General features: G+C 65.5%; 44 protein-coding genes and 1 pseudogene. 20 read left to right on the top strand and 25 right to left on the bottom strand.

Annotated elements, in window-relative coordinates:
* The 6 genes from ABIA30_RS25355 to rpmF all read right to left on the bottom strand — a co-directional run.
* Positions 1 to 480, bottom strand: a 480-nt coding sequence (locus ABIA30_RS25355) for an MspA family porin (RefSeq protein ID WP_370070577.1), incomplete at its 3' end; no start/stop codon positions are given.
* Positions 481 to 1,026: 546 nt separating this feature from the next.
* Complete coding sequence (locus ABIA30_RS25350) at positions 1,027 to 1,521, bottom strand: molybdenum cofactor biosynthesis protein B (RefSeq protein WP_370070575.1); 495 nt, start codon at positions 1,519 to 1,521, stop codon at positions 1,027 to 1,029.
* Between the two features lie 52 nt (positions 1,522 to 1,573).
* Complete coding sequence (locus tag ABIA30_RS25345; RefSeq protein ID WP_370070573.1) at positions 1,574 to 3,052, bottom strand: trypsin-like peptidase domain-containing protein; 1,479 nt, start codon at positions 3,050 to 3,052, stop codon at positions 1,574 to 1,576.
* Between the two features lie 134 nt (positions 3,053 to 3,186).
* Positions 3,187 to 4,677: an ATP-binding protein gene (locus ABIA30_RS25340; RefSeq protein ID WP_370070571.1), complete on the bottom strand. Its 1,491-nt coding sequence runs from the start codon at positions 4,675 to 4,677 to the stop codon at positions 3,187 to 3,189.
* Between the two features lie 2 nt (positions 4,678 to 4,679).
* The gene (locus ABIA30_RS25335) at positions 4,680 to 5,366 is read right to left on the bottom strand and encodes a response regulator transcription factor (RefSeq protein ID WP_370070569.1); all 687 of its coding nucleotides are present in this window, start codon (positions 5,364 to 5,366) and stop codon (positions 4,680 to 4,682) included.
* A gap of 78 nt (positions 5,367 to 5,444) precedes the next feature.
* The gene (rpmF, locus tag ABIA30_RS25330) at positions 5,445 to 5,621 is read right to left on the bottom strand and encodes a 50S ribosomal protein L32 (protein ID WP_370070567.1); all 177 of its coding nucleotides are present in this window, start codon (positions 5,619 to 5,621) and stop codon (positions 5,445 to 5,447) included.
* Positions 5,622 to 5,852: 231 nt separating this feature from the next.
* Here rpmF and ABIA30_RS25325 point away from each other — a divergent pair, with 231 nt between their 5' ends.
* The 9 genes from ABIA30_RS25325 to ABIA30_RS25285 all read left to right on the top strand — a co-directional run bounded on the left by ABIA30_RS25325 (position 5,853) and on the right by ABIA30_RS25285 (position 17,565).
* Positions 5,853 to 7,565 carry an acyclic terpene utilization AtuA family protein gene (locus ABIA30_RS25325; protein WP_370070565.1) on the top strand — a complete coding sequence of 571 codons (1,713 nt, stop codon included), beginning with the start codon at positions 5,853 to 5,855 and terminating at the stop codon, positions 7,563 to 7,565.
* Entirely contained in the window at positions 7,562 to 8,710 is a 1,149-nt protein-coding gene (locus tag ABIA30_RS25320; protein ID WP_370070563.1) for an acyl-CoA dehydrogenase family protein, read from the top strand. Before ABIA30_RS25325 ends, ABIA30_RS25320 begins: the two co-directional genes overlap by 4 nt.
* A complete protein-coding gene (locus ABIA30_RS25315; RefSeq protein WP_370070561.1) occupies positions 8,707 to 10,302 on the top strand; it encodes an acyl-CoA carboxylase subunit beta in 1,596 nt (531 codons plus the stop codon). The genes ABIA30_RS25320 and ABIA30_RS25315 overlap by 4 nt, the downstream gene beginning before the upstream one ends.
* Before the next feature lie 91 nt (positions 10,303 to 10,393).
* On the top strand, positions 10,394 to 12,352 hold the full coding sequence (locus ABIA30_RS25310; RefSeq protein WP_370070559.1) for a biotin carboxylase N-terminal domain-containing protein: 1,959 nt from the start codon (positions 10,394 to 10,396) through the stop codon (positions 12,350 to 12,352).
* 2 nt (positions 12,353 to 12,354) lie between these two features.
* A complete protein-coding gene (locus ABIA30_RS25305; protein WP_370070557.1) occupies positions 12,355 to 13,512 on the top strand; it encodes an acyl-CoA dehydrogenase family protein in 1,158 nt (385 codons plus the stop codon).
* Positions 13,512 to 14,279, top strand: coding sequence for an enoyl-CoA hydratase family protein (locus ABIA30_RS25300; protein ID WP_370070555.1), 768 nt, complete (start codon positions 13,512 to 13,514; stop codon positions 14,277 to 14,279). The genes ABIA30_RS25305 and ABIA30_RS25300 overlap by 1 nt, the downstream gene beginning before the upstream one ends.
* Positions 14,280 to 14,368: 89 nt before the next feature.
* Entirely contained in the window at positions 14,369 to 14,962 is a 594-nt protein-coding gene (locus ABIA30_RS25295) for a DUF1707 domain-containing protein (protein WP_370070553.1), read from the top strand.
* Between the two features lie 62 nt (positions 14,963 to 15,024).
* A complete protein-coding gene (locus ABIA30_RS25290; protein WP_370070551.1) occupies positions 15,025 to 16,335 on the top strand; it encodes a DUF1800 domain-containing protein in 1,311 nt (436 codons plus the stop codon).
* A gap of 9 nt (positions 16,336 to 16,344) precedes the next feature.
* Positions 16,345 to 17,565, top strand: coding sequence for a DUF1501 domain-containing protein (locus tag ABIA30_RS25285; protein ID WP_370070549.1), 1,221 nt, complete (start codon positions 16,345 to 16,347; stop codon positions 17,563 to 17,565).
* A 45-nt stretch (positions 17,566 to 17,610) separates the two neighbouring features.
* Here ABIA30_RS25285 and ABIA30_RS25280 read toward each other — a convergent pair whose 3' ends face one another.
* Together ABIA30_RS25280 and ABIA30_RS25275 are read right to left on the bottom strand one after the other, a co-directional pair.
* A complete protein-coding gene (locus ABIA30_RS25280) occupies positions 17,611 to 19,578 on the bottom strand; it encodes a VWA domain-containing protein (protein ID WP_370070547.1) in 1,968 nt (655 codons plus the stop codon).
* Positions 19,578 to 20,960 carry a sigma 54-interacting transcriptional regulator gene (locus ABIA30_RS25275; RefSeq protein ID WP_370070545.1) on the bottom strand — a complete coding sequence of 461 codons (1,383 nt, stop codon included), beginning with the start codon at positions 20,958 to 20,960 and terminating at the stop codon, positions 19,578 to 19,580. The genes ABIA30_RS25280 and ABIA30_RS25275 overlap by 1 nt, the downstream gene beginning before the upstream one ends.
* Positions 20,961 to 21,036: 76 nt before the next feature.
* Here ABIA30_RS25275 and ABIA30_RS25270 point away from each other — a divergent pair, with 76 nt between their 5' ends.
* Positions 21,037 to 22,050 carry an alpha/beta hydrolase gene (locus ABIA30_RS25270; protein WP_370070543.1) on the top strand — a complete coding sequence of 338 codons (1,014 nt, stop codon included), beginning with the start codon at positions 21,037 to 21,039 and terminating at the stop codon, positions 22,048 to 22,050.
* 1 nt (position 22,051) lies between these two features.
* On the opposite strand, the gene ABIA30_RS25265 is transcribed toward ABIA30_RS25270, so the two are convergent.
* A complete protein-coding gene (locus ABIA30_RS25265) occupies positions 22,052 to 22,936 on the bottom strand; it encodes a LysR family transcriptional regulator (protein ID WP_370070541.1) in 885 nt (294 codons plus the stop codon).
* 84 nt (positions 22,937 to 23,020) lie between these two features.
* Between ABIA30_RS25265 and ABIA30_RS25260 the strand changes: the two genes are divergently transcribed.
* Positions 23,021 to 24,484, top strand: coding sequence for a malate:quinone oxidoreductase (locus tag ABIA30_RS25260; protein ID WP_370070539.1), 1,464 nt, complete (start codon positions 23,021 to 23,023; stop codon positions 24,482 to 24,484).
* Between the two features lie 118 nt (positions 24,485 to 24,602).
* Here ABIA30_RS25260 and purH read toward each other — a convergent pair whose 3' ends face one another.
* From purH to sfnG, 5 genes are all read right to left on the bottom strand, one after another.
* Positions 24,603 to 26,168, bottom strand: a complete 1,566-nt coding sequence (gene purH / locus ABIA30_RS25255) for a bifunctional phosphoribosylaminoimidazolecarboxamide formyltransferase/IMP cyclohydrolase (protein WP_370070537.1) — start codon at positions 26,166 to 26,168, stop codon at positions 24,603 to 24,605.
* Between the two features lie 24 nt (positions 26,169 to 26,192).
* Positions 26,193 to 26,843 carry a phosphoribosylglycinamide formyltransferase gene (gene purN, locus ABIA30_RS25250; RefSeq protein ID WP_370070535.1) on the bottom strand — a complete coding sequence of 217 codons (651 nt, stop codon included), beginning with the start codon at positions 26,841 to 26,843 and terminating at the stop codon, positions 26,193 to 26,195.
* Positions 26,844 to 26,853: 10 nt separating this feature from the next.
* The gene (locus ABIA30_RS25245; protein WP_370070533.1) at positions 26,854 to 28,503 is read right to left on the bottom strand and encodes a DUF6350 family protein; all 1,650 of its coding nucleotides are present in this window, start codon (positions 28,501 to 28,503) and stop codon (positions 26,854 to 26,856) included.
* 61 nt (positions 28,504 to 28,564) lie between these two features.
* Positions 28,565 to 29,503 carry a DUF5336 domain-containing protein gene (locus tag ABIA30_RS25240; protein WP_370070531.1) on the bottom strand — a complete coding sequence of 313 codons (939 nt, stop codon included), beginning with the start codon at positions 29,501 to 29,503 and terminating at the stop codon, positions 28,565 to 28,567.
* Between the two features lie 127 nt (positions 29,504 to 29,630).
* Positions 29,631 to 30,764, bottom strand: coding sequence for a dimethylsulfone monooxygenase SfnG (gene sfnG, locus ABIA30_RS25235; RefSeq protein WP_370070529.1), 1,134 nt, complete (start codon positions 30,762 to 30,764; stop codon positions 29,631 to 29,633).
* Positions 30,765 to 30,952: 188 nt separating this feature from the next.
* On the opposite strand from sfnG, the gene ABIA30_RS25230 reads away from it, so the two are divergent.
* A complete protein-coding gene (locus ABIA30_RS25230) occupies positions 30,953 to 31,804 on the top strand; it encodes an LLM class F420-dependent oxidoreductase (protein ID WP_370070527.1) in 852 nt (283 codons plus the stop codon).
* Positions 31,805 to 32,336: 532 nt separating this feature from the next.
* On the opposite strand, the gene ABIA30_RS25225 is transcribed toward ABIA30_RS25230, so the two are convergent.
* The 3 genes from ABIA30_RS25225 to sucC all read right to left on the bottom strand — a co-directional run bounded on the left by ABIA30_RS25225 (position 32,337) and on the right by sucC (position 36,087).
* Positions 32,337 to 33,866 carry an acetyl-CoA acetyltransferase gene (locus ABIA30_RS25225; protein WP_370070525.1) on the bottom strand — a complete coding sequence of 510 codons (1,530 nt, stop codon included), beginning with the start codon at positions 33,864 to 33,866 and terminating at the stop codon, positions 32,337 to 32,339.
* A 139-nt stretch (positions 33,867 to 34,005) separates the two neighbouring features.
* On the bottom strand, positions 34,006 to 34,908 hold the full coding sequence (gene sucD / locus ABIA30_RS25220; protein ID WP_370070523.1) for a succinate--CoA ligase subunit alpha: 903 nt from the start codon (positions 34,906 to 34,908) through the stop codon (positions 34,006 to 34,008).
* A gap of 15 nt (positions 34,909 to 34,923) precedes the next feature.
* On the bottom strand, positions 34,924 to 36,087 hold the full coding sequence (gene sucC, locus ABIA30_RS25215) for an ADP-forming succinate--CoA ligase subunit beta (protein ID WP_370070521.1): 1,164 nt from the start codon (positions 36,085 to 36,087) through the stop codon (positions 34,924 to 34,926).
* A gap of 258 nt (positions 36,088 to 36,345) precedes the next feature.
* On the opposite strand from sucC, the gene ABIA30_RS25210 reads away from it, so the two are divergent.
* Positions 36,346 to 37,419 (top strand): M23 family metallopeptidase, encoded by a 1,074-nt coding sequence (locus ABIA30_RS25210; protein ID WP_370070519.1) that lies wholly within the window; start codon positions 36,346 to 36,348, stop codon positions 37,417 to 37,419.
* Between the two features lie 156 nt (positions 37,420 to 37,575).
* On the top strand, positions 37,576 to 38,163 hold the full coding sequence (locus ABIA30_RS25205) for a hypothetical protein (RefSeq protein ID WP_370070590.1): 588 nt from the start codon (positions 37,576 to 37,578) through the stop codon (positions 38,161 to 38,163).
* Positions 38,164 to 38,176: 13 nt separating this feature from the next.
* On the opposite strand, the gene pcrA is transcribed toward ABIA30_RS25205, so the two are convergent.
* Positions 38,177 to 40,501 (bottom strand): DNA helicase PcrA, encoded by a 2,325-nt coding sequence (pcrA, locus tag ABIA30_RS25200; RefSeq protein ID WP_370070517.1) that lies wholly within the window; start codon positions 40,499 to 40,501, stop codon positions 38,177 to 38,179.
* 262 nt (positions 40,502 to 40,763) lie between these two features.
* Between pcrA and ABIA30_RS25195 the strand changes: the two genes are divergently transcribed.
* Together ABIA30_RS25195 and pgi are read left to right on the top strand one after the other, a co-directional pair.
* Positions 40,764 to 41,069, top strand: a complete 306-nt coding sequence (locus tag ABIA30_RS25195; RefSeq protein WP_370070515.1) for a chorismate mutase — start codon at positions 40,764 to 40,766, stop codon at positions 41,067 to 41,069.
* A gap of 71 nt (positions 41,070 to 41,140) precedes the next feature.
* Positions 41,141 to 42,808: a glucose-6-phosphate isomerase gene (gene pgi, locus ABIA30_RS25190; RefSeq protein WP_370070513.1), complete on the top strand. Its 1,668-nt coding sequence runs from the start codon at positions 41,141 to 41,143 to the stop codon at positions 42,806 to 42,808.
* Positions 42,809 to 42,888: 80 nt separating this feature from the next.
* Here pgi and ABIA30_RS25185 read toward each other — a convergent pair whose 3' ends face one another.
* Positions 42,889 to 43,638 carry an SDR family oxidoreductase gene (locus ABIA30_RS25185; protein ID WP_370070511.1) on the bottom strand — a complete coding sequence of 250 codons (750 nt, stop codon included), beginning with the start codon at positions 43,636 to 43,638 and terminating at the stop codon, positions 42,889 to 42,891.
* Positions 43,639 to 43,714: 76 nt separating this feature from the next.
* Here ABIA30_RS25185 and ABIA30_RS25180 point away from each other — a divergent pair, with 76 nt between their 5' ends.
* On the top strand, positions 43,715 to 44,281 hold the full coding sequence (locus ABIA30_RS25180) for a chorismate mutase (protein WP_370070509.1): 567 nt from the start codon (positions 43,715 to 43,717) through the stop codon (positions 44,279 to 44,281).
* Here the strand turns inward: ABIA30_RS25180 and ABIA30_RS25175 are convergent, their stop codons facing one another.
* Both ABIA30_RS25175 and ABIA30_RS25170 read right to left on the bottom strand, forming a co-directional pair.
* Positions 44,282 to 44,755 carry a zinc finger domain-containing protein gene (locus ABIA30_RS25175; protein WP_370070588.1) on the bottom strand — a complete coding sequence of 158 codons (474 nt, stop codon included), beginning with the start codon at positions 44,753 to 44,755 and terminating at the stop codon, positions 44,282 to 44,284.
* Positions 44,756 to 44,902: 147 nt separating this feature from the next.
* Positions 44,903 to 45,145, bottom strand: a pseudogene (locus ABIA30_RS25170) (DNA-formamidopyrimidine glycosylase family protein); the annotation flags it as partial.
* Between the two features lie 228 nt (positions 45,146 to 45,373).
* On the opposite strand from ABIA30_RS25170, the gene ABIA30_RS25165 reads away from it, so the two are divergent.
* Positions 45,374 to 46,948 (top strand): FUSC family protein, encoded by a 1,575-nt coding sequence (locus ABIA30_RS25165; protein ID WP_370070507.1) that lies wholly within the window; start codon positions 45,374 to 45,376, stop codon positions 46,946 to 46,948.
* 11 nt (positions 46,949 to 46,959) lie between these two features.
* Here ABIA30_RS25165 and ABIA30_RS25160 read toward each other — a convergent pair whose 3' ends face one another.
* Positions 46,960 to 47,349: a phage holin family protein gene (locus ABIA30_RS25160; protein WP_370070505.1), complete on the bottom strand. Its 390-nt coding sequence runs from the start codon at positions 47,347 to 47,349 to the stop codon at positions 46,960 to 46,962.
* A complete protein-coding gene (gene cobF / locus ABIA30_RS25155) occupies positions 47,346 to 48,128 on the bottom strand; it encodes a precorrin-6A synthase (deacetylating) (protein ID WP_370070503.1) in 783 nt (260 codons plus the stop codon). The genes ABIA30_RS25160 and cobF overlap by 4 nt, the downstream gene beginning before the upstream one ends.
* A gap of 182 nt (positions 48,129 to 48,310) precedes the next feature.
* Between cobF and ABIA30_RS25150 the strand changes: the two genes are divergently transcribed.
* Entirely contained in the window at positions 48,311 to 49,510 is a 1,200-nt protein-coding gene (locus ABIA30_RS25150) for a diiron oxygenase (RefSeq protein WP_370070501.1), read from the top strand.
* Positions 49,511 to 49,588: 78 nt separating this feature from the next.
* Positions 49,589 to 50,464, top strand: a complete 876-nt coding sequence (locus tag ABIA30_RS25145; RefSeq protein WP_370070499.1) for an LLM class flavin-dependent oxidoreductase — start codon at positions 49,589 to 49,591, stop codon at positions 50,462 to 50,464.
* 58 nt (positions 50,465 to 50,522) lie between these two features.
* On the opposite strand, the gene ABIA30_RS25140 is transcribed toward ABIA30_RS25145, so the two are convergent.
* Together ABIA30_RS25140 and ABIA30_RS25135 are read right to left on the bottom strand one after the other, a co-directional pair.
* Positions 50,523 to 50,882 (bottom strand): DUF5709 domain-containing protein, encoded by a 360-nt coding sequence (locus tag ABIA30_RS25140; RefSeq protein WP_370070497.1) that lies wholly within the window; start codon positions 50,880 to 50,882, stop codon positions 50,523 to 50,525.
* Positions 50,883 to 50,925: 43 nt separating this feature from the next.
* Positions 50,926 to 52,086 carry an acyl-CoA dehydrogenase family protein gene (locus ABIA30_RS25135; protein ID WP_370070495.1) on the bottom strand — a complete coding sequence of 387 codons (1,161 nt, stop codon included), beginning with the start codon at positions 52,084 to 52,086 and terminating at the stop codon, positions 50,926 to 50,928.
* Between the last annotated feature and the right edge of the window lie 25 nt (positions 52,087 to 52,111).

The following is a 52,111-nucleotide window of genomic DNA, read 5'->3' as shown; positions in this document are numbered from 1 at the left end:
CGAGAAGGTGGCCACTTCCTGGATACCCGGACCGTTACCGAGGTCAGCAGAGATCGACACACCCGGGAACAGGTTCGGCGTGATGATGCCACCACTGCCGACGCCCGTGAGCGAACCAGGGTTGAAGTCGTCGAGCAGGATGTTCGGGGTGGTGTAGCTGAAGTTGATACCCACACCCAGCGACCACGGGAAGCCGATCTGGTAACCCAGCTCCAAGGTGCCCGCAAACTCATCACAACCCGGGCCATCGCACTTGTACTTGGCCTTACCCGAATGGAACCACTCACGCGTCAGCCGGTTGCGGTCAAGGGGAAACACACCATTGAGGAACGTGTCCCACTGCTGAACCGTCAACGTCCGATCCTGGCCATCAACCAGACTCAGCTCATTGTCCAGGCCGGCATGCGAGGTCCCCGCCCCGACGAACAACGCCGACACCGCCGCGATCAGTGCCATCAGCACACGACTGAATGCCTTCATGTTCTCCCTAGCGTTTCCTGGATCGCCCGCTCGGGCGATGCGCGACAGATGCGAGACAGCTGGTGTGAGCCGACCATGCCCCACACCATCTCCTCACCGATTCCTCATCGTTGACACGAGGAACATATCGGCACGGCATCCCCCCGGCAACGTGTGCTGCCATCTGTGCCGACATATATTCCCAATCGGTATGTTTGCTGACCTGATTTTGACCTGAGTGTCACCGACGACTCGCCGCGCATCTTCCCCCGGGCGCCTGGGGGTTCCCCAGAGATGGCTGTGACCGGCAGATACACGCCCACTCACAGGTTGGCGCGATCTCCGGTGAAAAAACAGTGCTCAGCCGTGGTGTGGCGGCACGTTATCGCGTAGCCAGCGATCGCGGTCGGCGTCATCCTCGGGTGATCGTTCACCACGTTCGTCGTTGGAGACCGCGGGTAACGCGTCACCGAACACCTTGTTAACCAGGTCACTCGAGGGCTTTGACCGCTCCATCATGCTCAACCTCACGCTGTGAGAAACATCACACTGCTGCTCATAGGGCGGCTAAATGTCGAGACTGGACAACTGGCCGATGATCTGCGCAGCGAGCGGCCCCAGGGTGGCCATACCGTCACGGACTGCGGCCCGCGAACCGGCGATGTTGACCACCAGCGTGCTGCCTGACACTCCAGCCAGACCACGCGACAGGCCGGCATCGGCGATACCAGCGGCCAGCCCCGACGAACGCAGCGCCTCTGCGATGCCCAGCAATTCGCGATCCAGGATGTCGCGCGTCGCCTCGGGTGTCACGTCGCGAGGCGTGACACCGGTACCGCCGACCGAAGTCACCAGGTCCACGCCGCCGATGACGGCGGTGTTCAGCGCATTGCGGATCTCGACCTCGTCGGCCTCGACCACCACCACGCCGTCGACCAAGAAGCCGGCTTCACCGAGCAACTCGGTGACCAACGGCCCGCTGTGATCCTCTTCCCCGTGTGCTGTCCGGTCGTCGACGACCACGACGAGTGCCCGTCCGACCAACGCCCCTGCCTGTTCCATGAGTGTCACCGTATATCCCGGGTCCGACGCGAGGCCGTGGGCCCAAGGTTGATCACTGCTGCGCCTTGCCCAGCGTGACCTGGACGGTCTGCGGCTTACCCGACTGGTCCAGATAGGTCAGTGTCACCTTGTCACCCGGTGCCTTCGAACGCACCGCTGCGACCAGCGCGTCAGCGCTGCCGATCACCCGGTTGTCGACCTTGGTGACCACCACACCGCTGGGCAGACCGGCGACAGAGGCGGCGCCACCGCTGGTGACATCGACGATCTTGGCGCCGTCGATCGTCGCGTCGTTGCCCACCTGGACACCCAGCGATGCGTGCGACGCGGTGCCGTTCTTTATCAGTTCGTCGGCGATGCGCTTGGCCTGGTCGACCGGGATGGCGAAGCCGAGGCCGATGGAACCGCTCTGCGACTGGCCGCTGGAGTCTCCACCCAACGTCGCGATCGCCGAGTTGACCCCGACCAGCTCACCGTTCATGTTCACCAGGGCACCACCGGAGTTGCCCGGGTTGATCGCCGCATCGGTCTGGATGGCGTCCAGCACGGTGTTCTGGTTCTGGGCGTCACCACCGGCCGCAACTGGGCGGTTCAGCGCGCTGATGATGCCGTCTGTCACGGTTCCCTGCAGTCCCAGCGGTGAACCGACTGCCACCACTTTCTGCCCCACCTGGAGGTTGGCCGACGAACCGATGGTGATCGGCGTCAGCTTGGCGGCCCCCTGCGCCCGCACGACGGCGATGTCACTGCTCGGATCGGCGCCCACGACGGTGAACGTGGTGGTGGTGCCGTCCGCGAAGGTCACTTTGGTCTGCACCGGCGCCGGTGGCCCGCCGGGCGCCGGGCCCGGCGCGCCGGCCGGCGGCGGACCGCTCGGCTTGGCAGCCGCAGCGACCACGTGGTTGTTGGTCAGGATCAGGCCATCTGCGGTCAGCACGATGCCCGAGCCCTCCTCGGACTGCCGGCCCATGTCGGTCTCCAGTTTCACCACACTGGGCACCACCTTGGCGGCTACCTGCTCGATCGATCCGGCCGGCGCATTGGATGCCGGTCGGTTCGAATTCGCCCCGATGATCGTGGTGTCGTCGGCGGTGCGGTCGCCATGTCTGACCATCGCGCCACCGAAGACACTGCCCACCACCGCAGAAATCAGCGCCACCGCCGCCACCCCGCCGATCAAAAGACCTGTGCGCGAACGCTTTTCGGGTATGGGCCGAGGAGCGCCGGGCTGCGGGGCACCCCGGTACGGGTCGTAGGGCGCCGACCCGAAATGCCGCGTCGGCGGCTGCTGTTGCGCAGTCGCGTAACGCCAGTCATACGACGGCTGGTAACCGCCGGGACGCTGTTGACCCGGGTACTGCTGCGGCGGCATCTGACCTGCCGGCGGTTGACCCGCGTGCGGCTGCGCACCGGGTTGCTGCCCCGCGGACGACTGCGCAGACCACGGCGCCCCATAACCGGGCGCCGGCTGGTAAGGATTCGCGCGCTGGCCAGGCTGTTGCGGTGGCGAGTACCTGGGGTCATTCGTCATTGCGGGTCGGTACTCTCTCTCCACATAAGTTCCGTTGCCAAAGGCACGGAAGATCGGTCCCAACAATGCCCGGGTGGGCTGAGAAACCACTAAGAGGAGAACCGGATAAATCCGGGCTGCCTCCCGCTTCCGGTCTATCCATTTTCGGCTGCCACGGTCATTCCGTCCACCCCAGCACCCCGGTGTGTTGCAGCGGCACCCGACGGACGTCCCGGCAGCACAACGTGGATGGACGTCCCCGGCGGATTGCCGCCGGGCCAGGTGTCTTCGATACGCAAGGCTCCGCCGTGTTTGAGCACAACCTGTTTGACGATCGCCAGGCCCAGTCCCGACCCGGGCATGGACCGCGCCGTGGTGGATCGGTAGAAGCGCTCGAACACCAGTAGTCGTTCCTGCGGCGGGATACCCGGTCCTTGATCGGCCACCACCAGCTCGGCATGCATCGGGTCGATCCGGCGCAGTCGCACGAACACCACCCCGCCGGGCGGGCTCCACTTCGCGGCGTTGTCGAGCAGGTTGAGCACTGCGCGCGACAGGCTTGCGTTGTCGCCGAACACTTGCCAGCCAGAGACGTCGACGTCGAAGTTGATGTCGTTGCGACGACGACGGACCCGCTCCAGGCTGCGTTCGACCACCTCGACCATCTCGACCGGTTCGTGGATCGCCACACCGGCGTCGTCCCTGGTCAGGTCGACCAGATCGCCGACGAGCGTCGAGAGTTCTTCGATCTGGGCGATGACGTCGGCCTGCAGCCCGGCCATCTCGTCGTCAGGGAACGACGGCGCACCCGGAGCGGTCGACGCCATCAGCAGTTCGACGTTGGTGCGCAGTGAGGTCAGCGGGGTCCGTAATTCATGGCCGGCGTCGCTGACCAACCGGGCCTGCCGATCCCGCGATTCGGCCAGCGCCCGAAGCATCATGTTGAACGCCTCGGTCAGCCGGGCCAGCTCGTCGTTGCCGTACACCGGGATAGGTCGCAGGTCATCGGTCCGCGCCACCCGCTCAGCGGCTTCGGTCAGGCGGGCCACGGGTCTCAGCCCGGTGCGCGCGACCATGCCGCCGGCGATCGCGGCGATGGCCATCCCGATGCCCCCGACAATCAGCAGGATGGTGCCCAGGCGCTTGAGCACCTCGCTGGTGGGCCCTAAATTCTTCGAGATCAATAGGGAGTTGTCCGACGGCAGATGCACGGCGAGCACCCGCTGATAGTTGGTGGTGCGCAGCGACATCAACAATTTGCCCGCGATGACGTCCTTCTCCGGTGTCCCCAGAGGCAGCGTCTCGCCCTGCTGGTTGGCCGTGTAGATGGAGCGTCCCGGAATCACGTACATGGCGTTGACGTCGGAATAGGCCGTGCCCTCGATGGCCTTGCCCGGGTCAGCGGCCAGCGACCCGCTTTCGATCAGCAGCCGGGCCCGGCTGTGCAACTGGTTGTCGATATCGCCGTACAGCGCCCTGGACACCACGACGTAGACCGCCACGGACATCAGCACGACGACCATGGCCACCATCGACATCGCGAGCAACATCACCCGCCACTTCAGCGACACCGAACTCGCGTCGTGCAATACATCGGATTGCGGGATCGGCGGCGGAGGTGGTGGCTGAATCTTGTTGCGCCACATGATCAGGGCGGTGTCTCACGGAGCACGTAGCCGACCCCACGGACGGTGTGGATCAGCCGCGGCTCGCCGTCGGCCTCGGTCTTACGACGCAGATAGCCGACGTAGACCTCGAGCGCGTTCCCCGAGGTCGGGAAATCGAAACCCCACACCTCTTCCAGGATGCGACTGCGGGTCAACACTCGGCGGGGGTTGTTGATCAACATCTCCAGCAGAGAGAACTCGGTCCGGGTGAGGCTGATCTGCCGCTCTCCGCGGAATACCTCCCGGGTCACCGGATCCAGGCTCAGGTCCGAGAATGTCTGCGCCGCCGACTCCGCCCGGTCGTCGGGTCCGGTACGCCGCAACAGGGCACGCATCCGGGCCAACAGCTCTTCCAGCGCGAACGGTTTGGGCAGATAGTCATCGGCCCCGGCGTCGAGGCCGGCCACCCGTTCGGACACCGAATCGCGCGCGGTGAGCACCAGGACGGGAAGGTCATCGCCGGTGCTGCGCAGGCGACGGCAGACCTCCAGGCCGTCGAGTCGCGGCATCATCACATCGAGGACGACAGCGTCAGGACGATCATTGCTGATCCGCTCGAGCGCCTCTACGCCATCCTCGGCCAGTTCGACGGAATATCCGTTGAAGGACAGAGAACGGCGTAGGGATTCGCGCACAGCACGGTCATCGTCAACGACAAGTATTCGCACAGCCACAGTCTCACCCCACCATCTGAGAGTGGACTGAGAAGGCGCGCCACGCGGACGCCCGAAAAACCGCTATGCGGGTCAGGCGCGGCGGTCGAGGTCGATCAGACCCAGACGAGCGGCCTTGAGCAGGCGACGAGGCACCTTGTGCTGCTGGCCAGCGACGTTGACGCCGACCAGGCCGGTGGCCTCGGCCTTCCACTGCGCGCGGCGGCTACGGGTGTTCGCGCGCGACATTCTGCGCTTGGGCACAGCCATGACGCTTCTCCTTGCTCAAAGGGTGTTACTTGCTGATCTGCCGCGCCACAAACAAGTCAAGGCCAGCGGCCTCTGCTCTATTGCTCCTGGCGTGCGCAGCGATTGCACTTCAGGATAGCGGCTGACCTGCGTACGCTCCAAAACGCTGCCTCAACCGGGCAACACGCATCGCTTACGCCCCTTGACTCGAGACCCTCAGTACCGGCAACCTACCGGTTGGTTGGTCGAGCGATGGGAGTGTGCGTGACGTCAGCAGCAGTCCGGATCGGAAACTGCTCGGGGTTCTACGGTGATCGGCTCACGGCGATGCACGAAATGCTGGCCGGCGGCGAGTTGGACTATCTGACCGGCGACTACCTCGCCGAACTCACCATGCTGATCCTGGCCCGCGACCGGGCCCGCAGCGCGGACCTCGGCTACGCCAAGACCTTCGTCAAGCAGTTGGAACAGTCCCTGGGCCTGGCCCTGGACAAGGGCGTCAAGATCGTGGCCAATGCCGGCGGACTGAATCCGGCCGGCCTGGCCGACGCGGTGCGGGCACTGGCTTCGCGCCTCGGACTGTCGGTTCAGGTCGCCCACGTCGAAGGCGACGACCTGGTGTCTCGCTCCGAAGAGCTCGGTTTCGGATCGGTGCTGTCGGCCAATGCCTACCTGGGCGCCTGGGGCATCGTGGACTGTCTCAAGTCCGGCGCCGACGTGGTGGTCACCGGCCGGGTCACCGATGCCTCGGTGATCGTCGGCCCGGCCGCCGCCCACTTCGGTTGGACCCGTACCGACCACGACGCCCTGGCCGGCGCGGTCGCCGCGGGCCATGTCATCGAATGCGGTACCCAGGCCACCGGCGGCAACTTCTCGTTCTTCACCGAGATCGAGGACCTGATGCGCCCGGGCTTCCCGCTGGCCGAGATCCACGCCGACGGCTCGTCGGTGATCACCAAACACCCCGGCACCGGTGGAGCTGTCACCGTCGACACCGTCACGGCCCAGCTGCTCTACGAGATCACCGGGGCCCGCTACGCCAACCCCGATGCCACGCTGCGTGTCGACTCCATGACGCTCTCCGACGACGGTCCGGACCGGGTGCGGATCTCCGGCGTCCGCGGTGAGGCGCCCCCGCCGACCTTGAAGGTGTCGCTGAACAGCATCGGCGGCTTCCGCAACGCCGCTTCGTTCGTCCTCACCGGCCTGGACATCGAGGCGAAAGCCGCCCTGTTGCAGCGGCAATTGGAAGCCAACATGACGGTGCGGCCGGCCGAGTTGCAGTGGACGCTGGCCCGCACCGACCATGCCGACGCCGATACCGAGGAAGGCGCCAGCGCACTGCTGCACTGCACGGTGCGCGACCCCGACCCCGCCAAGGTCGGCCGTCAGTTCTCCGCTGCCGCAGTCGAACTCGCGCTGGCCAGCTACCCGGGGTTCACCACCACTGCACCGCCGGGTGAAGGCCAGGTCTACGGCACGTTCAAGCCCGGGTACGTCGAAGCGACGCTGGTTCCGCACGTCGCGGTACTGGCCGACGGTTCGCGGGCGGACATCGCACCGTCTGCTGAGACGTCGGCGCTGGCGCCGGTCGCGGACCCGACGCTGCCCGAGCCGCTGCCCGCAGGACCGACGCAGCGGGTGCCCTTGGGCACCATCGCCGGTGCCCGTAGCGGTGACAAGGGCGGCTCGGCGAACGTCGGCGTCTGGGTACGCAGCAATGACGAATGGCGGTGGCTGGCAAACACATTGACGGTCAAGAAGCTGCGTGAGCTGCTGCCGGAGGCCGCCGACCTACCGGTGACCCGGCATCTGCTACCCAACCTGCGCGCCGTCAACTTCGTCATCGAGGGCATCCTCGGCGAGGGCGTCGCGTATCAAGCCCGCTTCGACCCACAGGCCAAAGGCCTTGGGGAGTGGCTACGTTCGCGTCACATCGACATTCCGGAGGAACTGCTGTCGTGAGTATCTGGACCACACCCGAACGCGATGCACTGCGAAAGACCGTGCGCGCGTTCGCCGAACGCGAGATCCTGCCGAACGTCGACGAGTGGGAGCGCAGCGGTGACCTGCCGCGCTCGCTGCACCGCGCCGCGGGCGACGCCGGCCTGTTGGGCGCCCAATCGCCGGAATCGGTCGGAGGTGGCGGCGGCGACGGCGCCGATGCGGTGATCGTGTGCGAGGAGCTGCACTATGCCGGGGTGCCCGGTGGCGTGTTCGCCTCGCTGCTCACCTGCGGCATCTCCACCCCGCACATGATCGCGTCGGGCGACCAGCGACTGATCGACACTTACGTGCGACCGACGTTGCAGGGCAACATGATCGGCTCGCTGGCCATCACCGAGCCCGGCGGCGGCTCGGACGTCGGGCATCTGACCACGCGCGCCGCACGGGACGGCGACGACTACATCATCAACGGCGCCAAGACGTACATCACCTCAGGCGTGCGGGCCGACTATGTGGTGACCGCCGCGCGCACCGGCGGAACGGGTGCAGCCGGGGTGTCACTCATCGTGGTGGACAAGGACACACCGGGATTCACCGTCAGTCGCAAGCTGGAAAAGATGGGCTGGCGCTCATCGGACACCGCGGAACTTTCCTACGTCGATGTCCGGGTACCCGCCGCCAATCTGGTGGGGCCGGAGAACACCGGCTTCCTGCAGATCGCCGGGGCGTTCGTCTCCGAGCGCGTGGCCCTGGCCGCCCAGGCTTACGCCAGCGCGCAGCGCTGCCTGGATCTCACGGTCCAGTGGTGCCGGGATCGGGAAACCTTTGGCCGGCCCTTGATCTCGCGGCAGTCGGTACAGAACACCCTGGCGGAGATGGCCCGGCGCATCGATGTGGCCCGGGTCTACACCCGGTATGTCGTGGAGCGTCAGCTGGCCGGTGAGCAGAATCTGATTGCCGAGGTGTGCTTCGCCAAGAACACCGCGGTTGAAGCCGGTGAGTGGGTGGCGAACGCAGCCGTACAGTTGTTCGGCGGCATGGGCTACATGGCCGAGTCCGAGGTCGAACGGCAGTACCGCGATATGCGCATCATCGGGATCGGCGGTGGCACCACCGAAATTCTGACCTCGTTGGCCGCCAAGACGTTGGGATTCCAGTCATGAGCGCATTGAAATCCAAACTCGACCCACGTTCGGCGGCGTACACCGACGCCGCCGATACCATGTCCGCCAAGCTCGCCGAGCTGGATGCCGAGCACGCCAAGGCCGTGGCCGGCGGTGGGCCGAAATACGTTGACCGCCATCATGCTCGGGGCAAGCTGACCGCACGCGAGCGCATCGAGCTGCTGGTCGATGCGGACTCGCCGTTTCTCGAGCTGAGCCCGCTGGCCGCTTGGGGCAGCGACTTCGTGGTCGGCGCCAGTCTGGTCACCGGCATCGGTGTGGTGGAGGGCGTCGAGTGTCTGATCGTCGCCAACGATCCCACCGTCAAGGGCGGCACCAGTAACCCCTGGACTTTGAAAAAGATCCTGCGCGCCAACCAGATTGCGCTGCAGAACCGGCTCCCGGTGATATCGATGGTCGAATCGGGTGGCGCCGATCTGCCCACCCAGAAGGAGATCTTCATTCCGGGTGGCGCGATGTTCCGCGACCTGACCCGCCTGTCCGCGGCGGGCATCCCCACTGTCGCGCTGGTATTCGGCAACTCCACTGCCGGCGGCGCGTACATCCCGGGCATGTCCGATCACGTGGTGATGATCAAGGAACGCTCGAAGGTGTTCCTGGCGGGCCCGCCGCTGGTCAAGATGGCCACCGGCGAGGAGTCCGACGACGAGTCCCTCGGCGGCGCCGAGATGCACTCCCGCACTTCGGGCCTGGGTGACTACTTCGCCCAGGACGAGCTCGACGCCATTCGGATCGGCCGGCGCATCGTGGCGCGGTTGAACTGGCGCAAGCTTGGCCCGGCACCGGCTCCGGTGACAGAGCCGTTGTTCGACCAGAACGAATTGCTCGGCATCGTCGGTGCCGACCTGCGCATCCCCTTCGATCCGCGCGACGTCATCGCGCGGATCGTCGACGGCTCGGATTTCGACGAGTTCAAGCCGCTGTACGGCTCGTCACTGGTGACCGGCTGGGCGAATCTGTGGGGCTACCCGGTCGGCATCCTGGCCAACGCCCGCGGGGTGCTGTTCAGTGAGGAATCTCAGAAGGCCACCCAGTTCATCCAACTGGCCAACCGGTCCAACACGCCACTTCTGTTCCTGCACAACACCACCGGCTACATGGTGGGCAAGGCGTACGAGGAGGGCGGGATGATCAAGCACGGCTCGATGATGATCAACGCCGTATCCAACTCGACGGTGCCACACATCTCGCTGCTGATGGGTGCCTCCTACGGCGCAGGTCACTACGGCATGTGCGGGCGCGCCTTCGACCCGCGATTCCTGTTCGCCTGGCCCAGTTCGAAATCCGCGGTGATGGGCGGTACGCAGCTGGCCGGTGTGCTGTCGATCGTCAGCCGGGCCGCGACCGAGGCCCGCGGTGGGCAGGTCGACGAGGCCGCCGACGCGGCCCTGCGTGCAGCGGTCGAGGCGCAGATCGAGGCCGAGTCACTGCCGGCCTTCCTGTCCGGCCGGCTCTACGACGACGGCATCATCGATCCCCGCGACACCCGCACGGTGCTCGGAATGTGCTTGTCCGCCATAGCCAATGGCCCGATCGAGGGGACGTCGAACTTCGGCGTCTTCCGGATGTGAGCACCATGAACAGCCCTGCCGCCGAACGTGAGCTTGTGCACGAGTTTTCGGTGAAATGTCGAACACAAGCTCACGTTCGGCCGGAGGAAAAATGATCACGAGAGTTCTGGTGGCCAACCGCGGCGAGATCGCCCGCCGGGTGTTCACCACCTGCCGTCGGCTCGGCATCGGCACCGTCGCGGTGTTCACCGACCCCGACGCAGACTCACCGCACGTGTCCGAGGCTGACACCAGCGTCCGGTTGGAGGGCCGCAACGGCTATCTCGACGCTGCGCAAGTGATCGCAGCCGCGCGAGCCTCCGGCGCCGATGCCATCCACCCGGGCTACGGATTCCTTTCCGAGAACCCGGATTTCGCCGCAGCGGTGCAGGACGCCGGCCTGACCTGGATCGGCCCTCCGGTCAAGGCCGTGCAAGCGATGGGTTCCAAGATCGAAGCCAAGAAGCTGATGGCCGCCGCGGGCGTGCCGGTGCTGGCCGAGTTGAATCCAGACACCGTGACCGCTGACCAGCTGCCCGTGCTGATCAAGGCTTCCGCCGGCGGCGGCGGGCGCGGTATGCGCATTGTGCGCGAATTGTCCGCGCTGCCGACCGAAGTCGCAGCCGCGCAGCGTGAAGCGCAATCCGCGTTCGGCGACCCCACCGTATTCTGCGAACGCTATCTGGCCAGTGGACACCACATCGAGGTCCAGGTGATGGCCGATCAGCACGGCACGGTGTGGGCGGTCGGCGAGCGGGAATGCTCGATCCAACGCCGTCATCAGAAGGTCGTCGAAGAGGCACCCTCACCCCTGGTGCAGCGCACCGAGGGCATGCGGGACAAACTGTTCGAGGCCGCACGCCTGGCCGCTTCTGCGATCGGCTACGTCGGCGCAGGCACCGTTGAGTTCATGTCGGACAGCAAGGGTGATTTCTTCTTCCTGGAGATGAACACCCGCCTGCAGGTCGAGCACCCGGTCACCGAGGAGACCACCGGCCTCGATCTGGTCGCACTGCAGCTGGACATGGCCGACGGTCAGTACCTCGACCCCGAACCACCTGCCACCCGTGGTCATTCCATCGAGGCTCGGCTGTACGCCGAGGACCCGGGGAAAAACTGGCAGCCGCAGGCCGGCGCGATCCACCGATTCGAGGTTCCCGGTACCCGAACCGAGTTCGCGCTGCTCGGCGGCGTGGGCACCCGAGTCGACAGCGGCATCGTGGACGGTTCGGTGGTGTCGGTGTTCTACGATCCGATGCTGGCCAAGGTGATCTCGTTCGCACCCACCCGCGAGCGCGCGGCGGCCGTCCTGGCCGACTCGTTGTCTCGCACCAAGATTCACGGTATCCGCACCAACCGTGACCTGTTGGTCAATGTGCTCCGCCATCCAGCGTTCGTGGCCGGTGATACCGATACCGCGTTCTTCGACACCCACGGTCTGGCCGAGCTGGCCTCCCCGACCAGCTCCGACGGCGACCTGGCCGTGGTCGCGGCCGCCCTCGCCGATGCCGCGCACAACCGATGCACCGCAAAGGCTTTCGGTCCCGCGCCCAGCGGCTGGCGTAATCTGGCGGCGCACTATCAAAGCCGGACCTACCAGGACGCGGCCGGACAAGATCAGGTGGTGCGATACCGGTTCACCCGGGCAGGCGTCGAGCTTCCCGACCACGCCGATGTCACCGTCGGGTCTACGTCACCACAGCTGGTGGTGTTGACCATCAGCGGCGTCGACCGGCGGTTCGAGGTAGCCCGGTACGGCGATGACATTTTCGTCGATTCCCCGCTCGGCTCAACACATCTCGTGGCCACACCGCGCTTCCCCGATCCGGACGCCGCTGTCGCCGCGGGTTCGCTGCTGGCCCCGATGCCCGGATCAGTGGTGCGGGTCGGTGCCGCAGTGGGCGATTCCGTCACCGCCGGGCAGCCGCTGATCTGGCTGGAAGCCATGAAGATGGAACACACCATCGCCGCACCGAATGCCGGTGTGCTCACCGAATTGAACGTCCAACCAGGTCAACAGGTCGACGTCGGCGCTGTCCTGGCACTTGTCGAAGCACCAGAAGGAGAATGACCATGTCTTTCGTCGAAACCGAAGAACAGCAGGCGCTGCGCGAGGCGGTGGCCGCAATGGCCGCCAATTACGGCCAGGACTACTTCCTGGAAAAGGCCCGCTCCGGGCAGCACACCGACGAATTGTGGGCCGAGGCAGGCAAGCTCGGCTTCCTCGGGGTGAACATGCCCGAGGAGTACGGCGGTGGCGGGGCAGGCATGTACGAGCTGAGCCTGGTCATGGAAGAGATGGCAGCCGCCGGTTCTCCGCTGCTGATGATGGTGGTCTCATCGGCCATCAACGGCACCATCATCTCCAAATACGGCACCGACGAGCAGAAGCAGCGCTGGGTTCCGGGGCTTGCCGACGGCTCCATCACCATGGCGTTCGCCATCACCGAACCCGACGCCGGCTCCAACAGCCACCGGATCACCACCACCGCTCGCCGCGACGGCAGCGATTGGATCATCTCCGGGCAGAAGGTGTTCATCTCGGGCATCGACCAGGCCGACGCGGTCCTGGTGGTCGGGCGCACCGAGGACCACAAGACCGGCAACCTCAAGCCTGCACTGTTCGTGGTGCCCACCGATGCCAAGGGCTTGACCTGGACCAAGATCGAGATGGAGATCATCAGCCCGGAAAGCCAGTTCCAGGTTTTCCTGGACGAGGTGCGGGTGCCGGGCGATGCTCTGGTCGGTTCCGAAGATGCGGCGATCGCGCAGCTGTTCGCCGGGCTGAACCCCGAGCGGATCATCGGCGCGGCCATGGCGGTCGGTACCGGACGTTTGGCGATCCGCACGGCGGCCGAGTACGTCAAGACCCGCCAGGTCTGGAAGGTGCCGATCGGTTCACACCAAGGTCTGTCGCACCCGCTGGCACAGGTCCACATCGAGGTCGAGCTGGCCAAGCTGATGATGCAGAAGGCCGCGACGCTGTACGACGCCGGCGACGACGGCGGCGCTGCCGAAGCGGCCAACATGGCCAAGTACGCCGCAGGTGAAGCCTCGGTGCGCGCCGTCGATCAGGCCGTGCAATGCCTCGGTGGCAATGGTCTGACCAAGGAGTACGGCATCGCCGCAGCCGTCACCGCGTCCCGGCTGGCCCGCATCGCCCCGGTCAGCCGAGAGATGGTTCTGAACTTCGTGGCGCAGACCTCGCTGGGCCTGCCGCGGTCGTACTGATGACGACGCTGGTTCAGTACTCCGTCGAGTCCGGCGTCGCCCGCCTGACGCTGGACTCGCCACACAACCGCAACGCGATATCGACCGCGTTGGCCGAGCAGCTGAGTCAGCACTTGGCAGACGCCGCAGCAGACCCGGCGGTGCGGTTGGTGGTGCTCGGGCACACCGGCGGCACGTTCTGCGCCGGCGCCGATCTTTCGGAGGCAGCGGGCCGCGATCCGGGTGAGCTCGCGGAGTTCCGGGCGCGGGAGATGACGCAGATACTGCGCTCGATCCTGGAACTGCCGGTCCCGGTGATCGGAGCGGTCGACGGCCACGTGCGGGCCGGCGGTATGGGTCTGATCGGTGCGTGTGACCTGGTGGTTGCCGGCTCGGCCAGCACCTTCGCCCTGACCGAGGCTCGGATCGGCGTGGCCCCGTCGATCATCTCGCTGACCCTGCTGCCGAAGATGACGGCCCGCTCGGCCGGCCGCTACTTCGTCACCGGAGAGAAGTTCGACGCCGCAGAAGCCGAACGCATCGGGCTGGTCACCGTGGCCACCGACGACGTGCCGGCCACCGTGACGGCGCTGGCCGCCGAGATCGCCAAGGGCTCACCCCAAGGATTGCGAATGTCCAAGGCCCTGACCACGGCCGGCATCCTCGATGGACTCGACCGGCACGGCGACGCATTGGCCGCGCAGTCGGCCGCTCTGTTCGTCTCCGGCGAGGCTCGCGAGGGGATGATGGCGTTTCTGCAGAAGCGCCCGCCCAATTGGACTACGTGACGAAGATCCTGCCGGGTGGCTGACATCGGGGCGACCACACTTGTGTCAACTGCCTTGCATGTTGTGACCAGAGTCGTAGGCTCGTCGTGATGAGCACCCCAGGTTCGCGTGGTGATCGGATACGCGCCGCAGACACCGATCGTATTCAGGTCGCACATCTGCTCAGCGATGCCGCAGCTCAGGGGCGGCTCCCGATGGCGGAGTACGAAGACCGGCTGGCCAAGGCCTACTCGGCCGAAACCTACGACGACCTGTCGAGGCTCAGTTCCGACCTGCCGTACACAGCGACCGCGCTGTGCCGCACCGATGGAAAAGAACACCCGGCGCCGTCGACACTGTTGCTGGCCATCATGAGTGGTTTCGAACGCCGTGGCCGGTGGAACATCCCCAAACGGTTGACCGCGTTCGCATTGTTCGGCGGCGGTGTCATCGACCTGCGCTACGCCGATTTCACTTCTCCGGAGGTGGAGATCCATTCGTATTCGATCTTCGGCGGGCAGACCATCCTGCTGCCGCCCGAGGTCAACGTGAATGTCCACGGCGTCGGAGTGATGGGCGCCTTTGATCACCCCGGTGACGAGCTGGGCACGCCGGGCGCACCGCACGTGACCATTCGCGGCTTTTCCCTGTGGGGCAGCGTCGGCATCAAGCGCAAGAAGCGCAAGCGGCCTGACGCGGAATAACTGTTGCCTTCTGCAGAGGCTACGTACAGCGTCTACTTAAGTTCGCCCTCGACCATGACGTCATGGCGACGCAATCACCACAGTGGCAGGCGACTGCACGGTTGTTGCGCCGCACCGGATTTGGCACCACCGGATCAGCCGTCGACGCTGCGGTCGACAAGCCCGATCAACTGACCGCTGCGTTGAATGCCGATCCCGGCTCCGACCCGGGCAGTCAGGCCACCCCGATGCCGGTGTTCGTGGCACCCGTCGCGCCCGGCAAGGGCGCCGCCACCGCTACCCGCAAGGCCTACCAGGCCGAACTGACCAACCAACTGACCGAACTGTCCACCTGGTGGCTCAACCGGATGGTCGCAGTACAGCAGCCGCTCCACGAGAAGTTGACCCTGCTGTGGCACAACCACTTCGCCACTTCGGCGGCGAAGGTTCGTCAGGCCACCTTGATGGGTGAACAGAACCAGAAGTTGCGGGCCGGAGCCCTGGGTGATTTCCGTGCACTGGCCTACGCCATGCTCACCGATCCGGCGACGCTGCGGTGGCTCGACGGCCAGCAGAACACCAAGAAGGCCGCCAACGAGAATCTGTCCCGCGAGTTCATGGAACTGTTCGCACTGGGACATGGCAACGGCTACACCGAAACCGATGTCCGCGAGGGCGCCCGGGCACTGACGGGTTGGGTGATCGCCAAGAACGGTCAGGCCGACATGGTGGCGAAACGTCATGATGTCGGGGACAAGTCGGTACTCGGCGTCACCGGCGACCTCGACGCCGCGTCCTTTTGTGACGCTGTGCTGGCCCGGCCCGAGTCGCGCGCCTATGTCGCGGGGCGCCTATGGCAGCAACTCGCTTCCGACAATCCGCCGTCGACCGACGCGCTGTCCAGACTGGTGGGGGCCTACGGCGACGGTCACGACCTGAAAGCGCTGACGTCGGCGATCCTGACCGATCCGGAATTCGCGTCCCAACCATCCTCTCTCGTGAATACGCCGGTCGAATGGACCGTCGGACTGGTCCGCGCGCTGCGGGTGCCGATGGACACCAAGGCGAACTCATCATTGGTCGTCAAGACTTTGAAAACACTGGGCCAGCAACCCTTTTACCCACCTGATGTGGGCGGCTGGCCACGCGGCCAGGCGTGGCTGTCCACGGCCAGCGCCGGGGTTCGTCTGCGTGCGGCCACTGTGCTCGCCCGCAAAGGCGATGTGTCTACGGTTTCCGAAGCCACACCAACGGACCGCATCGACGCGGCCGGCTATCTACTGGGCATCGGGTCGTGGACCGACCAGAGCGCTGCGGCGTTGCGACCCTTGATCAATCGTCCACCGGAGTTGGTCGCGGCAGCAGCCAACACCCCGGAGAACCTGACGTCTTAGGGGGACGCGATGGCCGAGATGAATCGACGCAGGTTTCTGTTCGCCAGCGCCGGGCTGACCGCCGCCGGACTTCTGGCGGGAGGCGCGTTCACGCTGCCCGAACTCATGGGTACCGCGCGGGAACGGCCGCTGGCCGCCGGATCCGGCATCTTGGTGCTGGTGACGCTGTACGGCGGTAATGACGGGATCAACACGGTGGTCCCCTATGCCGACCCGGCCTACCATCAGGCACGTCCCGAATTGTCTTACGCCGCATCGGATGTACTACATCTGGACGGGCAATTGGGCTTGAACCCGGGTATGTCCGGCCTGGCGGGAATTTGGCATTCCGGTCAGTTGGCCATCGTTCGCGGCGTCGGCTATCCGAAGCCCGACCACAGCCATTTCCGTTCCATGGACATCTGGCAGACGGCCTCCCCCGCCGAACCGGTGTCGACCGGTTGGATCGGCCGCTGGCTCGACGCGACCGGCGACGACCCGTTGCGCGCCGTGAATATCGGCACCGTCCTGCCTCCGCTGGCCATCGGCGAGAAGTGCACAGCCGCAGCCCTTTCGGTGGGAGGTGACAACACCATCAAGTCGTTCGCCAACACCGTCAACGCACTGGGTGTTGCCGATCGGCAGGACACCCCGGCGATGGCGATGGTCCGCGATTCCTACCGAGCAGCACAAACGGCCGACAGGGCCCTGCAACCGGCAACTCAGCACCCGCATACGGTGAAGGCCGCTCACCAGAGCAAGAAGGCCGGCAACGAGCTGGCCGATCAACTCGACGTAGTGGCCCACTGCATCAAAGCCGGTGTGCCGACGCGGGTCTACACAGTGAGCCTCGGCGGCTTCGACACCCACGCCGACGAGCGTGATACCCAGCAGCGATTGCTGGGTAAGTTCGACTCCGCGGTCACCAGCTTCGTGAACCAGATGGCCGACGATCCGTACGGGAAAAATGTTGTGCTGATGGCCTATTCGGAATTCGGCCGGCGGGTGCACGCCAATGCGTCCCAAGGCACCGACCACGGCACGGCCGGGCCGATGTTCATCGCCGGTGCGGCGGTGCGCGGAGGGTTCTACGGTGACGAGCCGTCGCTGACCGATCTGGATAACGGAGATCTCAAGGTCACCAGCGATTTTCGCGACGTCTACCACGAGGTGCTGACCCGGACCCTCGGCACCGATCCCGGCCCTGTCATCGGGACCGGCCAGAAAGACATCGGCTTTCTCTCCGCCTAGCCTCTTGCCGTGAGCGCCCGCGGCGGCGCAGAAAGGTGGGAAGTGCTAGCGCCGGCGCCGGCGGGAGCGCAGGTAGTCGCCGACCACCGCAGCGCCGAGTCCATCCAACTCGGGCACCACCACCCGGCCCTCGACCCGCCGCGCGACCTGGTCGATGAACCGCGCCAAACCCGGATCACTACCCAACCGAAAGATGGTGATCTGTGCGCCCATTCGCGCAACCTCGTCGAAGCCGCGCACCGTGAACGCGATGGTCCGCGGATGCGGCGGGTAATCGAAGAACGTCTCGGCGCCGTCGCGGTACTGCTCCAGATGCGCGGTCGGCTCACCATCGGTGACCACCAGGATCACCGGCTGCGCATTCGGATGGCGACGTAGGTGCCGCGCAGCCAGCAACAACGCGTGATGCAGATTGGTGCCCTGCTCGTAAACGCCTTCCAACCCGGTCAGCTCCGCCGCACTGACGGTTCGGGCATGTCGACCAAAGGCGATGATCTGCAAGGCATCCGAGCGGAATCGGGTGCTGATCAGATGATGCAGGGCCAGCGCGGTGCGCTTCATCGGCAACCAGCGGTTTTCCATCACCATGGAGAACGAGGTGTCCACCAGCAAGGCCACCACGGCCTGGGTCCGGGTCTCGGTCTCGGAGATCTCCACGTCGTCGACGCTGATTCGTAGTGGCCCGTCGACATCCGTACCCGCCTGCCGCAGCACGGTATTGGTCAACGTACGCGTGACGTTCCACGGTTCGGTATCGCCGAACTGCCAGGGCCGCGTGGCGCCGGTCAACTCACCCGCGGCACCCGCCCGACGGGTGTCACGCTCGCCGTGCCGACCGGAGAGTTGTTGTGCCACATCGCGTAGCGCGGCCTGTCCGAGCTGGCGCATGGCCTTGGGCGACAATCGCCATCGACCGTCCGAGCCTCGGTCCATGAAACCCTGGTTCATGAGTGCGCGTTCCAATTCGGCCAGACTGCGTGCATCCACCGCGGCTTCGTCGCCCAACTGCCGGGCCAACATGTCCAGATCGACATCGTCCATCTGGGCGCCGGCGTAACTCTGCGAAAGTTGTTCGGCCAGCTGCTCCAGCTCGGCGACGTCCTCCAGCGCTCGGGCAGCCTCACCCATACCCAGCGGGTTGTTACCCGTGAAATTCTGCTCACCGCCCCAGTCCTCGCCGGGCCTGGCGGCCTGCAGATGCTGATCGAGTCGGCCCAACGCGTTGACCAACGATGGCGATCCGAATGCCTGCTGTGCCAACGCATCCAACTCTGCACGCTGATCGGCGGACAGACTGTTACGGAACCGCTGCGCGGCCGCGGCCCGCTTTGCCAACGAGTCCAACAACTCATCGATGTTCTGCGGATTCTCCGGGAAATACTGGCCGTGCTTGGCCATGAAGTCCTGAAAATCCTGCTGGGTGTCTTCACCTTTGGCGTGCTTGTCCAGCAGGTTGTTCAGGTCGTCGAGCATCTCGTTGACGGCTTGGCGATCTTCGTCGGTGGCGTTCTGCAGCGCCTCCTTCATGCCGGCGAAACGCTGGTCGAGCATCTCCCGTCCGAGCAGATCCTTGATCTGCTCGTACTTCTGCTGGGCCTCCGGTGATCGCCAGTCGTATTCGGACAGCTCCTGCACGGCCTTGGCCGGCGATGGCGACAAAGACTCCAACTGCAGTTCGCCGAACCGGGCATCATCGTCGAGCGCACGGGCGAGCTCCTTGCGCTCGGCCAGCACTGCCTCGTCGAGCAGCTTCTTGATTTCCTGCAAGGTACCGTCAAGATTGTTCTGCTGCAACAGCTCTCGACGTCGCCGGTTGGCTTCGGCGGCCAGCCGGTCGGCGCCGCGCATGTTCTGCGTACCGCGGCGCAACAACTCCGACAATGCTCGCCGCGGCGAGGCCCCCTCCATCACCTCGCGGCCGATCTGCTCCAGAGCGTCGCGCAGATCGATCGGCGGCGCCAGGGGGTCCGGGCCACCGGTGTAACGCGTATACCGCGAGACCTGCTTGCTCATCAGCCGTAAACCGTTTCGCCTTCGCCGGACGTCTTGTCGATCCGCTTGGCCAGATACAGTGCCTCCAAGGCCAATTCGACCGCCGCGGCCCGCTCGCCATCCGTCGTAGCGCCCAACCGATCTACGATTGCTTCGACCACCGGCAGGTCGGGCAGCGCCGCCAGCACGTCTTTGGCCGAAACCCGCTCCCCCGTCGTCACCGGCGAATCCCCTTCCACCGCAGCGACCAACGGCGCGACGTCGATGCCACCGAGCAGCCGCTGCGCGGTGTCGGCGGTGGCGCGGCGCAGCAGATGCTCCAGCACCGCCTGCTCGCGGCCTTCCTCTCCGGATTCGAATTCCAGCTTTCCGCGTAGCACGCCGATGATGGTCTGCAGATCAACGACTCGGGCGACGGGGTCCTGCTCGCCCAGAATGGCCGAGCGGTGCTGAGCGGCCGCGCCCACCGTCTCGGCGGCCGCGATGGCGAAACGCGCCGACACGCCGGACCGTTGGTCGATCGACTGTGACTCGCGCAGGTACCGGGCAAAGCGGGCCAGAATCTGCAACAGGTACTCGGGAACCTCGGCGGCCAGATGGGCCTCCTGCTTGATGACGTCGACCTCGGCGTCCAACTCCAGCGGGTAGTGGGTGCGGATCTCGGCACCGAAGCGGTCTTTCAGCGGTGTGATGATCCGCCCGCGGTTGGTGTAGTCCTCGGGGTTTGCACTGGCCACCACCAGAACGTCCAGTGGCAGTCGCAGGGTGTATCCGCGGACCTGGATGTCGCGCTCCTCCATCACATTGAGCATCGCCACCTGGATGCGCTCGGCGAGGTCGGGCAGCTCGTTGATCGCCACCACGCCGCGGTGTGCCCGCGGGATCAGGCCATAGGCGATGGTCTCCGGGTCGCCCAGGCTGCGGCCTTCGGCCACCTTGATCGGGTCGATGTCGCCGACCAGATCGGCGACGCTGGTGTCCGGGGTGGCCAGCTTTTCGGTGTAGCGCTCGCTGCGGTGCTTCCATGTGACCGGCAGATCCTCACCGGATTCGGCCACTCGCCGGATCGACTCCGGGGTGATCGGGCTGTACGGGTGCTCGCCCAGCTCTGAGCCCTCGATGATGGGCGTCCATTCGTCCAGCAGGCCGGCCAGGCCGCGCAACAGCCGGGTCTTGCCCTGCCCACGCTCACCGAGCAGCACCACGTCGTGCCCAGCGATCAGCGCACGCTCGAGCTGCGGCAGCACCGTGTCCTCGAAGCCGAAGATGCCTGGCCAGACATCACGGCCCTCGGCCAGCGCTGCCAGCAGGTTCTCCCGAATCTCGGTCTTGACGCCCCGCTCGCGGTGGCCGGAGGCCTTCAGTTCGCCGAGGGTGCGTGGGAGATCGTTAGGTGACGTCACGACCTCCACGCTACGACGGTGTGACCTCGCTGGCAGCCCCTTGGGTAAGCGACCACTACCCGGTACCCTCGGTACCGTGAATTCGCTAGATTGGGCGCAACGCCCCACCGACATCGAATTCGGCCCCGCAGCGTGGCAGAGCCGATTGCTCGGCGGACTGACCGCCGTATTCGTGCGCCCGGTGATCGCCCTGCTCACGCTGTTAGGAATCGTGGTGAACCGATTCCGTCCGGAACTGGTCCAACGCGGCCGCTACGACCTCATCGACCGACCGATGCGGGTGTTTCGACCACTGCCCGGGACCGAGATCACTGAGATAGCACTGCCCAACTGTCCGGCTGAGTGGATCGTCGCACCGTCGGCTCGCGATTCCGAGCAAGTGATCGTGTACTTCCACGGTTCGGCGCTCATCACCCTCGGCCTGAACTCGCACCGGCGCTGGGCCAGCAAGCTGTCGGCCGACACGGGCGCGCGGGTTCTGAACGTCGGTTACCGATTGGCCCCGCAGGCCGGCATCGAAGAGGCCGTCGCCGACGGCCTGGACGCGTACCGGCTGGTTCTGAGCTCTGGAGTGGACGCGAAGAACGTTGTGGTCGCCGGGGACTCCGCCGGCGGCCTGATGGCAGCCGACACGGCACTGGCCGCCAGAGACGCGGGTCTTCCGGTGCCCGCCGGGCAGGTGCTGCTCTCCGCTCTGACGTCCTCGGACATGAACCTCAAATACAACGCCATGCTCGAGCACCGCGACGTGCTGTTCCCGTTCATGGCGGTGAAGTACATCTACGACGTGTTCGCCACGGTCAACGGCACTCGTACAGTTCCGGTCATGCCGCCCGAGGCAGAGCTGCACGGCCTGGGCCCGTTCCTGCTTCAGGTCGGCAACAACGAGATGCTGCGGAACGACTCTTTCCGGCTTGCCGACGAGTTGCGCGCCGCCGGCATCCCCGTGTGGGTTCAGGTGTGGGACAAGGCGATGCACATGTTCCAGCTGAGTTTCGACATCAACCCAGACGCCCAGAAGGCGGTCGCGGAGATCGTCTCGTTCATCTCGTACGTGACCACTGCGGCCAGCGACGAGGCCAGCGCCTGAATCAACTGAAGTTCTGCCGAAAGAACTTCAGCAGCCTCCGGCTGGCCGGAGTCACCGCGGTCTGCGCCCACGCCAGCGCAATCTCGCGCCGATAGGTGTTGGGGGTCAAAGGGATCTCCCGAACGCGTCGCGACGTATGTTCATCATGGGGCAGCAGAGCAATGCCCATACCGCGGCCGACGAGTTCGCGGATGGTTGAGAAATCGGTGATCTCCACGGGTACATGGGGCACGAATCCCGAATCACTGCACCAGTTTTCGGTGATCTGGCGCAAGTGATAGCTGGCCGGATTGGCGATGAATGTCTCGCCCCGCAGGTCGTCCAGACGCAAGCGTCGGCGCGCCGCCAGCGGATGGCCAGTGGGCAGGACAGCGCGTATCTGCTGGGTCCCGATGACGGCGTGCTCAACGTCATCGGGTGGTGGGATCACCACCGCCACATCCAGCGTCCCAGCCTTCAAGTCGGCAGCAAGCTCGCTGCCGTGCGCCTGCTTGATCTCCAACCGGATTCCGGGTGTCCGCCGATGGAATTCGGCGATCAGGCCGGGAACCACACCGGCACCCATGGTCAGCGGAAAGCCGAACCGCACGGTGCCATGGTCGGGATCGGCCTCACCGGCCACCGTGTCGATGGCCGCTTCCAGCTCACGAAGTGGTCGCCGGGTCTGCTCGGCCAGTTTGACCGCGGCCGGGGTGAGCCGCACTGCGCGCCCGTCCTGGGTGATCAGTCGCACGCCGAGTGCTTTTTCCAACGCATGGATGCGGCGGCTCATCGACGACTGCGGAATACCCAGGCTGTCCGCGGCACGAGTCATATGCCCACCGTGTGCAGCCAGCTCATCCAGTGCACGCAGCTGCGGTGCGAGCTGACTCATCCACTGATCCATATATGGATGGTAATGGCCAGGACATTCATTGGACGGATTGAATGATCCGGGGCGATGCTGGAGACATCGAGACGAGGAGTCACCATGAATACCCACGAACCGGACATCGCCGACGTCTTGTTGATCGGTGGCGGCATCATGTCGGCCACCCTCGGCGCCATGCTGAGCACGCTGCAGCCACGGTGGCGAATTCTATTGGTCGAGAGAGCATCTGATATTGCAACCGAGAGCAGCGACCCGTGGAACAACGCCGGCACCGGGCACGCCGGCTACTGCGAACTGAACTACATGCCGGACCCCTCGGACGGTTCGCCACCCATGTCGATCTCCCGGCAGTTCCACCTGTCCCGGCAGTGGTGGGCACATCTGGTCGAACTGGGTCTGCTCGACGCATCGACTTTCGTTCACAGCACCCCACACATGGACGTGGTGTTCGGCGACCGGGACGTCGCGTACCTGCGCCGACGCTTCGAAACCCTGAGCGCCGAACCATTGTTCAGTGAACTGGAGTACAGCGACGACCCCGCAACAATCGCCAGATGGGCGCCGCTGGTGATGGCCGGCCGCAACCCGGATGAGCCAGTCGCAGCGACCCGCCACCCCGGCGGTACCGATGTCGACTTCGGCGCGTTGACTCGCGGGCTCACCGAAATCATCACCTCCCAGGGCGGTACGGTGCTGCTCGGTCACGACGTGCGGGCGCTCCGTCAGGAAGTAGACGGCACCTGGGTGGTCCACGGCCGATGCACCCGCTCACACAACAGATTTCAGCTGCGCGCACGGCGGGTCTTCGTCGGCGCGGGCGGCTACGCATTGCGCCTGCTGCAGCGGGCCGGCATTCCGGAGGTGCGGGGCTACGGTGTGCTGCCGGTCGGCGCAGCCTTCCTACGTTGTTCGCGTCCCGACGTCGTGGCCCGACACGGAGCCAAGGTGTACGGCCAAGCACCGATCGGCGCACCGCCGATGTCGGTGCCGCACTTGGACAAACGCATCGTGGACGGCACCGACTACCTGATGTTCGGCCCATATGCGACGTTCAGCACCAAGCTGCTCAAGGGCGGCAGGCTCACCGACTTTTTCACCACGCTGCGGTGGCACAACCTGCACGTACTCGCCGCTGCAGCGGCCCAGAGCCTGCCACTGGTGCGGTATCTGATCACTGAGCTGCTGACCCCGCTGCGCGGCAAAATTGCTGCACTGCAACGCTATTACCCCGACGCCGATCCGCGGGACTGGGAGTTGATCCCGGCCGGACAACGGGCCCAGCTGGTCACCCCGGACGCCGAGCGCATCGGCGCCCTACGGTCCGGCACCGAGCTGGTCACCTCGGCCGACGGCACCATCGCCGGCCTCCTGGGCGCCTCACCTGGCGCGTCGACTGCCGTGCCGATCATGCTGGATCTGTTGCAACGGTGCTACCCCGAAGAGTGGGCGGCAGCCTGGAACGCAGAGTTGGACGCCGCGATTCCGGGACAGGCAGTCCCGCACTGGGACCGCACCACGGTGATCTCCAGTCTCAACCAGACCGCTACCGCGCTGAATCTCTAGCGCCACGCGCCCAAACGTCACTCGGCGGCACCCCAACCAGAGGGCGCCGCCGAGATCGATGTTCGAGCCGTTTTTACTCGCGCCTTGCGACCCAAGTGTCCGTTTGGGCCTCAAAGGTCTAGTGGGCGAAGTGCCGGGCTCCCGTCAGGTACAGGGTGATGCCCGCGGCGGCCGCAGCGGCGGTCACCTCGTCATCACGCACCGAACCACCCGGGTGCACAATGGCTTTCACTCCGGCGTTGGTCAGCGTCTGCAACCCATCCGGGAACGGGAAGAACGCATCCGACGCCGCGACGGCACCCTGGACGCGGTCACCACCGCGCTCAACCGCCAACCGTGCCGCGTCGACCCGGTTCACCTGGCCCATGCCAACACCGACGGTCGCACCGCCGGTGGCGACGACGATGGCATTCGACTTCACCGCGCGGCAGGCTCGCCAGGCGAACACCAGGTCGGCCAAGGTCTCGGGGTCGGCCGGCGATCCGGTGGCCAGGGTCCAGTTGGCCGGGTCGTCGCCGGCGGCATCGAGGGCGTCGCGCTGCTGCACCAGCATGCCGCCACTGATCTGCCGGAACTCGGTGCCGCCGACCTGAGGTTCGGAGGCCACCAGGATGCGAATGTTCTTCTTACGGCTCAAGACTTCCACAGCACCCGGCTCGAAGGCCGGAGCAACGATGACTTCGGTGAAGATGTCGGCGACGGTCTCGGCCATCTCCTCGGTGACCGCGGTGTTGGTTGCGATCACCCCGCCGAACGCGCTGAGCGGATCGGACGCGTGCGCCTTGCGGTGCGCGTCGGCGACGGAAATCGACGACACCGCGATGCCACACGGGTTGGCGTGCTTGATGATCGCCACACAGATGTCCTCGTGGTCGAACGCGGCCCGCCACGCGGCATCGGCATCGGTGAAGTTGTTGTAGGACATCTCTTTTCCGTGCAACTGCTCGGCCTGGGCCAGGCCGGGCCAGCCGGCGTCGTCACGATAGAGCGCGGCTTGCTGGTGCGGGTTCTCGCCGTAGCGCAGCACGTCGGCGCGACGCCACGTGGCACCCATCCACGCCGGGAACGTCACGCCCTCCTCGGGCGCGAGCACCGAACCCATCCAGGACGCCACCGCCACGTCGTACTCGGCGGTGTGCCGGAAAGCCAACGACGCCAGCTTCTTTCGCTCTGCCAAAGTGAAACCGCCGGCGCGTACCGCGGCCAGCACTCCGTCGTAGCCCAGCGGATCCACCACGACGGCGACGCTCGGGTGGTTCTTGGCCGCAGCCCGCACCATCGAGGGGCCGCCGATGTCGATCTGCTCGACGCACTCGTCCTCGGTGGCCCCGGAATCCACCGTCTCGCTGAACGGGTAGAGGTTCACCACGACCAATTCGAAGGCCTCGACCCCCAGCTCAGTCAGCGCGGCCAGGTGCTCGGCCTTGCGGGTGTCGGCCAACAGGCCGGCGTGCACGCGCGGGTGCAGCGTCTTGACCCGGCCGTCGAGCACCTCCGGAAAGCCGGTGACCTCTTCCACCGGCGTGACCGGGATACCCTCTGCAGCAATGGTTTTCGCAGTCGAGCCGGTCGACACCAGGGTCACCCCGGCGTCATGCAGCCCGCGGGCCAGCTCGGTCAGACCGGTCTTGTCGTACACGCTGATCAGCGCGCGACGAATTGGTCGTCGGGTATCTCCGGTCATCTCACTCCTCGCGTCCGCGTCATCCTATTGCTCCTCACGTGCGCGGCACCCTATGGCCGCCTTCTGTCCGGTCCAGGTCACACCGCGGGTGGCTACCTCGGCGATCACGTCCACCAACAGCCGTCGTTCGACGACCTTGATCCGTTCATGCAGCGACTCTTCGTCGTCGCCGTCGAGCACCGGCACCGCCTCCTGCGCGAGGATCGGTCCGGTATCGGTGCCGGCATCCACCAGATGCACAGTGCTGCCGGTCACCCGCACCCCGTAGTCCAGAGCGTCGGGCACCGCATGCGCGCCGGGGAAAGCCGGCAGCAGCGCCGGGTGCGTGTTGAGCACCCGGCCACAGAAGCGGGAAAGAAACTCCGGTCCAAGAATTTTCATGAAGCCCGCGGACACCACCAGATCGGGCTGGTGGGCTGCGGTGGCCGCGGTCAGCGCGGCGTCCCAGGATGCGCGGTCGGCGTGCTCGCGCAACCGGGCGGTGAAGACCGGTAAGCCGGCTGCCGTCGCGATGTCCACGGCGGCGCAGTCCCGATCGGTTCCTACCGCAACCACGCGGGCCGGGTAGTCGCCAGTCGCGGCGCTGAGCACCGACTGCAACAACGAACCCGTCCCCGAGGCCAGAACCACGAGCCGAGCCGGCGCACACGGGGGCACTCGGATCGGTTGCTGCACGCGATGCAGCCTAATCGGCCTCACCGCTGGTCGGCCGCTGCGGGGGCAATCCCGGGTCATCGCCGACCACGAAGTGCCCTTCCCCGTCTCCGTCGGCGACAAAATGCGCTTCCGGATCCTCGTCGGGGTCGAATGCGACGGGTTCGCCGATGTGATCCATCGAGACTGCGTGATAGGCCTCCTCCGGCGCCGGCGCCGGCTCGGGTTCGCGGCGACGCTGCGCAATCGGCTGGGAATCCGGGGGCGGAGCTGACTTGGGCTTACGACGCCACCGGGATTTCGGCTGGCTGCGCGGTTCGGAGTCGGGTTCAACTTCCAACTCCGGCTCCGACTCGGAAGGCGTCACCGACTCGAAGGCCGGTCCACCCGTGAAGTGCGAATCGTCGTCGATGTCCGATGGGTCGTCGAACGGGGACTGCGGTTCCTCGCCCGACAGCACCACCGTGTCGGGCTCGTCATCGAAGTCGTCGACGTCGTCCAGTTCGCCGGCGGCATCGGGTTCCGGAGCTGGGCCGGCGGAAACCGGGCGCACCCGCCGGGCCAACCCGCCTGACATCACCACTGTCAGACCACCGATCGAGATGAACCACAGGAACACCCCGGGTCCGAACGTCTGCTGGTCGACTCCTACGTCGCCGAAGTTGCCCAGCCGGCCGCCGCCGAGATAGCCCAGCAGTGCCATCAGCACTGCCGCCAGGAACGAGGCCACCGCAAGCTTGGCCGCAGCGATCGGTAGCGGAGCGGGCCGCCGCGCGCACTGCTGGCCGACCGCGACGGCCGACGCCGCAGCGATGATCAGCAGCGCGACCCAGACCGGACCGAGCGGCGGGGACGGGACCGCAGCCAGCACCGGGAGCGCGGGGATGTCGCCACCGAGGACTGTGAAGGAGCTGAAGGTCGCCAACCCGATGTGCGCGTTGGAACCGACCGCCACCGCGGCCGTGCCCACCAACACATTGGGGATGTACAGCATCGACAACAGGGCCAGGCTGAGCTGCCCGAACAACGAATCCGTGATGGCGAACAGGTCGTGCATGGTGGCCCAGTGCACGACCATCGAGCAGGCCGCGATCACACCGGACAGGCCCAGTAGCGCCAACACCCCGGCAGCCGCGGCACGGAACGACTCGGGTAGCCAGTAGGGCAGCCGGGCGTCGCGCAACAGCCGGCCGCGGGTCTGCGACGCCACTCCGATCGCCGCACCCAGCGCGTGCACCAGCAGGACATTGCCGAAAGCGTGGAGCGCGTTGGGCGTCTGCAGCTGCGTCAGCACCGACGACGCGTCGTGGACAACCGCCAACGAGATCGCTGCGATCAACAACGGCCCGCCGAGCGCGGACGCCACGATCCATCGCACCACGAACCATGACGTACGCGGTCCGGTTGCCACCGCGGTGACGCGGGCGGTGCCCCAGACCATGGCCAGCAGCGGAACCAGGGGCATCACCCCCAGCTCTGCACCGCTGATGGAAACCGGCACACCGTGCACGCCGAGCCACATGCTGGCCATCGCGCCGAATGCGCCGGTCATATCGCTGCCTGCGATGACAAGCTGCAGCAGTGTCAGGGCCGCGATGACCGCCAACGCGATGATCGACGGCGCAAACGCCACCCTGAGCAGGTCGCGTGCCTGGCGCGTACCGACGGGCCGGTTGTCCACGGGCTAGGTCACTCCTCGCACGGCCTCGCTCCCACGCGGATCGCAGGAGGGCCGAGAAAGATTATGACGAGGCCGAGTCCGATTGCTGCGGAGCTTGCTGCTGATGGAACGACTGCGTGGCGTCGGAAACACCAGAAGCCCCCGGATATCCGGATTCCGGGCCTGCGGACGGCGCGGAATTCGGGGTCTGGCCGAACGCCGAGAATCCAGTCGCCGGAGTAACCGGAGACGACTCGTCGGTCGGCGCCTGCTGCGGCCGTCCGGTTGCGTAACCACCGGAGAGCGAACCGGGCTGGGGGTATCCACCTGGCTGGCCGTACTGCTGGCCGTAGTCCGGCCGGACCTGCGGAGGCTGCTGCGTGTGTAGAGGCGCCTGCTGCGGACCACCGAGCGGCGGCTGACCGTAGTACTGACCAGGTGCACCGTAGGCGTAGGGATCAATCTGCGGCTTGGGCGCCGGCGGCTGGATCACTCCGGCGTCCAACAGCAACGCCGCCACCGCCGCACCGGCCTGCAGCACCGAGAACGCCAGCACGCAGTAAAGGCCCCACTTGATCTCGACGCCGTCTTTCACCTGAGCGATCTCGACGATCGCCAGCAGCAGGCCGAGCACCGACAGGATCGCGGTCCATGCCTTGAGGTTCTTCTGCTTGGGCAGCAGGTCCACACCGGCGAGCAGGGATGCAGCCACCGCCGCAATGGCCGGCAGGAACGTCAAGATCCCCCGCTGGCCCGCCAACTGCGACATGAGCTCACGTGGGACGCCGCCACTGTAGGAATCCGCGAGGCCGAATGGATCGGCAAAACTGAATCCGAAAACCAGCAGACCGAGCACCGACACCGCGGCAGTCAGCAGCTTCGGCAGGTTGCTCGGCGCAGCCGGAGCGGCCGGAGCCGCGGGGATCCGCTCGGGCGCGCGGCCATATTGCGGGCTCGGCGCGTTGTACGGGTTCGGCTGAGGTTGAGGGGGATAGCCGGGGCCACCTGGCGGGTAGGTCATGACCTCTCCTGTTCTGGTTGACTCGACCAACCACGCTAGCGCACCACGCCGTGAGCTTCCGGCACCAAACATGTGGCCACCCACACCCAAGCCCGGCCAGCCTGTCGCCAGCAAACTTGTGTCTCGGTCATGCCGAGATCGACACCGGCCCGTCGGCGGCGACCTGATCCGATTCCTCGATCTCGCGCACCAGCGGCAGCACCTTCGAACCGAAGTATTCGATCTCTTCCTGAAAATGCAGGAAGCCGCCGAGGATCAGGTCGACGCCCCGTTTGCGGTACACCGCAATGCGTTCGGCGATCTGCTCTGGGGTTCCGATCAACTTGGTCCGAAAACCGTCGTTGTACTGCACCAGGTCATCGAAGTTCGAGTCGGCCCACATGCCCTTGTTGTCGGCTGTGGAGTTGCCGGCCTGCTGCACGGCTTGGCGGAAGCCATCGACGGCCGGCCGGTTGGCCTTCGCCACGATCTCGCGCAGCGTCTCCTTCGCTTCCTTCTCCGTATCCCTGGCGATGATGAATCCGTTGAGGCCGAAACTCACCTCACGAGACGCTTGGCGGGCATGGTCGCGAACTTCGACCAGCTGTTCGGTGACTCCGTCGAAATCCTTGCCGTTGGAGAAGTACCAGTCCGAGTAGAGCCCGCCGTTGCGACGGGCCGCGCTGGAGTTGCCGCCTTGGAACAGTTCCGGGTTTGGCCGGTCGGCGGTGTTGAGCGGCTTGGGCTTGAGGGTGAAGTCGTGGATTCGGTAAAAGTCACCGCGGAATTCCAGCGGATCGTCGTTCGTCCAAAGCTCGCGCAAGACCTGGAGGAACTCAGCGCTGCGGCGGTACCTCTCGTCGTGCTCCAGCCAAGGTTCGCCCAGGTGGGTGAACTCGTCCTTGAACCACCCGGAGACGACATTGACCGCGAACCGGCCATTCGACAGGTGGTCCGCCGTGGCGCCGAGTTTGGCCAGCACCGCGGGCTGCCACAAGCCGGGGTGCACGGCCGCGATGACCTTGAGCTTTTGCGTGGCAAGTAACAGCGCAAGGCTGAAACTCGTTGACTCGTGCTGGAATTCGGCGCCATAGCTGGCCTCGTAGCGAACTTGGGTGAGGGCATACTCGAACCCGTTGTTCTCGGCGGTCTGGGCGAGCTTCTTGTTGTATTCGTAGTTCCAGTCGGTGCGCTGCTCGATGTCACTGGTTACCAAGCCGCCGCTGACGTTGGGCACCCAGTAGGCAAACTTGACGTGGTCGGCGATGCGTTCGGTCGTCATGGGTGTGTATGTCAGCAATTGCGGGCAGGGCCGTCGCGGGTAACGTTCGCGATGAACTTATCTCCGACTGTGTTCAGCGAACTTCCGGCAAGGTCGTCGCCCACCAAAATCCCAGGTGGTCGCCCTGTGACAGGTTTTCACCCACCCACCCTTGCGCCCCGATACTGAAACACGTTCTAATTCTGGGTATGGACTATGGGCTCGTACTTTTCACCAGCGACCGAGGGATTGCGCCGGCAGCCGCCGCAAAACTCGCCGACGATCACGGCTTCACCACCTTCTACGTGCCCGAACACACTCATATCCCGATCAAGCGCCAAGCCGCGCACCCGACCACCGGCGACGAGACACTGCCGGACGACCGCTACATGCGGACGCTGGATCCGTGGGTATCGCTCGGGTCGGCGGTGTCGGTGACCTCACGGGTGCGGTTGTCCACCGCGGTGGCGCTGCCGGTCGAGCACGACCCGATCACCCTGGCGAAATCCATTGCCACCCTTGATCATCTGTCCGGCGGCCGAGTATCGCTCGGCGTCGGATTCGGTTGGAACACCGACGAACTGACCGACCACAACGTGCCGCCGGGGCGGCGCCGCACCATGCTGCGCGAGTACATCGAGGCGATGCGTGCGCTGTGGACCGAAGAAGAAGCCGAGTACGACGGTGAGTTCGTGAAGTTCGGTCCGTCATGGGCGTGGCCGAAGCCCGTGCAGTCGCACATCCCGGTGCTGGTCGGCGCGGCCGGTAGCGAGAAGAACTTCAAATGGATCGCCAGGTCGGCCGACGGCTGGATCACCACGCCGCGCGACTTCGACATCGATGAGCCGGTGAAGCTCCTGCAGGACACCTGGGCCGCTGCCGACCGATCTGGTGCGCCGCAGATCGTCGCTCTCGATTTCAAGCCGGACGCCGACAAGCTGGCGCACTGGAAGTCCCTTGGCGTCACCGAGGTGCTGTTCGGATTGCCCGACAAGGACGAGGCCACCGTGTCCGCATACGTCGAGCGACTGGCCGGCAAGCTGCGCGATTTCGCGATCTGAGCCACGAACACTGGGCACCGCCCCTGTGCACGCCGCCAGACTCTCCGCCCGCCGGTGTGTAGGCACCCTTCGAGCCGCGACTGTCAGCATGTGTTGACATTGTCAACACATGCTGACAGCGCCCAGCCCGAACTCCACCCGAGACAGGTCCGACATCCCACCCGTGTCGGCCCTTCATCGCATACTTTCCGCAGTCGCCGACTCCGGAAGGGAACACCACAATGGCCAAGCCTGCCGAGCGTCGGTGGTTCGAGCGCCAAGAACCCCGGCCGACCCGCGACGAGGTCGACGCGGCCGGCACAGCGTTCCGACTGGCCAACGGCTTGGACGACGAAGACGACGATTGGTCGTTCGACGATGAGCCTGCACAGCCCGACCCGATTGTCGCCGATGTATTCGGCGGAATCAGCAGGCGCGCGTTGGCCGAGGCCCGCGACAACTTAGCCAGCGCCACAACGCAATACGAACATGGATATTGGGCGTATCAAGACAGGTGCTGCACAGACGATTCCGTAATCACCCGTCCGATTGATCAGGCCGGCGTAGCCCGGTTTCCCTCGTCGGTCGCCGTGACGACGATCCGCGCACCGAGCGGCTCACCGTCGCGCAGTACCGCCATCAACGCATCGTCGGTGGTGGTCGCCAGGAACCTGCTGCCGTCGGCATCCAGGCGCCCGATGATGATGCCGGTATACGGCGTCCAGTCGTAACGCACGGTATAGGTCTCGATGGTCGCCGGCCCGTCGGCGTACTCGGTGACTGCAATCGTCGGCCACGACGACACTTCTGCGCACAATTCGGCGCTGCGGTCCGGCACCCAGTCGGCGGGCTCGGTCGAGTAGATGCCCACCGAGAACTTGCTGGCGATACCGCCATTCGCGCCGATCAGCGCGAATCTCCCTGGCGTTTCCCGCATTCGAGTGACAACCTCGGCGATGCCATGCAATGAGTAGTTGTTTCCGGGCCCGCCGAAGTACGGCAGGCCGCCGGTCAACGTCAGCCCACGCGCATCGTCAACCGACAGGCCGACACCGTCGCAGATGTTGAACACCGGGAACGGGAAGCAGCTGTACAGATCGAATGCCGCGATGTCCCCGAGGCCAATTCCGGCCACCCGCAACGCTTCCTGCACCGCGAGCACCGATGCCGGGCTGGCGCCGACATCGGGGCGGTCGAGCAGCTTTTGCTCTTTCATGTCTGCGTGGCCACGGAGGTACACCCACTTCGATTCCGGCACACCGAGTTTGCGCGCAGCCTCGACCGACATCACCAGTGCGGCCGCGCCCATGTTGACCTGATCGCGCGCCACCATCAGTCGTGGATACGGGTCGCAGATCATCCGGTTCTTGTCGGTGACGGTCACCAACTCGTCAACACTGCGCTCCACCGGGGCCGACGAATACGGGTTCTTGGCAGCGACTTTCGACATGGGGGCGAACAGCTCTCCCATGGTCTGGCGGTATTGGTCCACCGACAGTCCGACCCGGGCACGGCGCGCGTTCTCGAGCAGGCCGTACTGCACCGGGGCGCCGATCAGCCCGTGCCGAACGGTGTACTCATCGAAAATGCCGTCGTACCCGTAGCCACGGTCTTCCAACTGCCCGTCGATGGTCTCGGCGTGGTCGGGCTTGTCGTCACGACCGTCGAAATACCGCAGGCTCGAAGTGTTTTCAGAGCCGATGACCATCACGACGTCAGCCGTGCCGGCCACGATCTCCCCGGCAAACTCGGTGATCAAGTGCTGGGGGCTTTGTCCACCAATGACTTCCAGCACGGCACGAGCCGGATCGGCGCCGATACGGCGGGCCACCGAGCGGGGATAGTTGTTGGATTTGCCCAGCGGCGCCGGGGTGCGGCCGGAGATCTCGAACTGCCGGGTGCCGGCGACGGTGTCAATCGCCGCCGCCACGGCAGCGACATCGACCCCGGTGTCGCGCAGTGCAGTCTGGGCCGCCTCCGTCGCGAGTTCCACGGACGACATGCCGCGATAGTCCGGGTCTTCCAGGCGCTCGGTGAACTGGCCGACACCGACGATCACCGGTGTACGTGGATCGACACCCATTACAAACCTCCTGACACCTGTTAATTCGACAGGCTAACCGACTGGCCTGGTCAGCTCACAATCACGTCCCACCAGGTCGGCGGAAAAAACAATGCCCCGCGCCATGACAGCGCGGGGCATTGCGGAAACTGCTTGGGGCCTACAGGCTCTCGAGGATCTCGCGGGCCAGCTTGGCGGTCTCGGACGGGGTCTTGCCGACCTTCACACCGGCAGCCTCCAGGGCCTCCTTCTTGCCCTGAGCGGTACCGGCACCGTCGGACACGATGGCGCCGGCGTGGCCCATGGTCTTGCCCTCGGGAGCGGTGAAGCCCGCGACGTAGCCGACGACCGGCTTGGAGACGTTGGCCTTGATGTAGGCGCCGGCCTTCTCCTCGGCGTCGCCGCCGATTTCGCCGATCATCACGATGATCTTGGTCTCCGGGTCCTTCTCGAACGCCTCGATGGCGTCGATGTGGGTGGTGCCGATGACCGGGTCGCCGCCGATGCCGATGGCGGTGGAGAAGCCGAGGTCGCGCAGCTCGTACATCATCTGGTAGGTCAGCGTGCCGGACTTCGACACCAGACCGATCGGACCCTTGCCGGTGATGTTGTTCGGCGTGATGCCGACCAGCGCCTCACCGGGGGTGATGATGCCCGGGCAGTTGGGGCCGATGATCCGGGTCTTCTGCCCCTTCTCAACGTTGTAGGCCCACGCATACGCGCTGTCCTGTACCGGGATGCCCTCGGTGATGACCACCAGCAGCGGGATCTCGGCGTCGATGGCCTCGATGATCGCGTCCTTCGAGAAGGCCGGCGGCACGAAGGCGATCGACACGTCGGCGCCGGTCTCCTTGATGGCCTCGGCAACCGAAGCGAACACCGGCAGCTCGACGGCATTGCCGTCTTTGTCCTCGTGGGAGACGGTGGTGCCGGCCTTGCGGGCGTTCACGCCGCCGACGACCTGGGTGCCGGCCTTGAGCATCAGCTTGGTGTGCTTGGTGCCCTCGCCGCCGGTGATGCCCTGGACGATGACCTTGGAATCCTTGTTCAGGAAGATAGACATTTTCTTCTTGCTCCCTTACTTGTTCGCCAGCTCGGCGGCTTTGTCGGCACCGGAGTCCATGGTCTCGGCCTGGATCACCAGTGGGTGGTTGGCCTCGGCCAGGATGCGGCGGCCCTCTTCGACGTTGTTGCCGTCCAAGCGCACGACCAGCGGCTTGTTCGCCTCGTCGCCCAGCTTCTTCAACGCGCCCACGATGCCGTTGGCCACCGCGTCACAGGCGGTGATGCCGCCGAACACGTTGACGAACACGCTCTTGACCTGGCTGTCGTTCAGGATGACGTCCAGACCCGCGGCCATCACCTCGGCAGAGGCGCCGCCGCCGATGTCCAGGAAGTTGGCGGGCTTGACGCCGCCGTGGTTCTCGCCGGCGTAGGCGACGACGTCCAAGGTCGACATGACCAGACCGGCGCCGTTACCGATGATGCCGACCTCGCCGTCGAGCTTGACGTAGTTGAGGTCGTTCTCCTTGGCCTTGAGCTCCAGGGGATCGGTCGCGTCGCGGTCCTCGAACTCGGCGTGACCGGGCTGCCGGAAGTCGGCGTTGGCGTCCAGGGTGACCTTGCCGTCCAGCGCCAGGATCTGGTCGTCGGGGGTGCGCACCAGCGGGTTGACCTCGACCAGGGTGGCGTCCTCGCCGACGAAGACCTCCCACAACTTCTGGATGGTCACCGCGGCAGCGTCGAGCACCTCGGCGGGCAGGTGGCCCTGCTCGGCGATCGAACGGGCGAAGGCCAGGTCGACACCCTTGACGGCGTCCACGGGGACCTTGGCGAGGCGCTCGGGCTTGGTCGCGGCGACCTCTTCGATCTCCATGCCACCTTCGACCGAGCACATGGCCAGGTAGGTGCGGTTGGAGCGGTCCAGCAAGAAGGAGATGTAGTACTCCTCGGCGATGTCGCTGGCCTCGGCAACGAGCAGCTTCTTGACGATGTGGCCCTTGATGTCCAGGCCGAGGATGTTCTGCGCGTGGGTGAGGGCGTCCTCCGGGGTGGCGGCGTACTTCACGCCACCGGCCTTGCCGCGGCCGCCGACCTTGACCTGCGCCTTGATCATTACGGGCTTGCCGATCTCCTCGGCGATGGCCTTAGCATCCTCGGCAGAGTCGGTCACCCGGCCCGGCGTAGTAGGTACGTTGTGCTTGGCGAACAGCTCTTTCGCCTGGTATTCGAAGAGATCCATGAGCTCACTGTCTGTCTGCGTTGACGGTCGAATTCACTTCAGCGTTGGGCCGCACTGGCTCGCTCGGCACTCTAACCATGTACTTATGAGTAGCTTGCACCGCCTACTGACCATGTGGCACATCTCACCTGGTCCCAATAGGTGAGACGGGTCACATTCGCGCGGGAATACTTCGATAGGTTGCCACTATCATCGGATTTTCGTTACCGTCTTTGAGGTCTTCATCACGGTAAGATAACGGCACCTAAGGATCATTCGTTGGCTGAGCAGACTTCGTCTTCCACTCCTGAAAGGGAGTCGACGATTGGACGCAGCGCCGCCAAACCTCTGACGAACATCCCGGTCAACGCCGCCGAGGTCACCGACATCATCCCGTTCAACGAGTTCGGCAAGCTGACTGACCTGCATTTTTCTGACAACGCCGCGTTCGATCGCGATGCGCTGGTCAACTCCGCTCCCGAACTCGACGACCTCCATGACGCTGATGACCAGGAACCGGTCAAGCTGACCGTCCCCGCCGAGTTCGAGCTGCCCTCGGGCTCGGAGCGGATGTCTGCCCGCGCATATCGCGACAGCCATACCGACACCAGTGACGGGATGGCCAACACCGACGTCATCGACATGCGGGATCGTCGCGGACTGCATCGCAAGTTCGACGGCGCCGGCCCGGTCAAGGGTCGGTTGGTGGCCGCTGCCATGGCCATCGGCGCGACCGCCGCGGCCGGTTACTCGATGATGACCAGCGCCGATCAGCGCACGAGCACCACCCTGGCCGCCGACCACGCAACCATCGCTGACGGGACGACCGACGGCATCCAGATCGTCTCGGTCGAGCCCGCTGCCGCCAGTTCCGCCGTGCACGACCAGGAACTCGCCAACGGTGCCGCGTTTGCGCAGGAGCGCGCCGAGCGCGAGGCCCGACTGGCTCGCCCCCTGTTCGTGATGCCGACCAGGGGCGTATGGACCTCGGGCTTCGGCTACCGCTGGGGCGTGCTGCACGGCGGTATCGACCTGGCCAACGCCATCGGCACACCCATCGTGGCGGTGGCCGACGGTGTTGTGGTCGACGTCGGCCCGACCGCCGGCTATGGCGCGTGGGTCAAGATCCGCCACAACGACGGCACCGTGACGCTGTATGGCCATGTCAACACCTGGGTCGTGTCGGTTGGTCAGCGCGTCATGGCGGGCGATCAGATCGCCACGATCGGCAATCGCGGTAATTCGACCGGTCCGCATTGCCACTTCGAGGTTCTGCTCGGCGGCACCCGTCGGATCGACCCTGTGCCATGGCTGGCCGAGCGCGGCCTGAGCCCCGGCACCTACGTCGGCTGAGCTGTGAGCGACGGCGACGACTCCGCCGGGTTGTTCTCCCAGACTTTTGGCAGTCAATCGGATGCCGTGCATACCGGCTTGGCCAAGCAGCCTGGTGAGCCCGACGCGCCGACCGGCTTGATCAAGCAGTCGGAAGCCGACGACAAGACCGGCCTGATCGCTCAGGTTCCCGACTCCGATGCGCCGACGGGTCTGATCCGGCGGACGCCGACCGGCCGGATCCCGGTGACCGACCCCTCCGCCCCGCCGACCAGCATCATTCGGCGCACCCCCACCGGGTCCATGCCGGTCATCGACGCGCCGCCCACTTCGGCCATCGCATCAACTCCGCCACCCCGACCCACCACATCGTCACGGTCTGTCCCGAAACCGCCGGCTGAGCTGACCGCCGCGTGCGCCACCGCGACCGCATCGGTGTTGAGTGGGTGGGCGACCGCGGTGATGGCCACCACCCTGATCGCCGGATACTGGCACATCGACCGATTGTTCTGTGTCGCAGTCGGTTTCCTGACTGCGGTCTCGGCCACCGCAACCATCGGCGGCCAGATCGCGGTGCTGCTGCGCCGTCGCACCGGCCGGATCCTGGTTGTGGTCGGCTCGGTGGTCGCCCTGATGATCTTCGCGAGCCTGTTCGTCGCAGGCGCTACGTTGCCGCCGATCGCCTACGCCATCCCCGTGCTGCCGGTGGCAGGCATCGCGCTGGCGTCGCTGCCGGCAACCGGGCGTTGGTGCACCAAAAGCTAGCGCACCCAACGCTTTACAGTTTCTGCACCGGCGCGTGATTGTGCATCAGCTTGACCCGCCCGGCACTGCCGAAGTCGATCAGCGACATCGCCGTCTCCCCCACGCCGTTGACCTCTTCGACCCGGCCCAGACCGTATTTGTCGTGACTGACGCGGTCGCCCGGGGCCAGCACCATCAACGGCTTGTTGCGGTTGGGCGCCGGACGCATGGGTGACGGCCGCGGCGCGCCGAAGCCGCCGCCCTGTCCCCCTTGGCCATAGCGGCCCGAAGCGGACAACGACGGAGGCGGCTCGACCCGGCGCCAGTCGATAAGTTCCTGCGGAATCTCTTGCAGGAAGCGGGATTCCGGGTTCAACATCGGCTGCCCCCAAGACGACCGTACCTTGGCCCGGCTCAGGTACAGCCGCTGACGGGCCCGGGTGATGCCGACATACGCGAGGCGCCGTTCCTCGGACAGTTCGGTCGGATCTCCGAGTGCCCGCATGTGCGGGAACATGCCGTCCTCCCAGCCCGTCACGAAAACGACCGGGAATTCGAGGCCTTTGGCGGTGTGCAAGGTCATCATGGTGACCACGCCGTCGCCGTGCTCGGGCAGTTCGTCGGCGTCGGCCACCAGTGACACCCGTTCAAGGAATGCCGCCAGCGCACCGGTATCGGGGATGTCCTCGTCCAGTTCTTCTTCACGCAGAGACTGGGCATTGGCCAGGTCGATACTGAATTCGTGTGCGACGCTGACCAATTCGTTGAGGTTATCCAGGCGAGCCTGGTCCTGCGGGTCACTGGATGCCTCCAGCTCACGGCGATATCCGGTGCGGTCCAGCACGGTCTCCACGAGGTCGCCGAGTTCGCCGTCCATCCCGCCACGCAGGCTGTCGAGCATCTCGACGAAACTGGCGATCGCCTTCTCCGAGCGGGAGTTCAGCATCGGCACCTTGCCCTCGGCGGCGGCCTGCAGTGCGTCGTTGAAGCCGGCGCCGGTGTTCTCGGCATAGACAGCGACGCATGCTTCGGCACGGTCACCGATGCCGCGGCGGGGGGTGTTCAGGATGCGCCGCATGCTCACCGCGTCGCCGGGGTTGTCCAGCACCCGCAGGTAGGCGACGATGTCGCGGATCTCCTTGCGCTCGTAAAAGCGCATTCCCCCAACAACTTTGTACGGGATACCCGCTCTGATCAAGACGTCCTCGACGGCGCGCGAGGAGTTGTTGGTCCGGTAGAAGACCGCGAAGTCGTTGTAGGTGATGCCGTCTTTACCGGCCAGCGCGTCGATCTCCTCGGCGATGAACCGGGCTTCGTCATGTTCGTTGTCGGCGACGTAGCCGACGATCAGCTCGCCTTCGCCCGCGTCGGTCCACAATTTCTTGTCCCGGCGCCCGGCATTGCGGCTGATCACTGCGTTGGCCGCACTCAGGATGTTCTGGGTCGATCGGTAATTCTGCTCCAGCAGAATGGTTGTCGCGTTCGGGAAGTCGCGTTCGAAGTCCTCGATGTTGCGGATCGTCGCGCCGCGGAAGGCATAGATGGACTGATCAGCATCACCCACCACACACAACTCGGCGGGCGGCACCTCGTCGGCCCCCTCGGGTGCGTGGTAGCCGACCAGCTCGCGCACCAGCACGTACTGGGCGTGGTTGGTGTCCTGGTACTCGTCGACCAGGATGTGCCGGAACCGCCTCCGGTAGTACTGCGCGATCTGCGGAAAGCTTTGCAGCACAGCGACCGTCTCGCCGATCAGGTCGTCGAAGTCCATCGCGTTGGCCGCCCGCAGGCGACGCTGGTATTCGGCATAGACCTCGGCCACGATGCGGGGCAGGTCCTCTTCGGCCTCGGTCGCTTCCGCGGCGGCCTGCGCCGGGTCGATCAGCTCGTTCTTCAGGTTGGAGATGGCGTTGGACAGCATCCGCGGCGAGTGCCGCTTGACGTCCAGCCCCATGTCCTTGCCGATCATCATCAGCAGCCGCCGCGAGTCATCGGCGTCGTAGATGGAGAAGTTGGAGTTCAGCCCGGGCAGCAGCGAGGCCTGGTTGCGCAGGATGCGCACGCAGGTGGAGTGGAAGGTCGATACCCACATCGACTTCGCCCGGGGGCCGATGAGCTGGACCACCCGCTCACGCATCTCGGCGGCGGCCTTGTTGGTGAAGGTGATGGCGAGCACCTGGCCGACGCCGACGTCGCGGTTGGCCAACAAGTAGGCGATCCGCCGGGTCAGTACCGCGGTCTTGCCGGAGCCGGCCCCGGCGACGATCAGCAATGGCGAACCTTCGTGCAGCACCGCCTGTCGCTGCTGCTGGTTGAGGCCGTCCAGAAGTTGATCGGTGTCGGGGGCTGCGCTCGTCATATCACGTCAAACCTACCGCTGCAGACCGACAGCTCAGGCATTCCCCGTCGCTCCGCTCGCCCCTCAGGCATTCCCCGTCGCTCCGCTCACCTCTTTGCGCTGGCACTGGCCGCAATGGCACACTTGCGAACGTGCTCAATGCGCGGCGGCGATTTTTTTACGGGTATCGGTCAGCGGTACCCGGGGTCTAGCCGCTTCCCTTCAGCCCCGTGGTCCGCATCGGCGATCCGGGGCTCGTTTGTTGTGTGAGGCCCGACATCGGATGACACCAGAACCCACCAACAGCGAGGAACCCATGTCCACAGACAACGCGGCAACCGAGTCCGTTACGAACATCGATGACTTGCGTCTGGAGATCGACCAACTCGACGCCACCATCCTTGCGGCCGTACAACGCCGCACCGAGGTGTCCAAGTTGATCGGCAAGGCCCGGATGGCCTCCGGCGGTACCCGTTTGGTGCACAGCCGTGAAATGAAGGTGATCGAGCGCTACAGTGTCCTGGGGCCCGAGGGCAAGAACCTGGCCATGCTGCTGCTGCAGATGGGGCGCGGCCGCCTCGGCCACTGATTCCCCGCTCGGCACCGTCTGTACACCCCACATCTACGACGCCGTTGTCGGCGTCACACTAGGGTTTGGGCATGGCAGCCGATCACACCCAGATCCCCGATATCTCGACGACGCCGGCCTGGCATGCCCTGGACGCACATCACGCCGCGACCGGTTCAGCGACGCTGCGGGAACTATTCGAGCAGGATCCACAACGCGGCCGGGAGTTGACACTGACAGTCGGTGACCTCTACATCGACTACAGCAAGCACCGCGTCACCCGCGAGACCCTGACCCTGCTGGTCGACCTGGCACGCGCCGCCGACCTGGAAGCCCGCCGCGACGCGATGTTCGCCGGACAACACATCAACACCTCCGAGAACCGCGCCGTGCTGCACACCGCGCTTCGACTGCCGCGCGACGCTCAGCTCGCGGTCGACGGCCAAGACGTCGTGGCCGACGTGCATGCGGTGCTCGATGCCATGGGAACGTTTACCGACAAGCTGCGCAGCGGCGAGTGGACCGGCGCCACCGGCGAACGGATCACCACGGTGGTCAACATCGGCATCGGCGGCAGCGATCTTGGACCGGTGATGGTTGATCAAGCGTTGCGGCACTACGCCGACGCCGGCATCTCCGCCCGGTTCGTCTCCAACGTCGACCCCGCCGACCTGGTGGCCAAGCTCGACGGATTACGGCCGGAGGCAACACTTTTCATCGTCGCTTCCAAGACTTTCTCGACACTGGAGACGTTGACCAACGCGACCGCCGCCCGGCGCTGGCTGGTCTCGTCGCTGGGCGATGACGCGGTGTCCAAACACTTCGTCGCGGTCTCCACCAACGCAAAACTGGTGTCCGAGTTCGGTATCGATACCGCCAACATGTTCGGCTTCTGGGACTGGGTCGGCGGCCGGTACTCGGTGGACTCGGCGATCGGACTGAGCGTCATGGCGGTGATCGGCCGTGAGCGGTTCGACGAGTTCCTGGCCGGCTTCCATCTGGTCGACGAACACTTCCGCACCGCGCCGCTGGAAGCGAATGCCCCTGCGCTGCTTGGCCTTATCGGTCTTTGGTACTCGAATTTCTTCGACGCCCAGACCCGTGCGGTGCTGCCGTACTCCAACGATCTGGCCCGGTTCGCGGCCTATCTGCAGCAGTTGACCATGGAGTCCAACGGAAAATCCGTACGTGCAGACGGCACGCCGGTCAGCACCGCGACCGGTGAGATCTTCTGGGGCGAACCAGGAACCAACGGCCAGCACGCCTTCTACCAACTGCTGCACCAGGGCACCCGACTGGTTCCGGCGGACTTCATCGGGTTCAGCGAACCCACCGATGACCTGCCCACCGCAGACGGCACCGGCAGCATGCATGACCTGCTGATGAGCAATTTCTTCGCGCAGACGCAGGTGCTGGCCTTCGGGAAAACCGCCGAGGAGATCGCGGCCGAGGGCACTGCGGCGGACGTGGTCCCGCACAAGGTGATGCCCGGAAACCGGCCCACCACTTCGATTTTGGCGACCAAGCTGACCCCGTCGGTGGTCGGTCAGCTGATCGCGCTGTACGAGCACCAGGTGTTCACCGAGGGCGTCATCTGGGGTATCGACTCGTTCGACCAGTGGGGCGTGGAGCTGGGCAAGACCCAGGCCAAGGCCTTGTTGCCGGTGATCACATCTGACGGCTCCCCCGCCGAGCAGTCCGACAGCTCAACCGATGCACTGGTGCGGCGCTACCGCACCGAGCGTGGCCGCACCGCCTGAGTCACCGTCTGCGCGCGCAGACGTGAAAGCCCCTAAAAAGGCTCAGTTTCAGGGGATTTCATGTCTGCTCGGCCAGGGAACTAAGCGAAGTATTTGGTGAAGCGCGGGGGCACCAGCTTCATCAGCTCGACCAATGGCCACCAGGGCCAGCCGGGTACGACCGCGCGCGCCTTCTCCTTCTCGATGGCGTCGACCATCGCGCGCACACCGGTCTCGTTGTCGACCATCAGCATGGTGGAGTTGGACTTCGCCGTCATCTCCGACTCGATGTAGCCAGGCTCGAGCACGGTGATCTTGATCGGCCCGCAGGGGTACTCCGCGCGCAACGACTCGCCCAATGAGGTGACGCCGGCCTTGCTCGCCGCATACGCCGCCTTGTATCCGGGCACCCCGACGTTGCCGAGCACCGAGGACACCAGCACCAGGTGTCCGTGGCCGGCCTTCTTGAACATCTCCAGCGCCGTCTCGATCTGCACCAGCGCCGAGACGAGGTTGGTTTCGATGGTGGCCTTGTTCGCCCATAGTTTTCCGCCACCGAGCGGGTAGCCCTTGCCGATGCCGGCGTTGACGATGACGCAGTCGATGCCGCCGAGTTCCTCGGAGAGCTCCTCGAATACCTTGGGCACCTGGTCGTGATCGTTGACGTCCAACGCAGCGACGGTCACTCGGACCCCGGGATACGCCGCGACGATCTCAGCCTTCAACGTTTCCAGGTTGTCCAGCCGTCGAGCGCACAATGCCAGGTCACGGCCCTTTGCGGCGAATTGGCGAGCCATTCCCGCGCCCAGGCCGGAGCTCGCGCCGGTGATGAGGATTCTCTGCCGAGTCATCTCGGGAGCGTAACCACGTTGAACAGGTGGCGAAACCGAGGGTCTGGAGCCGCCCGATGAGCGAAGATCAGTCACCATGAGATTCGCTGTGCTGGCAGCCGGGGTCATCGTTGGTACGACATCTGTGATCGCTCCGCCGGCGGGCGCGGATCCGGCCACCCCGCCCAATCCGCTGTTCCAACTGGTCGATACCGCCGCGGCCCGACTGCAGACCGCCGAACCGGTCGCGGCGACCAAGTGGGTCAAGGGCGACCTGATCGACGACACCAAGCGGGTCGTCCAGGTGCTCGATTCGGTCGACGCCGATGGCAAGAACCACGGACTCGACGAGGCGTACGTCCGCCGGGTGTTCACCGATCAGATCAACGCCACCGAAGGCATCGAATACGTCCGATTCAGTCAATGGAAGCTGGACCCGGCCAGCGCGCCCGCCCATGCGCCGGATCTGTCCGAGTCCCGCGCCGCCATCGACGGTTTCGACCAGACCATGGTCGCCGCGCTGGCAGCCAATCAGGCTGTCCTGCATGGTCCTAACTGCGCGACAACATTGAACGACGCCCGCGGCGCGGTGATCGCCGCCCGCGGACTCGACCCGATGTACCAGCAGGCCCTCTCGCTGGCCACTCGCCTGTACTGCGGCTGATCACTTGAGCAGCTTGGACATCCGCCGGTCCGCCAGCACCTTGCCGCCCGTCTGACAGGTCGCACAATACTGAAAAGACTTGTCCGCGAACGATACTTCGCGGACAGTGTCACCGCATACCGGGCACGGCAGACCGGTTCGGGCGTGCACGCGTAGGCCCGAACGTTTCTCCCCCTTGAGCGTTGCCGCCTGCTGCCCGACCGACCGGGTCACCGCATCGGTGAGCACGGTGATCATGGCGTCGTGCAGGGCACCGAGCTGCTCGTCGGTCAATTTACCCGCGGTGGCGAATGGTGAAAGCCTTGCGGTATGCAGGATTTCGTCGCTGTAGGCGTTGCCGATGCCGGCGATGGTCCGCTGGTCGGTGATGACGTTCTTGATCCTGCCGGTGTTGCCCGCCAGCACCGCCGCCAGTTCGGACGGCCCCAGTGACAACGCGTCCGGACCCAATGAAGCGATCTGTGGCACCGCCATCGGATCGGTGACCAGCCACACGGCCAGCCGCTTCTGGGTGCCGGCCTCGGTCAGGTCGAAGCCCGGTGCCGCCCCGGGCGTGCCGAGATGGACGCGCAGCGCGATCGGCCCCTTGCCCGGCTTCAGCGGTGCGGCGGCCAACTTCTCCGACCAGCGCAGCCAGCCGGCCCGGGACAGGTGAGTGATCAGGTGCAACTCCCCCACCTGCAAGCCCAGGTACTTGCCCCAACGGTTGGCCCCGGTCACCTGGTTACCACCGAGCGCCGACAGTGGCGGGTCGAAGGTCTTGAGGACCGACAGAGCGGACACGTCGACCCGTCCCACCGGCAGGCCGACCGCATGGCGACGCAGGTGATCGGCCAACGCCTCTACCTCGGGTAGCTCCGGCATGGCTCCATAGTGTCAGGCCGCGGTCAGCCGGGCAGGCGCAATCAGTTGTCGCTCGTCGCGGGCAATCGCCCCGCGAGCACCGACTTCGCCCGACGTACCCGCGGTGCCGGAGTCGCTGCTCGCCGATATCGTCGGCGTGTGGCGGAGGACGGGAGCGGACGAGGGACAGGCGCTGGTAGTGGGCGAGGTGGCCCGCACGAACAACGTCCCAGTCGGGGAGCCGAGGCCATGGCGGTGATCGAGCGAATGCTGCAGCTCAGCCCCGCCCCGGGGCGATGGCGGTTCGCATTGCGCGCCGGGATCTGCATGGCGGTCCCGGTGCTCGTCGGCTGGCGCTGCGGCGACACCAGCGCCGGGCTGATCGCTACCATCGGCGCATTCACCGCCCTGTACGGCAGCGGCCGTCCGTATCTGAACCGGTCTGCTTATCTCGCGGCAATCGCAGCATGTTTCGCGCTCGCAGTGGCGCTGGGCGACTGGGCCGCGCAGATTCCATGGCTGGGCCTGGTGACCATCACCGTCATCGCGGTACTGGCCGTATTGGTGTGCAACGCGCTCAGCGTCGGCCCGCCCGGCGCCTATATGTTCATGCTGGGTTGTGCCGCGGGCACCGCGACAGCGGCCACCCACCTGAGCCCGTGGCACATCGGCGCCCTGGTCGGCGCGGGCGGGGCCTGCGCCTGGCTGGCCCACATGGCCGGAGCATTGTGGCGGCTGCGAGGGCCGGAGTACGCAGCGGTCGACACTGCCCGGGCCGCCATCATCGAGTACCTGGAGAGCCCGGGCAGCGAGGAGCGGCATCGGGCGGCGCGAGCGCTGCATCAGGCGTGGGTCACGCTGGTCAACTTCGAGCCCGAACGGCCGAAGCCCGACAGCACCCTGCACCAGTTGCGCGCCGAGAACCACCGATTGCACCGGGTTTTCGCCGCCGCCATGACGGCCCACGAAAGCGGTGCTGTACCGCCGGATATCGACGATCAGTCATTCGCGGATATCGACCCAGGCGGCACCCCGCCGTTGGGCCGGCCCAGTAATCTCACGCTGTTGCGCCGTGCGGTGATGCCAGGATCGGAGTCACTGCGGCTGGCGCTCCGGGTAGGGGTCGCGGTGGCACTGTCCGGTGCCGTCGCGGTGGGCCTGTCCATCGACCACGCGTACTGGGCGATGGCCACCGCAGTGCTCATGCTGCACCAGGGATTCGACTGGAACCGTACGCTGCAACGCGGTGCCGAACGGCTGGTCGGCACCTGGATCGGGTTGGGCCTCGCGGGCTTGATCTTGGCCTGGCACCCTCAAGGCCTGCTTCTCGTCGGCGTGGTCGCGGTGCTCCAGTTCACCATCGAGATGTTCGTGGTCCGCAATTACGCGATCGCCGCCATTTTCATCACCCCGGCGGCGCTGACCATCGCGTCCGGCGGACACCCGGTTCCCGATGTCGGGGAACTGTTGCTGGCCCGCGGCCTGGACACGGTAATTGGCTGTGCTGCAGCACTTCTGGTGTACCGGATCGCGATTCGCAATCGAGGCCCGGCACCGGTGACCGCAGCCATCGCGGCCACCACTGAGGCGATAGCCGCGACGGACGTGCACTTGCAGTCCGGGGCGGTCACCGCCCCGGCCGCGCGCACCGAACGCCGGGACCTGCAAATGCGAGCCATGGCGATGCTCGACACCTACCAACTGGCGGTCGGCGGGTCACCGGCACAACGCGATGCGGCCGAACGGCTGTGGCCGACGGTGGCCGCGACCGAGCATCGCGCGTACCAGACCCTGGCCGCGTGCTGGGCGCTCGAGCGCGGCTGAGTAGTCGGCGCTCAGCGCTCCCAGGCTCGCTGCACCAGCCCCAGCGCCCAACTGAAGATCGACAGCAGGATCGCCGCCCAGATCGCGGTCCACCAGAAGTGATCGATGTACAGGCCCCAGTGGGTCGTGCGGTCGGTGATGCGCGCAGTGAGCCACAGCATCCAGGCGTTGATCACGATGTGGAACAACCCCAGCGTGACGATGGTGAGGGGCAGCGACAGCAGCTTGACCACGGGCTTGATGAACGCATTGACGAGCCCGAAGATCACCGCGACGACGAACACGATGCCGATCCGCTGGGCAGTGGTCTCGCCGCCGATGAAGTAGATACCCCGCACCGTTCGGGTGACCAGCCAGAGCGCCGCCCCGGTCAGGCCGGCGCGCATCAGAAACGAAGTCATGCCGACGAGTCTGCCCGCAGCAGATAGATATCCATGATCCAGCCGTGCTGCTGGCGTGCCTCGGCACGCAGCGCCGCGATCTGCTGCCCAACTCCTCCCACGGTGCCGGCGATCAGAATTTCGTCGGGCGTGCCGAGGTAGGCGCCCCACCAGATCCGGGTGGTGGGCGCGCAGCCGGAGAACGAACACTCGCTGTCGAGCATCACCACAGCGGCGCCGTCGAGCCCGTGCTCGCGCAATTGACGACCGGTGGTGATCAACACCGGCTCGCCAATATCGTTGAGCGGTATGCGATGTCGAGCGGTGAGCGCCTGAATCGCGGTGATGCCCGGGATGACGTCGAACTCGAACTCGACATGTTCTGCGACCCGGTCCAGGATGCGCAGGGTGCTGTCGTAGAGCGATGGATCTCCCCACGCCAGGAACGCACCGACCCCGTCGGCGCCGAGTTCGGTCTCTATGGCCTGCGCCCACAACCGGGCCCGCGCGGCATGCCATTGCGCGACAGCATCGTGATAGGCCGGACCGTCCGCGGCCCTGGCCCTTTGCGGGTCCGGCAGTTCCACGAACCGGTATCCCGGCGTTTCGATGAATCGTTCACAGATCAACCGGCGCAGCGCGACCAGATCGTCTTTGCCACCTGCCTCATTTCCTCCTCGCGTCCGGCCGCCTTTGTCCATGGCGAAGAACACCTCGGTGTCGTTGAGCGCCGCGATGGCCTGCCGCGTCACGTAGTCGGGGTCGCCCGCGCCGATACCGATGACATGAATGGTGCGCATGCACGGAAGGGTATCGGGGCCGCGATATCCCGCCCAAACGGTCGGACTGGCCGAAAATAGCGGTAGAAGCGCCCATTTCGTCGATTTCCACGAACCGCGAGTATCCGGTACCCGGGGTATTGACTAACTGCCTCCACCGGACGTAGCTTCGATGGACAGGACACTTCGAAGGGATGTCGACGATGACAGCTTCGGTCAAGGGCCAGACAACACGTGCGGAATTCGCCGATCGTCTGCTCAAGGGCTCGGTACGAAAGTCGTATGCCCCGGTCGTCGATATCGACTGGGACGCGCCCCTCGATTCGGACAAGTACTTCCTGCCACCGAAAGTGGTGTCGCTCTACGGCACCCCGATCTGGGAGGCGATGAGCCGGGCCGAGCAGATCGAGTTGTCCCGCCAGGAACTGGTGAACACGCTCTCTGCGGGCATCTGGTTCGAGAACATCCTGAACCAGGCCTTGCTGCGCAAAATGATGCATCAGGATCCCACGGCCTCGGCCACCCATTACGAATTGACGGAACTCGGCGACGAAACCCGGCACATGGTGATGTTCGGCAAGGCCATCGAGAAGGTGGGCGCCGACCCGGTGCGGCCCAAGCTGTATCAGCGCATGGTCATCAACGCGCTGCCGTTCTTCTTTCGGGGCTCGGTGCTCTGGGTCGCCGCACTGATCGGCGAGGAGATCTTCGATTCGCTGCAGCGCCAGATGATGGATGACCCGGAGCTGCAACCAATGGTGCAGCGGCTGATGCGGATTCACGTCACCGAGGAGGCCCGCCACATTCAGTTCGCCCGCGACGGGCTGCGTAAGCGGACGCCGCAGATGTCGTGGTGGAAACGATTCTGGGTGGGCAACGTCAACGGCATCGGTGGATTGTTCTTCCGGTTCCTGTTCACCAACAAGGTGCAGTACAGCCGAGTCGGCCTGGACGCCCGGGCGGCCCGGCGAATGGCCCGCCGTTCCCCGCACCGGATCGAGACGCAGATCGCCGGTTTCGCCCCGCTGGCCGCGTTCCTCGACGAGGTCGGACTGCTCGGCCCGATCGCGCGGCGACTGTGGCGGCGCACCGGGTTCCTGCCGAATGGTTCCATTGACAAGTCTCTGGAGCGGGTGGAGATCGCCGACACCGAGGACCTCTACGACGGGCCGGCAACCGTTGACGGCCGCAGCACACGGGTCCGGCTGGCCGGACATCTCGATCCGATCGATGGTCAATATCATTGGCGAGGAACGGTTTTCGAATCGCTGGAAGAACTGCCTCGCGGGCCTATCACCGTTGCGGTGGGTGAGCGCAATGCGACGGCGCGGGTCAGCGAACACAGTCAGCAGGGCGGCTACTCGGTGACCGGAACCGGCCTACCGCCCTTCCCGCTGGCATAACCCGGTCAGGCCCATGCCGCGGTAATCAATCCGACCGTCCTGGCACGCAAAACTAGAACACGTTCTAACATGGTCGTCATGCGGTTCACCTATGCGGAAGCCATGACCGATCCCCAGTACTACATCCCGTTGGCGAAAGCCGCTGACGAGGCCGGATACCACGCGATGACCATCCCGGACAGCATCGCCTACCCGGAAGTCTCGGACTCGAAATATCCCTACACCGAGGACGGGAACCGCGAGTTTCTGGACGGAAAGTCGTTCATCGAGTCGTTCTCGTTGATCGGCGCGCTGTCGGCCGTCACGACCAACCTGCACTTCAACATCTTCGTGCTGAAGCTGCCCATCCGGCCGCCGGCCTTGGTCGCCAAGCAGGCCGGCTCGCTGGCCGCCTTGTTCGACAACCGTCTAGGCCTGGGCGTCGGCACCAGCCCGTGGCCGGAGGACTACGAGGTCATGGGCGTGCCGTTCGCGCGGCGCGGCAAGCGGATGGACGAATGCATCGACGTCATCCGAGGCCTCACCTCCGGCGACTACTTCGAGTACCACGGCGAGTTCTACGACATCCCCAGCACCAAGATGACCCCCGCGCCGACCAAGCCGGTGCCCATCCTGGTCGGCGGTCACGCCGAAGCCGCGCTGCGGCGAGCTGCCCGCAACGACGGCTGGATGCACGGCGGCGGTGACCCCGCCGAACTCGATCCGCTGCTGAAGAAGTTGCAGCAATACCGCGAATCCGAGGAACGAATCGGGCTGGCCGAGGAATTCGAGATCCACGTCATCTCCATCGACGGGTTTACCGTCGACGGCGTGAAACGCTTGGAGGACAAGGGCGTCACCGACGTCATCGTCGGTTTCCGGGTGCCCTACATCATGGGACAGGACACCCAGCCGCTGGACGAGAAGATCAAGCACATGGAGATGTTCGCCGAGAACGTCATCGCCAAGGTCTGACCGGTCCCGGCCCGAACGGACTCTCGTCGATCGCGGCGCAGACCGCAGCGACGGAGCGCTACGAGTCGATGTCGATGATGTGCACTGCGGCTTCCTCCGCCGACGCTGCACCACCGTCGATACCGACGTCACCGCCGAGCAGTTCACCGTCCTGATCCACCGCGACCAGTCGTCCGGCCCGCGCGTCGCCCACCTCGTCGTCGCCGGCCTGTTCGTCCGGATCGTCGAGTTCCATTGCCGGATCAGGTTCTTCCTCGGCAAGCAATTCGTCGAGGGTCTCGTGGTCCCGGGGTTCACGCCAGACATCCGGCGGCTCGTAGCCCTCGTCCAGGAGGTCGTCGACGCCACGATCGATCAGCATGTCCTCCTGCGTCAGCTGATCTTCGTCATCGACGCTGTACTCACCCAGACCGCTCATGGCATCACCTTGCCACGGAATGCCGACCGTCGCGAGTGAGATGTCAGAGCGAGCGACTGATGATCTCCTTCATGATCTCGCTGGTGCCGCCGTAGATCTTGTTCACCCGGGCGGCAGCGTAGGCGCGGCCGATCGGGTACTCCATCATGTAGCCGTAGCCGCCGAAGAACTGCACGCAACGGTCCACCACCGCGACGGCCCGATCGGCGGCGATCAGCTTGCCCATCGACGCGATGGCCGGATCACAGCCACCATCGATGTAGGTCTGGATGCAGTAGTCCACCGTCGCCTTGATGGAAAGCACCTCGGCCTTGAGCTCGGCGAGCTGGAACCTGTTGTGCTGGAACTTGATCAGCGGCTTGCCGAATGCCTCGCGCTCCTTGGTGTACTTGATGGCCTCCAGCACCGCGGACTCGGCCATGCCGGCACAGATCGATGCGATGGTGAGCCGTTCGCGGGCCAACTGCTCCATCAACTGGTAGAAGCCGAGCCCTTCCTGCGCTCCGAGCAGATTGGTCACCGGTACCCGCATGTCGGTGAAGAACAGCTCGCGGGTGTCCTGCCCATGCTGGCCCACCTTTTCCAGCACCCGGCCGCGTTCGAAGCCTGGTAGATCGTTGATCTCAGCGACGATCAGCGACACTCCTGCCGCCCCCTGCGCAGGATCGGTCTTGGCCACGATCACCACCATGTCGCACAGGGATCCGTTGGAGATGAACGTCTTTGACCCGTTGATGACGTAGTGATCGCCGTCGCGGATGGCCGTGGTGCGTACCGCCTGCAGGTCTGAGCCGGTGCCCGGCTCGGTCATCGCAATCGCCAGCACCGTCTCACCGCTGATGATCTTCGGCATCCAGCGGGCCTTCTGTTCCACGCCGGCGTAGGTATTGATGTAGTGCGCGACGATCGGCGAGTGCACCGACCAGCCGGAAGCCGAATCCTGGGCCAACGCAAACTCTTCGGCCACCACGGCCGACATGCCGAAGTCACCACCGGCACCGCCGTACTCCTCGGGCAAGTCGAGGCCCAGCAGTCCGGCGTCGCCGAGCTTGTTCCAGAACTCACGGTCGACCTGATGGTTCTTGGCCCAGCGCTCCTGGTTCGGTGTGGCTTCTTTGCGCAGGAATTCCGCGGCGTGCCGGCGCAACTCGCGGTGCTGATCGGTCTCCCAAGTGGCCCGGTAACCGGGGAACAACTCTGACATTGATCTACCTCACTGACGTTGTCGG

Origin of the sequence: Mycobacterium sp. MAA66 (assembly GCF_041261665.1) — a bacterium.
Lineage (GTDB): Bacteria > Actinomycetota > Actinomycetes > Mycobacteriales > Mycobacteriaceae > Mycobacterium.
Note: the sequence above shows the minus strand (reverse complement) of the source record. Positions and strands in the feature narration are given on the sequence as shown.

Coding starts and splice junctions, on each gene's coding strand:
- ABIA30_RS25350 (WP_370070575.1), bottom strand. CDS start 1,521: ATGGAACAGGCAGGGGCGTTGGTCGGACGGGCACTCGTCGTGGTCGTC.
- ABIA30_RS25345 (WP_370070573.1), bottom strand. CDS start 3,052: ATGACGAATGACCCCAGGTACTCGCCACCGCAACAGCCTGGCCAGCGC.
- ABIA30_RS25340 (WP_370070571.1), bottom strand. CDS start 4,677: ATGTGGCGCAACAAGATTCAGCCACCACCTCCGCCGCCGATCCCGCAA.
- rpmF (WP_370070567.1), bottom strand. CDS start 5,621: ATGGCTGTGCCCAAGCGCAGAATGTCGCGCGCGAACACCCGTAGCCGC.
- ABIA30_RS25325 (WP_370070565.1), top strand. CDS start 5,853: ATGGGAGTGTGCGTGACGTCAGCAGCAGTCCGGATCGGAAACTGCTCG.
- ABIA30_RS25315 (WP_370070561.1), top strand. CDS start 8,707: ATGAGCGCATTGAAATCCAAACTCGACCCACGTTCGGCGGCGTACACC.
- ABIA30_RS25310 (WP_370070559.1), top strand. CDS start 10,394: ATGATCACGAGAGTTCTGGTGGCCAACCGCGGCGAGATCGCCCGCCGG.
- ABIA30_RS25305 (WP_370070557.1), top strand. CDS start 12,355: ATGTCTTTCGTCGAAACCGAAGAACAGCAGGCGCTGCGCGAGGCGGTG.
- ABIA30_RS25300 (WP_370070555.1), top strand. CDS start 13,512: ATGACGACGCTGGTTCAGTACTCCGTCGAGTCCGGCGTCGCCCGCCTG.
- ABIA30_RS25295 (WP_370070553.1), top strand. CDS start 14,369: ATGAGCACCCCAGGTTCGCGTGGTGATCGGATACGCGCCGCAGACACC.
- ABIA30_RS25290 (WP_370070551.1), top strand. CDS start 15,025: ATGGCGACGCAATCACCACAGTGGCAGGCGACTGCACGGTTGTTGCGC.
- ABIA30_RS25285 (WP_370070549.1), top strand. CDS start 16,345: ATGGCCGAGATGAATCGACGCAGGTTTCTGTTCGCCAGCGCCGGGCTG.
- ABIA30_RS25280 (WP_370070547.1), bottom strand. CDS start 19,578: ATGAGCAAGCAGGTCTCGCGGTATACGCGTTACACCGGTGGCCCGGAC.
- ABIA30_RS25265 (WP_370070541.1), bottom strand. CDS start 22,936: ATGGATCAGTGGATGAGTCAGCTCGCACCGCAGCTGCGTGCACTGGAT.
- ABIA30_RS25260 (WP_370070539.1), top strand. CDS start 23,021: ATGAATACCCACGAACCGGACATCGCCGACGTCTTGTTGATCGGTGGC.
- purH (WP_370070537.1), bottom strand. CDS start 26,168: ATGACCGGAGATACCCGACGACCAATTCGTCGCGCGCTGATCAGCGTG.
- ABIA30_RS25240 (WP_370070531.1), bottom strand. CDS start 29,503: ATGACCTACCCGCCAGGTGGCCCCGGCTATCCCCCTCAACCTCAGCCG.
- sfnG (WP_370070529.1), bottom strand. CDS start 30,764: ATGACGACCGAACGCATCGCCGACCACGTCAAGTTTGCCTACTGGGTG.
- ABIA30_RS25230 (WP_370070527.1), top strand. CDS start 30,953: ATGGACTATGGGCTCGTACTTTTCACCAGCGACCGAGGGATTGCGCCG.
- ABIA30_RS25225 (WP_370070525.1), bottom strand. CDS start 33,866: ATGGGTGTCGATCCACGTACACCGGTGATCGTCGGTGTCGGCCAGTTC.
- sucD (WP_370070523.1), bottom strand. CDS start 34,908: ATGTCTATCTTCCTGAACAAGGATTCCAAGGTCATCGTCCAGGGCATC.
- sucC (WP_370070521.1), bottom strand. CDS start 36,087: ATGGATCTCTTCGAATACCAGGCGAAAGAGCTGTTCGCCAAGCACAAC.
- pcrA (WP_370070517.1), bottom strand. CDS start 40,501: ATGACGAGCGCAGCCCCCGACACCGATCAACTTCTGGACGGCCTCAAC.
- ABIA30_RS25195 (WP_370070515.1), top strand. CDS start 40,764: ATGACACCAGAACCCACCAACAGCGAGGAACCCATGTCCACAGACAAC.
- pgi (WP_370070513.1), top strand. CDS start 41,141: ATGGCAGCCGATCACACCCAGATCCCCGATATCTCGACGACGCCGGCC.
- ABIA30_RS25185 (WP_370070511.1), bottom strand. CDS start 43,638: ATGACTCGGCAGAGAATCCTCATCACCGGCGCGAGCTCCGGCCTGGGC.
- ABIA30_RS25180 (WP_370070509.1), top strand. CDS start 43,715: ATGAGATTCGCTGTGCTGGCAGCCGGGGTCATCGTTGGTACGACATCT.
- ABIA30_RS25175 (WP_370070588.1), bottom strand. CDS start 44,755: ATGGCGGTGCCACAGATCGCTTCATTGGGTCCGGACGCGTTGTCACTG.
- ABIA30_RS25165 (WP_370070507.1), top strand. CDS start 45,374: ATGGCGGTGATCGAGCGAATGCTGCAGCTCAGCCCCGCCCCGGGGCGA.
- ABIA30_RS25160 (WP_370070505.1), bottom strand. CDS start 47,349: ATGACTTCGTTTCTGATGCGCGCCGGCCTGACCGGGGCGGCGCTCTGG.
- cobF (WP_370070503.1), bottom strand. CDS start 48,128: ATGCGCACCATTCATGTCATCGGTATCGGCGCGGGCGACCCCGACTAC.
- ABIA30_RS25150 (WP_370070501.1), top strand. CDS start 48,311: ATGACAGCTTCGGTCAAGGGCCAGACAACACGTGCGGAATTCGCCGAT.
- ABIA30_RS25145 (WP_370070499.1), top strand. CDS start 49,589: ATGCGGTTCACCTATGCGGAAGCCATGACCGATCCCCAGTACTACATC.
- ABIA30_RS25140 (WP_370070497.1), bottom strand. CDS start 50,882: ATGAGCGGTCTGGGTGAGTACAGCGTCGATGACGAAGATCAGCTGACG.
- ABIA30_RS25135 (WP_370070495.1), bottom strand. CDS start 52,086: ATGTCAGAGTTGTTCCCCGGTTACCGGGCCACTTGGGAGACCGATCAG.